Below are 57,671 nucleotides of genomic sequence, written 5' to 3' on the forward strand. Positions count from 1 at the left end.
GTTCGTGATTAAAAAATATGGAAATTAACCACAAGTCCTGCAAACACAATGGAAACCATTGAGAGCAGCTTGATCAGAATGTTGATGGACGGTCCGGAAGTATCCTTGAACGGATCACCGACGGTGTCTCCGACAACGGCTGCTTTGTGGGCATCACTGCCCTTTCCACCGTGCACACCACTTTCGATGTATTTCTTGGCATTGTCCCAGGCACCACCTGCGTTAGCCATAAAAATGGCAAGCAGGAATCCGGTCGCGGTTGCGCCGGCAAGCATGCCGATGACACCATTGTGTCCGAGGATCAGTCCCACTACAATCGGGGTCACAATTGCCAGAATAGTCGGCAAAATCATTTCGCGTAACGATGCCTTGGTACAAAGGTCAACACATCTTGTATAGTCCGCATCTGCCTTGCCTTCCATCAGACCAGGTATTTCCTTAAACTGGCGGCGTACTTCCTTTACAATGCTCTGTGCAGCCTTGCCTACAGAGTCCATTGTCAATGCCGCAAAGATAAACGGCAGGCATGCTCCGATGAAGATTCCAATCAATACAACCGGATTCATAATCGTCATATCCAGTTTGATTTTCATATCAATTTGCTGGATTTTCTGCACATAAGAAGCAATCAGTGCAAGCGCGGTCAGCGCTGCCGAACCAATTGCAAATCCTTTTCCTGTTGCGGCAGTTGTATTGCCGAGTGAATCCAGTGCATCCGTTCTGCGGCGCACCTCCGGATCAAGTCCCGCCATCTCGGCGATTCCACCGGCGTTGTCCGCAATCGGTCCGTATGCGTCGGTTGCAAGTGTAATGCCCAGTGTGGACAACATTCCGACTGCTGCAAGCGAAATGCCGTATAAGCCGAGATTGGCATCGCCAAATCCACCGGACACACCATAGGCAGCCATAACGCAGATTGCAATAATGATAATCGGTGCAACGGTCGATAACATACCAAGTGACACACCGCCAATGATAATGGTTGCAGAGCCGGTCTCGGACTGAGATGCAAGTTTACGGGTCGGTCTATATGTATCCGAAGTAAAATACTCTGTGAAGAAACCGATCAGTACACCGGCGAGCAAGCCTGAAATAATAGCAAAATAAAAACCAATGTAGTTCATTCCAAAAATGAAATAAACCAGCGGAAAAGCGGCGATTGCAATCATTATCGCACTACTGTTGGTGCCGCGGCGAAGTGCCTTTAACAGTGTTGACTGATCGGTGCTCTCTCCTGTACGGACAAAGAACGAACAGATGATGGAGGCCAATACACCGATTGCCGCCATTACCATCGGTACCGCAACTGCCGAAATGGCCAGTTTGCCACTTCCAATCGCTGTAAATGCGATGACTCCGAGGGAGCAGGAAGAAATAATTGAGCTGACATATGATTCATAGAGGTCTGCCCCCATTCCTGCCACATCACCGACATTGTCTCCTACATTATCTGCGATTACCGCCGGATTACGCGGATCGTCTTCCGGAATTCCCGCTTCTACTTTTCCGACCAGATCGGCTCCGACATCAGCAGCCTTGGTATAAATACCGCCTCCGACACGGGCAAACAGTGCCATGGATGATGCACCCATTCCAAATGTCAGCATCGCTGCGGTAATATCCGGCAGTTCCAGATGAAATACCATACGCAGTAACAGATACCAGATCGAAATATCCAAAAGTCCCAGGCCTACCACCGTAAATCCCATAACGGATCCGGCAGAGAATGCGACGCGCAGGCCGCGATTTAAGCCTTCCTGACAGGCATTTGCGGTACGCGCATTTGCACGGGTCGCAATGCTCATGCCGATAAATCCGGATAATCCGGAGAAAAATCCTCCGGTTACGAATGCAAACGGCACGAACCAGGTCAAAAGTCCGAATCCTGCCATCACACTCAAAATGACAAACATCGCTGCAAAAAATACAATCAGAATGCGATATTGTCTGGTCAGATATGCCATCGCACCCTTGCGGATGTTTCCGGATATCTTTTTCATTGTGTCATTTCCTTCTCCGAAGGAAAGTACGTTTTTGGCTCTTGTCAGAGCAAACAGCAGCGCTAAGATAGAGCCGGCCAGTGTGAACAAAGCTAAATAGTTGTCCATATAATCTCCTCTCTCTTCTTCTCCTTTGTTTGTGAAATTCTAAACAAAAATTCCTCAAGACAAAATATGGCCACACGTATTCCCCGTGTAGCCATAAACCTTATTTACATATAAAATTGTATTTCATAAAAATCAACTTGTCAACAAGTTACAATTTTGTCACTTTATGACCAAATGCTCATCTATACCAGCTGAAGGTCATACAGGCGACGATACAACCCATTCTGTGCAAGCAGTTCCTGATGACGACCGCTCTCACGAATCCGACCGTGATGCATAACAATAATATTGTCTGCATGCTGGATGGTCGACAGTCGATGCGCCACCATAATCGTGGTTCTGCCTTCCATCAGGCGCTCGAGGGCCTCGGTAATCAGTGCCTCCGTCTCGGTATCGATGTTTGCGGTTGCCTCATCCAATACCAGAATCTTCGGGTCGTAGGCAAGTGTACGCGCAAATGAAAGCAGCTGACGCTGTCCGGTCGAGAGTGTACTGCCACGCTCTGTTACCGGCTCTTCATATTGACCCGGCAAATGCTCGATAAAGGTATCCGCGTTGACGGTATGTGCAGCTTCGCGCATGGCATCTTCACCGATTTCTTCTTTTCCGAGTGTGATATTGCTTCGAATGTCTCCCGTAAAAATAAACACATCCTGCTGAACCTGGCCGATTGCACTGCGCAGCCGGTCTTTGTCAATGGTCTTGATATCCACTCCGTCTATCAGGATTTCTCCTTTTTGAATGTCAAAATAACGGCCGATCAGATTCAAAATGGTTGATTTGCCTGCACCTGTTGCACCGACAAATGCCACTTTCTGCCCCGGTTCAATCACAAAGCTGACATCGCGCAAAATCCAGTTATCGTCTTCATACGCAAACCATACATTGCGAAATTCAATGCGTCCGCTCAGCTGCACATCCACCGGATTTTCCGGATTTTTGATATCCGGCTGAACATCCATGATGCGGAAAATTTTGCCGGCTGATGCCAACGATGACTGCAGCGTTCCGAATTGCTCCGCAAATTCCTGAATCGGATCAAAAATACTGCCAATATACATTACAAAGATATACAGCATTCCGAAGGATATTTCATCTGAAAGCAAAAATACGCTTCCGGATCCGATGACGAGCATCGTTGCAAGCACCGAGATGAAATAAATCACCGGACGGAAAATGGAAAATGTCATAATTTCGCGCCAGTTTGCGCGGAACAGGTCATTGGATTTCTGCTCGAATTCACGATATTTCTTTTCTTCTCTCGCAAAAATCTGAATCAGTCGCATTCCCGATAAATGCTCGGACAAATAAGTGTTAATGTCCGTAATTCTTGTACGCACGGCCTCATATGCTTTGCGGGAAAAATATCGGAATACGATGGTCAGTATAACTACCACCGGCAAAAGTGACAGCGAAATCAAAGCCATTTTTGCATTATAGGCAAACATCACAACGGCATATCCGATAATTTTGATTCCGTTTTTAAACATATTAATCAAAACGGAAGTAAACAATTCGTTGATGGATTCCGTGTCATTGACCACGCGGGTTACCAGTGTTCCGACCGGTGTATTGTTGAAAAAGGACAACGACAGGGTATTGATATGACGGAAAATATCCTCCCTCATACGAAAGATGATATTCTGTCCCATCTTTTGTAAAATCCAGTTGTTTACGATGTTGAGCACAAATCCGGCCACCATCAGAGCAGCATACAGGTATGCGACTTTCAGTAACTGCCGGAATACTCCTGATTTGCCGATGTTCTCCGGAATCAGATAGGTATCAATTGCATCTCCGATGACAATCGGTCTGTACAGATCCACGGCAACAATCAGCAATACCAGTACACAGGCGCTGAACATCGTGAATATATGCGGTTTCAAATAATGAAATAATCGTTTCATAATACTTACTCTTCTTTCATCAATTCACTGCGCTTCTCTCCCGCAGCGGCTTCGAGTTGTTGCATTTCAAAGATATCATGATAAATGCCCTTTTGCTGCATCAGTTCCTCATGTGTACCAAGTTCTGCCATGCTTCCCTCTTCGAGAACCATGATCAGATCCGCATTCTGTATCGTCGAGATACGATGCGCAATCAAAATCGTCGTCTTGCCCTGGCGTGTCTCCCGCAAATTGCTCAAAATCTGCTCTTCCGTGTCGGTATCCACTGCCGAAAGCGCATCATCCATAATCAGAATCGGCGCATCCATCAGCCAGGCTCTGGCAATCGCACTGCGTTGTTTTTGTCCGCCGGAAAGTGTCACGCCTCTTTCACCGACAACCGTGTCATATCCTTCCGGAAATTCCATGATGTTATCATGCACACAGGCATTCATCGCCGCTTTTTGAATCGCTTTCAAATCTGTTGTCTGCGCGCCGAATGCAATATTTGCCTTAAGGGAATCCGAAAACAGGAAATCATCCTGCGGCACATATGCAATATGCTCACGCAAATTCTTGAGCGGAATGTCATTGATGTCAACGCCGTCGATATAAATCATTCCCGGTTCGACATTAAACAGATGCAATAATAAATCCACGAGTGTCGATTTTCCGGAACCGGTTCGCCCTACAATCGCCATTGTCATTCCGGCTTTGATATGCAGGTTAATATCCGTCAGGGTCTCATCTTCATTCCCTTTATGTCTGTAATTCAAATGTGAGAATACGATATCTCCTTTGATTTCAGGCACAATCGCCTGATCCATGCCCTCCCCGTTTACGCCCGGTGCCGTCAGCTCGGATTTGGTCTCAAAAATACCGCGAATTCTGTCGATCGATGCCATTCCTTTTGAAATCATCTGAATGGACTCTCCGCATGCAATCATCGGCCATACCAACATCCCGATATATTGGTTATATGCAAAAAACCGGCCCAGAGAAATTTTGCCGTTTAACACAAAATATCCACCGATTACAATCGTAATCAGGATGGAGAATCCAATCATCAGCTCCAATGACGGAATTACCACAGCCTGCAGCCGTGCAAGTCGCAGATTCTTTTTCCGCGCATTCTCATTATATTTCAGGAATTCACGGTACTGCGCGCGCTCGCGCACAAAAGCCTTGACCACACGCACACCGGAAAAGCTCTCCTGTGTGAAATCCATCAGATCGGATACCGCCTGCTGACGGGCCGCAAATCGCGGTGAAATCGTCTTGCCATAGACAAACATGCCACCGAGGATCAAAAGCATCGGTACCATGGTTGCAAGCGTCAGCAACGGATTGACAAATACGATCATCTGATAGAGCACCATAATTGCCATGATTGTCGCATCAAATGCCGCAACCAGTGCCATTCCCATCGCCATTCGGATCGCATCCATGTCACTTGTGAAGTGGCTCATCAGATCACCTGTTTTGTTTTCGTGGTAAAAGTCGACATCGAGTTCTTCGAGATGGCGGAACATATCATTGCGCAGGTCACGCTCAATGGAACGGGATGCACCATGAAAACAATAGCGCCACAGAAAACGCCCGATGGCAATTACCGCCCCGGACGCTAAGAATATTCCTAAGTAGAAGAGTACCTGATTCATTCCGAAGCCGCCGGTCTGCAAACCGTCCGTGATATAAGCCACAATCTTCGGAATCAGTACATTTGCGATATCTACCGCAAGCAGGATTACCATACCCCATACATACTTCCATCGGTATCTTTTGAGATACGGAACCATAAATCGAAAAGACTTCATGTTATTATTCTCCTGTTACTTTTCTCTCATCAGACAGATCGGTCACGCAGAAATTATTGCGGCCAATCTGTTTAATTGCATACAAATTCTCATCTGCCTTGCGCAGATAATCCCAGACACGCGAATTCCGCTTCGGTATTCCATAGCACACTCCCTGTGAGAGAGAGACCTGTGGGATTGCTTTCGAGAATTCATGAGCAATATTTTTGTTCAAAATATGTTCTCGCAGTTCACGCGCATAGCCTGCCGTCTCCTCGAAAGTTACGTTTGTAAACATCAGCACAAATTCATCACCACCGTAGCGCGCTGCGAAACCATGATGCGCTTCTGCGATTGCGCGGAGACTGTCCGCCACTTCAATCAGGCACTGATCACCCTGCTGATGTCCGTAATTATCATTGAATTCCTTGAAATAATCGACATCCATGATAAAAAAAGCAATGGTAGACTGACGGCTGAGCGCTTCCTGGAACGCTTCCTCCGCATAGTCGTTTAACCTGAAACGGTTTGCCAGCTTGGTCAGCGGATCCATCTCTGATTTTTCCACCAGAATCTGGTTCTGCTTTTCCACCTGAATGCGCAGCTGATTTGCCGCTTCGAGGCTTTGGCGCAGGTTGATGACATTGTTGACCATCTCCCTTGTCTCGACTTCCATGAGCTCCGAAAGTTCATAGTAGAGTCCCGTCGCCTGCAGATATTCCGCATTTCTGCCGGTCTTGCGGTAATAATGAATCTTGAGCGAAATAATCTTAAGCATCAAATCCGTACTGCCCGCGTCCTTCACCAGCGGTTCAATCGTATCCACGACTTTCCAGAAGTCATCCGCCAGATCCGTCGACAGCAACATTTTCGCATAATCGTAATAATCATCAAAATAATCCAGAATTGCCATCTTCGGCGATATTTCCGCGCTGATTTGATGTGCACACTGATTGCGCTTCTCGCTGTCGCCTTCTTCATGATACAGAATCGCTTCCGCGCAATGTACAATATTGCGCTCGATCTGCGTCACATAATCCCAATGCTTTTCGCGAATTCCCGCAATGGCCTCTTCCGCCAGCTGGAAATATCCCAGCGCGACAAAGGTTTTGACGCGGTTGCATTCAAGCGCCAGCAAAAAGGTATGGACCGATTCGTCCATCGGGAGAGACTGGAAATACTCCATCGCCTGCTTATAATAGCGCTGCGCCTCCTGGTAGCGCGCACTGCGATGAAACAGTCCGCCGAGATTAATATTCATCAGCGCTTCCTGCTCTTTGAGATTATGCATATTCGCATATTTCACGCCATTGGTATAATATTCCAGCGCAAGCGGAATATTCCCTCCGTTTGATGCCTTTATGCCAAGAAAGTTATAGCATCTCGCCATCAAATCGTATTCGCCGCCCTGATCGAGAAACCGGACAGCCATATTCAAAGAATCATAAAAATTCTTTCCGTCATTCAGGCAATAATACACCAGCCCACAATAAAAATAGCCGAACCCAAGCAAGGTTACATCCTGCTTCTCATTGGCATATTCAATCAGATCATTGCAGAATTTTAATGTTTTATCCGGGCTCGAGACACTGTTTTCCACAATTTCCCGAATCCAGGTTTGTACACTTGCATCATAGTCGTTAATGTTCATGCCTACCCTCTTAGTCTATGCTCATAAATGATATTGCTAAGCTTTGCAAATTGCTCCAGACTCAGCGCTTCTCCCCTGATTGTTGTAGGAACTCCCAATTCCTCAATACATTGCTGCAATTCTTCTTTCGACAATCCGAAACTGCCGAAATTGGTCAAGCCGTTTGCCAGCGTTTTTCTTCGCTGATTAAACGATGCGCGGATAATCTGAAATAACAGTTTTTCATCCTGCACATTGACCGGTGGCTTTTCATGACAGGTCAGCCGAATGACCGCGCTTCCGACATTCGGTTGCGGCATGAAACAGCTCGGCGGAACCTCCAGCATGATCTGCGGTTTCGCATAATATTGCACCGCCAGCGACAAGGCTCCGTATTCTTTGGACCCTGGCCCTTCTTTCATACGGTCCGCCACTTCTTTTTGCACCATAATCGTAATGGATTCTAACGGCACATGGCTTTCGAACAAACCCATGATAATTGGTGTCGTAATATAATAAGGCAGATTTGCCACCACCTTAATTGGTTTACCGCCATTGCGCTCCTGCGCAAGTTTTGCGATATCCACCTTTAAAATGTCTTCATTGATAACCTCAACATTATCATATTCCTGCAGGGTATCTTCCAGAATCGGAATCAGATTCTTATCAACCTCAACAGCAACCACCGATCCGGCTGCCTCACACAAATATTGTGTCATTGTGCCGATTCCCGGCCCAATCTCAAGCACAAAGTCTTCTTTTGTCACTCCCGCTGCTTCGATAATTCCCTCAAGTGTCGGTGGATGAATCAAAAAATTCTGACCGAACTTCTTTTGAAATCGAAATCCGTATTTTTGCAGGACCTCTATCGTATTCTTTGAATTTCCAAGTGTTGCCATTCACAGGCTCCTTTTTCTTTCGCTGTTTTATCACTTTATTTTATCATGAATTTCTTATGTCTGCCATATCCCAGCCACGCTTTTATCGACACGCTTGAATTTTAAACAGACGATATGCATTATCGGCAGTTGTTGATTCGACCACATCCGGTGTAATCCCCTTGATTTGTGCAATCTTTTCAATGATATGCGGGATATAGCGCGAGTCATTGCGCTGACCGCGATGTGGTTCCGGAGCCATATACGGACAGTCGGTTTCCAGCAGGATGCGTTCCAGCGGAATCTGCTCAACAGTCTGTACCAGCTTTTTGGCATTTTTGAATGTGACAACGCCGCCAACGCCGATATAATAGCCCATTTTGACATATTCCTGCGCGATTTCCGGTGAGTAGGAATAGCAATGAATTACGCCGGGAATGCCTTCGGCAGCGGCGTTTCCCATAATTTCAAGGGTATCAGCAGCCGCATCCCGCGAATGAATGATTACGGGAAGGTTGACTTCTGAAGCAAGTTTCAGCTGTGCCCGAAACCATTCTCTCTGACGACTCTGAACTTCCGGTTCTTTGTCCCAATAGTAGTCCAGTCCGATTTCGCCGATTGCGACGGTCTTTTCGTTTTGCGCCAATTCGCGCAGACGTTCTACGGTCGGTTCCAATTGTAAATCTCCGATTTCGCTCGGATGAATTCCGACCGCTGCATAAATGTAATCATATTTTTGAGCCAGTTTCACGCTCTCTTCTGTCGTGGAAAGTTTTGACCCAACATTAATGACCGGGCTGACTCCGCAGCTTGGAAGCGCTGCAAGAAGTTCATCCCGGTCTTCGTTGAATTTATGATCTTCGTAATGTGCATGTGTCTCAAAAATCATTGTTCGTTATTATCCTTTATTATTTGCATTGACAGGTCAACGGTTGTCTCCATCTGTTCTTCTACCGAGATTGATGCAACTCCGTCCCCTTTTTGTTCGCCATAGTCTCCGAAATAAGCATGACAACCGCCATCGATTACATTTTCGATATGATTGTCCGGCAAATTTTTTCGGTTTTTTTCATATTTGTCGAAGTTCATAACCCCGTCCTGCGATCCGTAGATACATGCGACTTTCAAATCCGTGTCTGTCAGATCATAGCAGGAATATGCGCCCAGCAAAATCAACCCTCGGAATGCCTGCGCATGCGATTTTGTATATTTGGACGCAAAGGCACCGCCTAGTGAATGACCGGCCATATACCAGTCTTCAATTTCCGGGAACTGTTCCGGAATACCATCTGCGGCGTTGCTTCCAAGGACTGCGAGGTTGAATGGCATATGCACCAGAACACAAAGTACCCCGTTGTCTGCAAACTTTTGCATCAACGGCGCATAGGCTTTGTAATCCACCTTGCCCCCGGGATAAAAAATCAGTCCCGCGACCGGTTTCTCCGGCCGAAAGACAATCATCTTGTCCTTGTATTCTTCAACTTCAATGCCTTCCGCAGGGCTCGTAATTGCAGCGACCGCGGCATCGCTTGCATGATAATAATCACTGACATAAAAATAAAATCCGCTTAACAATGCCAGGATGCATGCGATCACAATTGCGACGACGCGGCCGGTTCTCTTTTTCTTCTTTTCGCCCACAGTTACTCCTTGTAGTCTGTTCATGAAATATGCGATTCGAGCATAACCAGTTCTTCCATATCGATGCAGTTTGGAATCGATTGTTCCTGCACCGCTTTCTTTAATGCATCAAAATCCATCCACATGACACTTTCGATCTCTTCCTTCTGGAATACGATTTCCTCAGCCGGAACATCACGCCACATCATATATACTGTGGAATACTGATTGTCTTCATACGGCTCATCCCGAAACTCATTGCGAATGACAACATGTTTTCTGCCACATTCAATCAATTCATCCTCCGAGACCGTAAAATCCAGTTCTTCTTTCAATTCACGAAGTGCGGAATTGACCACTTCCATTCCTGCAGGAATATGGCCTGCGCTCGAAATATCATAGCACCCCGGGAAAGAGTCCTTGTCCTTGCAACGTTTTTGCAACAGGACCTGAACTTTCCCTTCGTGTTTTCGAAAGACCCACACATGTGCTGTCCTGTGCGGGGTCCCGCTTCGATGAACCTCTTTCCGCTCAGCCGTTTGACCGGTCGGATTCCCTTTTTCATCGACAATATCGAGATATTCCATGTGTGGCTCCTTTCTTAAATCATCAATTCTTTTATTACGATTACGCGATTTCTGCTCCGGCCGGCATATCCTTTTCCGGAGTCATAAGAGACAGATTTCCTTCTGCATCCTCTGCACACAGAAGCATTCCTTCGGATAATACACCTGCAAGTTTTGCCGGCTTAAGGTTTACCAAAACCATTACCTTCTTGCCAACCATCTCTTCCGGTGAATAGTCTTTGCGGATTCCGGATACAATCTGCTTCACCTGGCTTCCGATCTTTACCTGTGAGCAAAGCAGCTTCTTGGATTTCTCCACTGCTTCACATGCAATGATCTCGCCAACCTGGAATTGCATCTTCATGAAATCGTCAAATGTAATCTCTTCTTTTGCTTCAATATCAATCACTTCTTCATCCTCCGCTGCAGCTGTGCCGTTTAATCTGGCCTGCTCAGCCTCATATTCTGCCTTTTGCGCTGCCTGAATTTCAGCAACCTTCGGCATAATCTCTTTTGCATCCAGACGCGCAAAGAGGATTTGCGGATTGTCTGTCACTTTCTTTCCACTCTCATACAGACCAAACTTGTCGCAGTCTTCAAAATCACGCAGTGTTGTATTCAACTGCTCCACGATTTTCTCTGCGGTCTCCGGAAGAAATGGATGAAGCACAGATGCTCCGATGGTAATGGATTCCACCAGATTATAGAGTACTTCCGCAAGGCGGTCATGCTTCGCCTCATCCTTTGCCAATACCCATGGCTCGGTCTCATCAATGTATTTGTTGCAACGACGGAACAGCGCGAATACCTCGCTGATGCAGTCTGCCACACGCAGGCTCTTCATCTTTTCCTGTGTCTTTGCAATTGTGGAAGTCACTACTGCTTTGAGATCATCATCAACCGCTTCTGTCGCACCTGTCGCGCGTACCACTCCGTCAAAATATTTATTGCTCATGGAAATGGTGCGGTTTACCAGATTGCCCAGCACATTGGCAAGATCCGAATTAAATCTCTCAATTACAAGATCCCAGGTGATGATTCCATCATTTTCATAAGGCATCTCATGCAATACGAAATATCTGGTCGCATCCAGACCAAACAGGCGAATCAGGTCATCCGCATAGATGACATTTCCCTTGGACTTGCTCATCTTCTCTCCGCCCTGAAGCAGCCATGGATGTCCGAATACCTGCTTTGGAAGCGGCAAATCAAGTGCCATCAAAAAGATTGGCCAGTAAATGGTATGGAAACGCACAATATCTTTTCCAATCAAATGTAAATCTGCCGGCCAAAACTGATTGAATTGATCTGTCGATCCGTCCGGATCGTATCCGATACCGGTGATATAGTTGGTCAGCGCATCCAGCCATACATATACCACGTGCTTTGGATCAAAATCTACCGGGATTCCCCAGCTGAAGCTGGTACGGGATACGCACAGATCCTGAAGACCCGGAAGCAGGAAGTTATTCATCATCTCATTTTTGCGCGATACCGGCTGAATGAATTCAGGATGTTCGTTGATATAATCAATCAGACGGTCAGCATACTTGCTCATCTTAAAGAAATATGCATCTTCTTTTGCAGGCTTTACTTCACGGCCGCAATCCGGACATTTTCCATCAATCAGCTGTGACTCGGTCCAGAATGACTCACATGGTGTACAATAAAGACCTTCGTATGCGCCAAGGTAAATATCACCCTTATCATACAATTTCTTGAAGATCTTCTTTACGCATGCCTCATGGTCTGCATCTGTGGTACGAATAAATTTGTCATAGGATGTGTGTACCTGATCCCAGATATCTTTGATCTGGCCTGCCACATCATCCACATATTCCTTTGGTGTGATTCCGGCAGCTTCTGCTTTTTCCTGAATTTTTTGGCCATGCTCATCTGTGCCGGTCTGGAAAAATACATTGTATCCTTCCGCTCTCTTATAACGGGCAATCGCATCTGCCAAAACAGCTTCGTAGGTATTTCCGATATGCGGCTTACCTGATGCATATGCAATCGCTGTCGTAATGTAATAATTTCCTTTGTTTGTCATTTTAATCTCCTTCTTGCATTCTCAAATGAGAGAGTGCGCGATTTTTCAAGTAAATATTATAATCCACGCGTCCCGATTTCGTCAATATTCGTACCAGCTCCATCACACAAAAAGTTACCGTTCACAGCATGCATTTCCTATCATCCTCGCCCCATGGTCCCGGTAAGCCCTTCACTTTGCAAGAATATTTTGGTTTTCATATATGCAAAGGCTCGCATCCTGATTTTCATGTGTCTTTTGCATGCCTGTACAATTTTGAAAAAGGTTTATCGTTGGCGGACACCCAAAAGTTTTCATATATGTACTTCTCATCTAAGGGATACCCGGGTGAATTGGAGTGCGCCTAGTGAAATAAAAATGAGTTTTGATGTTTATAGGCATGCGCCGCCACGGAAGGCGGCGCAAATGCGATTGCAACACGACGTTGCGTAATGCATGGTGCCTATAAACACAAAACTCATTTTGTCATTTCACTTGGCAAACGGAGTCTGAACCCGGGTATCCCTTAGACTGAGGAGTACATAATATCAATAAATGAAGTGTCCGCCACTTCATAAACCTTTTTCCAAAATAGTTCATTCACCAAAAGACACATGAGTGATGCTCGCCTTTTGCATATTGAAATCCTAAAATATTCGCAAAATGTGAAGGGCTTACCGGGACCATGGGGCGAGGATGTTTATGATAGCGCAGGCTGTGAATGGTAAACGCAAAATGGACCGGTGCGCCATCGTTTCGGATGGACACACCGGTCCGGATCAAGTCAAGACTGAGTTAAGCCTGATTCATTTTGCGCAGCACTGCGTATGTTTCAAGTCCCAAACCAAATGCGAAGAGCAATAATGCCGGAACAATCGGCGCATGATCACCCGTCTTTGGTGCCGGATTCGAATTCGTGACTTCTTTTTCTGCAATTGCAAAATTAGAGAATCCGGATACTTCACCGACGTACATATCCAGCTCTTCATCATAGGTAAGCGGAATTTCTTCGTACTCATCCCCGTCATGAATGTTATGAAGCAATGAAATCATCTCTCCATGATAGCCTTCGAGTTCCAGCCCGATCTGTGCCGGCGTCTCGAGTTCTTCCATAGGGTTGGCCCATACATCGTCGCTGTTTCCTGTTCCCTTGAAGAATACCTGGCTCATGTTGATATCCAGGATTGCACTGATGGCATATCCGTTTTCTTCTGCATATTCGTCAAATTCAGCTGCTTTTTCATCGGAAACATCGGCATCTTCCACATACAGTCTTGCGGATCCTGCATCGAGCGTACCCTCTGCCAACTGAATTCCTGCTTCTTTTACGGCTTCCGTCTCAACCTTTGTATCATCACTCTGCTTCTCGACATGTGCACCGATATGGAAATTGCCTTTTCCAATCTGAAAACTGAATACGGAGGTCTCCCCGATCCGAATACTCTGGCTGCCCAGTTCAAACGATTTCACCTGATAGCCATACTCCGGTTCAATCTTCATGGTAACCCAGGAACCTTCCGGAATTACCATTTCACTCATTTTGGCTCCGGTCTCAAAATTTTCCCGATCCAGCTGGAAATGTACAAACGGATATGTCTCATGACCGTTCTCATCTATCAACTGATCAATGCTCATCGTTCTGGTCTCGCGTCCGTCATTAAAGGTTACAGACAATAATTCCAGTCTGGAATGACCAATATACTGATCGTCATATACACCTGTAATTTCCGGGTCAAAATGTTTGCTGTCATTGGTCCAAAGGAAATTGCCGATGAAACATTCCTCCTCGGTAATCGGTCTGACTTTCACTTCAACTTCATATACTTCATTGCCATTTTCAATCGTATTCGAAACCGGTACATTCGGAATCACAAGATTAATTCCCTGATCCGTGAACGCATTCAGCCACTGATTTCGATTGTCAAAATCAATCGGTACCTGATATGGCGTACCATTAATCTTAATCGCTTCGATTCGGTTGCCCCAGTTCGTAAAAAGATTAATCGCTACAGTACTGCCGTCTCCATTCGGATTATATTCAACCGTCTGTTCTTCATATTCAGTCAGGTCACTGTTTTTGCGATACTGATTCATCGCTCTCGTGCGCTGGCTGTCGTTTACGGACACACTAACCGTATATGCATAACGCGCATAGCTTCCGGTTGCTCCATTCTCCGAAACGGTATCATAATCATCGCGAACCATCGGGTTCACTGCCCAGTCGCCTGTCGGTCCCGTCAATCTGATCAGCGCATGATTGGAGCCCTGCGGTCCGTTGTGCCCGCCATTGTCCTGCTTGAATTCAATATCTCTGATGGTAACTTCTGTCACATTATCTGTCACCTTGTATCCGTTCTGCCCGGTCAAAGCACCGGCAACGCCTGTGCTATCCGTAGCCAATTCCACATCGCCAACGCTTGCATCCTGATAATGGATTGCAGTCAAATCAACGCGACATCCATCATTCGGAACCAGTTTCAGATACAGATCTTGCCCGATTGCAACAGATACGGTTGCTGTTGTCAAATCTGTAAAATCAGTTCCGTTAAGCGAATACTGTACCTTTCCGTAATTTGCAGAATCTTCCTTATACGAGACATTGATACGGACATCTGTTGCGCTCTCATATGCTGCCTTTACCAAATCCGGTTTTGCCGGCATCATGCATATACTCAAGAGCATACACATCAATATTGAAACAATCTTTTTGCCCCTCTTCATAAAAGCCTCCTTCTCCAGCTTTAAGTCCCCACGATATGTAGCATTATTATTATCTTACTATTCGGACAATTTCGCAACTGTTTTCTGCCAATTTAAAAGACCGCCAGCGAATTTACTGACGGTCTTTTTCTTTGATTATTTTAATCCGGTCCATTTCCACTCGGCAACTTCCGGCATATCCACACCAACATCATGGATATACGTCTTGTGCTCGACCAGTTTATCCTTCATCTTCTGAATCAGGAACGCGCCCTTATTGCCAATCTGAGGCATATTATTTACCATCGCAATGACAAGGTTGAAGCGGTCAATCTTGTTTTGCACACGCATATCAAACGGTGTTGTGATGGTACCTTCCTCATGATATCCATATACATGAATATTGCGATTGTGTCTGGTATAAGTCAGCTCGTGAATCAGTGTCGGATAACCGTGGAATGCAAATACAATCGGCTTATCCTTGGTAAAGAGTGAATCATATTCCACATCGCTCAATCCGTGCGGATGCTTGTTGCTTGGCTCCATTTTCATCAGGTCTACTACATTGACAAAGCGGACTTTTACCTCCGGCATTTCTTTATGCAGAATATCAACCGCTGCCAAAGCCTCAAGTGTCGGAGTATCACCGCAGCATGCCAATACGATATCCGGTTCTTCTCCGGTATCGGTGGATGCCCAATCCCAGATGCCGATACCCTGTGTACAATGCTTCACAGCCTGCTCCATGGTCAGCCATTGCGGTCTCGGATGCTTGCTCGCCACAATTGCATTGACATAATTCTTGCTCTTTAAGCAATGATCCATGGTCGAAAGCAGACAGTTCGCGTCCGGTGGCAAATAAAGCCTTACCACATCTGCCTTTTTGTTGGAGATATGATCCAGGAATCCCGGATCCTGATGTGTAAATCCATTATGATCCTGCTGCCATACATTTGAAGTCAAAAGCAGGTTCAGGGATGCTATCGGCTGTCTCCATGAGAGAGAATTGCATACTTTCAGCCATTTTGCATGCTGTGCTGCCATCGAGTCAATGATACGGATAAATGCTTCATAACTTGCAAAGAATCCGTGGCGTCCGGTCAGGAGATATCCCTCGAGCCAGCCTTCGCACATATGCTCGGAAAGCATGGAGTCCATAACACGGCCATCCTTTGCGAGGAACTGATCGGTGCCTTCCTCGATTGGGTTGTTCCAATCTCTGTTTGTCACCTCAAATACTTTGTTCAAACGATTGGACATCGTCTCATCCGGTCCGAAGATACGGAAGTTTCTCTGCTCTTCATTCAATTTAAAGACATCGCGGATATATCCGCCCAGTTCAATCATATCCTGCTTTTCCACAGCTCCCGGTGCAGGAACATCAATTGCATAATCCCGGAAATCCGGTAGGCGCAGGTCACGCAACAATTTGCCGCCGTTTGCGTGAGGATTGGCGCCCATACGTCTGTCCCCTGTCGGAGCCAGCTCTTCCAATTCCGGAATCAGGCGGCCGTTCTCGTCAAACAGTTCCTCCGGATGGTAGCTCAACAGCCAATCCTTCAGAATGTCCATATGTTCAGGCTTGTCCATCATAACCGGTACCTGATGCGCCTGGAATGAGCCTTCAATCTTGTTTCCGTCCACAACCTTCGGTCCGGTCCATCCCTTCGGTGTGCGCAATACAATCATCGGCCAAACCGGTCTGGTTGCATCTCCTGTTGTTCTGGCATGTTTCTGGATTGCCTTGATTTCATCCATAACAGTATCCAAAGTCTCTGCCATCTTTCTGTGCATTTCCTTTGGATCAGAGCCTTCAACAAAATACGGCTTCCAGCCATTTCCCTTAAAGAATGCTTCGAGTTCTTCATGTGACAAACGCGCCAGAATGGTCGGATTTGAAATCTTAAATCCATTCAGATGCAGGATCGGCAATACCGCTCCATCCGTAATCGGATTCAGGAATTTGTTGGACTGCCATGAAGTGGCAAGCGGTCCGGTCTCTGCCTCTCCGTCTCCGACTACGCAGGTCGCAATCAGATCCGGGTTGTCAAATACGGCACCAAATGCATGCGCAATCGAATAACCAAGTTCTCCGCCTTCATGGATGGAACCCGGATTCTCCGGTGCCACATGGCTTGAAATACCACCCGGGAAGGAGAACTGTTTGCAAAGCTTTTGCAGTCCGTTCAAATCACGACTTACATTCGGATAAACTTCACTGTATGAACCCTCCAAATAGGTATTGGCAACGAAAAAATTGCCTCCGTGTCCCGGTCCTGAAATCAAAATCATATCCTGATCGTATTTCTTGATGATACGATTCATGTGTACATAAATAAAATTCTGTCCGGGAACAGTTCCCCAATGTCCCACAATTTTCTTTTTAATATGCTCTTTCTTGAGCGGCTCACGCAAAAGCGGATTGTCAAGAAGATACAGCTGTGCTGCTGCCAGATAATTGGTTGCACGCCAGTAGGCGTCCATTTTGGACAAATACTCATCCGTAATTTCGTATTGGCTCATATTACCTCTCCTCATATATTGTTAAAAATTTATCTATCAACCAAATCATATCTTTTGGGAGAGGCTGATGGCAATTCTATTCTTGTCATTTCATTCCGAATTATTGCCATAAATCATGTGGTATTTTGCTTACTTTAAGCGTAAATATTTGTTTTTCCGCAAATTTGCGCGGTTTTTTTGCAATCAATGAAGCAATAATTGCATGTTTGCGATTATCAATTTATAAAGTAATCACGCGTGGCAAGGTCGTATAGCTTTGGATCATTAGTGATGGGTTTTCGATTTTGCGTACAATCATGTCGGCCGCCTGCAGGCCCATGTCATATACATTGATGTCCACCACCGTCGGCTGTGGATCAAGAATCGAAGTATAAGGATAGATATCAAATGTCAGGAAAAACAAATCCTCCGGCACGCGGATTCCCAGTTCAGCCAAGGCCCGTGCCGCACCGACTGCAATTGTATTATTCTCGCAGACAATTGCCTTCGGTGGCTCCTGCATTGCAAGGAGCTGCCTTACCGCATCATACCCTTCCTGCCAGGTTGAATTCGTATGAATTACATATTCCGGCGAAATTTTTTTATGATGTTTGAGCAGAACCGCTCGAAAACCACGCTCACGTTCTTTGGAAATCAATTCATTGCGCCTGCCTCCGATAAATGAAACCGGTGAAACATCATGATTGACCAGATAATCTGCCGCATACTGGCCTGCAAGCAAATGATTGGTGTCCACCCAGCAAAGGCGATTGTCAAATTCCGGGTGCCCGATGACAATATGTGGGAATTCATGATCTATGATCAGATTTGCAATCTCCTGATTGATGACGGAACCGTGGATGACCACGCCATCCGCACTCTTGCGGGCAATGATTTCCGCAACTGTTTCGCGCGGATGTTCATCATCTGAAATGTCCATCATTGTCATGGTGTATCCCTGTCTGGCCAAATTGGTGAACACGCCGCACATAATATCAAACATATGCGGATTGCGATATGCTTCCCCTTCTGCCAGTGCTGTCAGATAAATGATATTTCGCGTGGTGCCGCGCGCAAAGCTGACCGCACGCGCATTTGGCGTATAGTTTAGTGCAAGAATGGATGCATGCACGCGATCCTTCGTTTCTTGGGAAATCGTTTTCCAATCATTCAGCACTTTTGAGACAGTTGACACGGACACTCCGGCATGCTTAGCAACATCTTTAATTGTGACAGCCATTGCAGTTCCTCACTTTCAGCTTGTTTTTTTGTCAGTATAACACAGCAAGAAATTTTGCACAAAATGATTTTTTTAGTATAGCGGTTTCCTAATAAATCATCATTCAAATTTCATTTTTTTCTTGCCGCTGCCATTCATTCATGCAAATAATATGCCTATAGCAACAAACTATTTCTAAGGAGGAACGGAAAATGAAAAAGAAACTTGTTAGCTTACTTCTTTGCTCTGCACTTGTGGCAACCACATTTGCAGGATGTGGAAAGAGCGACAAAAATGACACACAGGGGGCAACTGACACAAAAGACACTGCGAAGACAGACGATGCCATCGCTAATCTGATTGCTTCAACCGACAAGCCGGTTGATCTGACACTTTGGTGTTCCGAAACCAAAGAATATCAGACTGTTATGGCAGAATTGGTTGAGGATTTCAAGAAACAGTATCCGGATGTCACCTTTAATATCACCATCGGCGCTGAATCGGAAGCCAACTGTCGCGATGATGTTTTGAAAGATCCTGAGGCAGCTGCCGATGTATTTGTATTCCCGGATGATCAGCTTTACGATCTCGTAAATGCAAATGCATTGCAGAGTCTGGATACTTCCTATACCTACGACCCACATGAAGCCAATGCCGAGCAGACTGTTGCGGCAGCAACCATGAACGGAAAGCTCTACGCATATCCGCTTACCGCATCAAACGGCTATTTCCTCTTCTACAACAAAAAGTATTTGTCAGAAGAAGATGTTAAGAGTTGGGACAGCATCTTAAAAGTTGCGGAAGAAAACAAGAAAACCGTCGGAATGGAAGTGTCCGGCGCATGGTATCTCTACGGATTCTTTGCAGGTGCAGGACTTGAAATGAAATCGGAGGATGGTATCAAGAACACCTGTAACTGGAATGCAACCGACACCGAAATAACCGGAGCTCAGGTAGCAACTGCAATTGCACAGATTTGCAAAAGTCCTGCTATGAAGAACTGTGTCAATGAAGATGCACAGTCCTTCGCAAAGGACGGTGAGATGATTGCCGATGTCAATGGCACCTGGGCAACCAATGCTTTCAAAGAAGCTTACGGCGATGATTATGCAGCAGCAAAGCTTCCTACATTCACAGTTGACGGAAAACAGATTCAGATGGGCTCCTTTGCCGGATACAAATTCATGGGTGTCAATTCATACTCCAAGAATGCCGGATGGGCTATGCTGCTTGCTGAATTCCTGACCAGTGAAACCAGCCAGACCAAGATTGCACTTGCAACCGGTGAAGGTCCTTCCAACCTCGTTGCCGCATCTTCTGATTCCATTGCATCTGCTCCGGCACTTCACGCACTTTCCGAGCAAGCTGAGTTCGCTGATTTACAACGCGTTGGTGACAATTACTGGAATTCTGCGGCTACACTCGGACAGACATTGGCCGACGGAAGCTATGATGACATTCAGAAAGCTTTGGATCTTGCAGTAGAAGGAATTACACAGTAAAATCGTACACCAATTATGATAAAAGAAGCTATCCTGCATATGCCACTTTCTCAATATGCATATGCAACAACAGAAACAAATTTCACTCTTCGTATCCGTACTGCCAAAGGTGATGTGGAATCGGTTTGTGTCTATTACGGCGACCGTGTCGCAATGACCGAACCGGTTCCGGTCACTCCGGTACAGATGAAGCAATGTGCGCGTGATGATTTGTTTGACTATTACGAAGCCAGTATTCAAACAGATTTTACGCGTGTATGCTATTATTTTTCCCTTACATCCGAAGGAAAAACATACTATTATTATTCCCGCGGATTCTGTGAACAAATGCGTGCAAACCGCATTGAATATTTTCAATTTCCTTATTTGCGGCGTGAGGAACTGATGACCGAGCCGCACTGGGTCTATGATTCTGTGATGTATCATATTTTTCCGGACAGTTTTGCAACAAGTAAGGCACAGCTCTCCGGTCAGCCACAGTCCTGTGGACAATCGCACAGTCATTTGGGCGGAACCATCCGTGGAATTACAGAGAATCTCGATTATCTGCAATCTCTCGGTGTCAATTTGATTTATCTGAATCCAATTTTTGCTGCCAATTCGTACCACAAATATGATACGATTGATTATTTTAAAATCGATCCATGCTTTGGTAGCAAGGATGACTTTCGCCAATTAGTCAAGGAATTGCACAGACGCAATATGCGTATCATTTTGGACGGAGTATTCAATCATTGTGGGCCTGACTTTTTCGCATTTCGCGATGTCATAGCCAATCAGAAGCAATCCGCTTACCGTGATTGGTTTTATCAATTAAATTTTCCCATCCACTATTCTGACCCACCGAATTATGAATGCTTCGCCTATGTCAAAGAAATGCCGAAGCTCAACACGAGTCATCCCCAGGTGCGGGACTTCATCTGTCAAGTCGGCACTTATTGGATTCGTGAATTTGATATCGACGGCTGGCGACTTGATGTCGCCAACGAGGTAGATCATGAGACCTGGCGTGCCTTCCGTCGTGCGGTCCGCGCGCTGAAACCGGATGCGTTCCTGATTGCCGAGATTTGGGAAGATGCAGATGTATGGTTGCGTGGAGACCAGTTCGATTCGGCTATGAATTATATGTTTACGAATCTTTGTCGCGACTTTTTTGCGACTGCTACCATCGATGCAAGGACTTTCGATGAACAATTTCAAAAAGCGCTGATGCGATATCCAACTCCGATTGCGTCTGCGCAGATGAATTTTTTGGATTCACACGATGTGCCTCGTTTCCTTCATCATTGTGGCGGCAATTGCGACAGACTGCGCCTCGCGCTCTTTTTCCTGATGACTGCACCTGGAATCCCATCCGTATTTTACGGAGATGAATGTCTGTTAACCGGAGATACAGAGCCTCAATACCGCGCAGCCATGCGCTGGAACCCGAACGAACAGCCATTAAAGGAGACTTTATCCGAATGGATTCATCTGCGCCTTTCACATCCGTCATTGACGCGAGGCAATTACCGGAGCATTTATACTGACAACGATGGGGGCTATGCATTCAAACGAGAATATGTATCCACAGATGGCACAGCAGAAACCGCGCTTGTCATCCTCAATAATTCCGATTGTACACGAACCATCCGGCCGGATGATTCCTGTGAACCGGTCACTTTACAAGCTTATGAAGGAACTGTCCTATTCCTGACATAATAAAAAGCCATGTTTGCTTTTTCAAACATGGCTTTTTTCCCAACCCGGATTATTCTTTTCCAATCATCTTGTCTTTCAATGCAAAAGCAATGATTGTAGAAATCAGTGATAATACGGAGAATACAATAAATACCATCGTATAGCCCTTTATCTGCTCTCCGACAGTTGTCAAAATCGCCGGAACAATGAGCAATGCAAACGAACGGATTCCCACTACCAGCGGCACCATCAGTTTGTTTGCCTGTGGGAAGTCATAGCGTCCAAAAATCTGGATGGTAAAGCTCGGCATCAAATTGCCAAGTCCACCTAACAGACAGGAGTACATTACCACAGAAATCAAAGTGATTGGACGATTGACCGTAGCCATTCCAATCAAAGCCACTATCATCATTGCAGTCCAGCAGATAGAGAAAATTTCTACCGCACGCTTGGTTCCGATCTTCTGATCAATCCATCCCCATGCAAAAGAAGCAAAAATACCAATGATGGACGAAATGGTCAGCCACATGATTGCCTGTGTCTTTTCGAGTCCCACACATGCCAGACGCGGAACCATCTGACTGGTCACACCAATCAGTCCGATAAACAAGAATCCAAACAATACGGTCAGGCCCCATAATTCTTTTGAACATAACAATTTCTTGAAGGTGTAATCTGATTTGTAATCACGAATCAGCTTCAGGTTTGCTTCCTTTTCTTCTTCCGTAATCGGTTCATTGTCCGGATAAGCCCCCGCCTCTTCCGGATAATTCTTGAAGAAAACTGCTGTGATAATTGCAAGCAGGAAGCAGATTCCCATCATCAGTGTGAATGGTGCACTCAAACCGGCCTTTGTAATCAGCACCTGGAATACGCCTACCATAATTGCACTGGAGAAGCACATTCCCATGGTCGACCAGCCAAGCGCCAGTCCCTTTTTCTTCGGGAACCAGTTGTTCATAATCTGCTGTGTGGAAACCAGATTCAATGCATCCGAAACTGCAGTGATCATGACTACCATAACCGCATACATTGCCACACTATTGGCCTGTCCATTCAAAAACCAGATGATTCCGTAAATGACCAGTACTGCAACCGTAGGCCACTTTACTTTGCATCGTGCAACAATCTGACCCAGAATCAATGCAACCGGAATTCCAATGAATCCACCGATTGCCGAATAAATCAGCAATTGTTGCCAGCTCTGCCCCTCCATACCAAAGCGCATATGACCAAAGGCCTCTACGCTGACATTGAGGGTGTCCGGAGGAGTGGCTGAAAACATATACAGAAACAGGACATAGATAATGACCAGCCAGCCCTTCTTCCCAAAGTTACTTTTTGTGTTCATAAAAAAAACCTCCTTATGTAAAAATACCTTACATAAAGAGGTTAACAGACATTGCATCAAAACACTATGCAAATATTATTCTTTTTGCAATTATAGCATTATAAATAATGCTCCAAAATTTTTGCAAAGCCTTCGAGGCCTTCCCGATCCTCTTCACTGAACCGTCCAATCAAGGGACTGTCAATATCGAGTACCCCCATCACTGCTCCGCTTGCATCATGAAGTGGTACCACAATCTCGGAATTGGATGCACTGTCACAGGCAATATGTCCCGGAAATTCATGCACATCATACACCAGCTGTGTCTGATCCTGCTGTGCCGCGGTTCCGCAGACACCGCGTCCCAGTGCAATCTTTGTACACGCGGTCTTGCCCTGGAATGGTCCAAGCAAAAGCTGTCCTTCCTGCATCAGATAAAAACCTGCCCAGTTCAGATCTTCCAGCGCGTCAAACAACAATGCGGATGCATTGGCCAGATTGGTGATCGGATAAGACACATCTTCGCAAAGTGCCTTTAATTGTTCGCAAAGCAATGAATAATTCATGTTTCCTCCGTAGGCGTCTCCTAGCTTTCACAGACTGTAAGGTCAATGGTCACCGAATCCATTCCCGGCACACGGATAATCACCTTTGCAGGACCGGTTTCTCCGGTTGTTTTCACATAGACACCGGTTGCACCTCCGCGGAATGAAACCACATCCGGTCCAATCACAGCAATCGGTCCCTCAGTCTGAATGCTTGCAGCTTCGCCATAATAATATAATTGATTCTCATGCTCATCCGTAACAGACAGACGGATTTCTGCCACATCATACGAATGCACTTCTTTCAGTGTATCCTTTGAGAGCTGATATTTCAACTGCATTTTGGTCATCGGCATCTTCGTCACAGAAGCAACTACCTCGCCATCGCAGATTGCATCAAAACGGTAGCTGGTCGACTTGCCGCCCCAGTCTCCAATGTATTTATTAAACAACGGAACTGCCAACTTTGGATCCATATGATAAACCGCAACCAGTTTTGCTGCCATCTTTGCCAGCTTCGGTGTCATGCCCATTCCGTGAATGGCCACATAATTCATCATATCTTTGACCGCCTGCGCCTGTTTCGGCTTGAAATTCTCGCCCTTCTCAATCGCATCACCGATATAGTCATCAATCGCAATCGGGCCGCGACGGAGTGCCGGAGTCAGAGACCGGTTCGCATCATATTCTTTGATAAAACGATCATTTTTGTACATGCGAATCGCGTCTGCATTGGTCAGCATATAGGTTTCCGTACGGTTACATGCCGGATGCTCTCCGATATCCATAGAAGAAAGCACACTGATAAACGGATCTTTGCTGCAATCTCCCTGCGCGCGGTATACTGCTGCTGCCGGCTTCGCATTTCGGAACATATCGAGTACTCCATGGTAGCAAATGCGGTCTCCCGAACCAAAATCTTTATGTGTATTATAGTCAAACATGCACCAGCCAAACGAACCAGCGCTTTGCTCCTGCGATGCCACTTTGTTTAATACGGTTGCATGGCGAAGCATATGCTCGCGCTTTTGTTCCTCATCATCAAACATCTTGGTCGGATACATATGGCCGGCATATTCGGATACGAGATAACCTTTGCTCATGTCTGTTGTGACATTTTTCTTTTCCTGGGCGCCTTCGCCGGTTCCATCATAAGAGAAATCGTTAAAGGTATAGACATCTTCAAGCAGATTGCTCTTTTTGATAAAACGGACGCCTCCGGTCATACGGGTATTGTCGAGTTCATGCGCAAGCGCATTTGTCTTCTCATAGAGTGCGTCATCATCCTGGGATTCATTGATTCGTACTCCCCAGAGGATGATGGACGGATGGTTGCGATATTGCACAATCATCTCGCGGACATTCTGCAGGGCCTGCTCTTTCCACTGCGCATCTCCGATATGCTGCCAGCCCGGAATCTCGGTAAATACCAACAATCCGATTTCATCGCAGCGATCAATAAAATACTGCGACTGTGGATAATGCGAAGTACGGACTGCATTGAGTGCCAGCTCATTCTTTAAGATATCCGCGTCCAGCTCCTGCATGGACTGTGGCATCGCATAGCCGACATACGGATAACTCTGATGGCGATTCAGTCCACGAAGTTTGACTTTCTTTCCGTTTAAATAGAATCCATCTGCGCGGAAAACGGCCTCGCGGAATCCGAAGCGCACTACTTTGGTATCGCAGATTTTTCCCTGTTCTTCAATTGTCACCTTCAGCACATACAATGCCGGGGATTCCACCGACCATTCTTTTACTTTTAACAATTCCCGGTGAGTATGGAATTTTTGCGATTCGATGGTTCCCTCATAATTCCACTGTTCCACCGGATTTCCGGTTTCATATTCGCATAACTCATAGGAAAGTTTTAAGTTCTTTCCTTTGCATTCTTCAGAAAGAAGATGCTCTACTTCTAACCGATAAGAATCCTTTCCCTTTCGAAAAGGTTTCGCAAACACATCCTCGGTATGCAGTTTCTCACCGATTTCCAGATAGACATCACGATATAAACCACCATAGGTCATATAATCAATTACCAGACCAAACGGCGGAATGTTCAAATCCTCCCGGCTGTCCAATCGAACAGTAATCTCAACTGTTGCTTCTTCCATAAAATCTGATAAGTCTGCAGAAAAAGCAGTATATCCACAGTCATGCTTTGCAATCTCTTTGCCGTTTGCAAATACAGTTGCCGAATGTGCCGCTCCTTCAAAAGTCAACAAAACTTTCTTTCCGCGCCACTCGCCCTTTGGCACCAAAGTCATGCGATAGCCGCTGAGCATTTGATAACTGTGTTCGTCAAAATAATTGTATGGGGTCTCCACAACCGAATGCGGAATGCGGACTTTCTCGTATTGTTCGCTGCCATATTCAGGGGTAAATTCCCATGCGTCATTCAGATAAATCTTCTCCATGTTTATCCTCCTATCTCATCTAACCCCATTGTAGCATAGAAAATCCCGAATTGGAAACTATTTTTATTCATTTCGTTTTCGCGATAATTACTCTATTCTGCCTTCCTGAATATGAATCATCGTGTCGCACAAATCATCCAATTCATCTGCATGATGGCTTGTCACAATCATAATCGCTTGATGCTCTTTGGCATATTCCTTGAAATATTGTTTCATTTTCGTTGCAGATTTTGCATCCAAGGCATTAAACGGTTCATCCAAAAGCAATACTTTCGGCTCTTCCATAAAGGCTTGTGCAATGCACAGTTTTTGCTTCATACCAAGAGAATATTTGCGAACAGCTTTATTTTGATAGTTAGATAAACCTACGAATTCCAGCATCTTGTCTATCTCTTCAAGCCCGATTTTCTTTTGTATTCTTGATAATTCATACAGGTTTTCGCGTGCGGTCATATATGGAACAAATCCAATTGCGTCTCCAACCATTCCAACCGAAGGAAGAAAATGACCTTTCTTCTTTGGTTGGCCCTGCACCAGAATCTCTCCTTCTGTCAGATCATACAATCCTGCTATGGTTTTTAAAAGAACTGTTTTTCCGGACCCGTTTTCTCCAACCAAACCATATACATGCCCTTCCTCAAATTTATAATTTACCCGGTCCAATACAATCTGATCTTTATATTCTTTTGTTAAATCTTTTAACTCAATCATAATTTCTCTATCCTATCCCTTCCGGAAAAGATGATCCATCCCATCAAGACACATGCAATCAAGAGTTGATAACCAACCTGAAACCACTGCGTATCACGGTGAGTCACATAGATTCCACCAATAAACGGAACCCATGGCTGATTCCATCTCGCAAGAATCATGTGTCCTAACATAATCACAAAAAATGGATATCCAATATCTCGCTGACTTCGCCATGATAACAAGATTGACAGCAAAATCAATCCAACATCCATCAGCGCCAGATTACATAATAATTGAACTTCAAACCGTTGCGGCAATCGTTTCATCCATAACAGGAAACACATCCCAATCAAAACAAAATAGCAAAAGCATTGACTGGCTATTCGCATATATTGCCTGCAAACCCATGTGTGAAATCGTTGGCCTCTCAATAAGTACTGAATTGCATAACATTTTCGCTTTTGAAAATAGTAAAATGCCAAACCCAGAATTGGAAGTTGAATTCCTAAATATAGAAATAACCATAAATCGAAATGTTCAAAGCCAAAAATCATTTCAAATAAATTTTCGACTGCGACTTCTTTTGCCAATCCGCAATAAAGAAAGGATATGCCAAGTGACGAAGCGGTGATTATCATCCAATCCCGATAATGCCATACGCGCGTTCTCATTCGTACTTTTGGAAAAGATATCATCGATTTACAATAAATCCATGTGATAAGCAGAATCATCTGGATGATCCAAAATCCGCATACCTTTGGCACAAAAACATCTTGCCAAAGTGCGTTAATCCATAAAACTTTTGAAATTGGATAACTCTGAAAATTGGAACTGCCTGATATTCCGACATTTACCATTAATAAAATCAACAACAAAATCAGCGGTAGCTTTTCATTACGCAAATATTGACGACATAATAATTCCAATAGCCCCAATATCATTCCAAAGAAATAAATACGTATCAATAATGAAAACATACAATAAATCATCTGTTTCCCGGATTCTTTGTCTGGCACCCATGGTCCAATATTTGAAACCGCAAATACAAGCAATGCAGTTCCAAATGCCAACAGAATCAAACCAATTACCGATGCCGTCATTCTTGCGATTATCGTTGCAAATACTTTCATTCGATTCTGTTTACGCAACATGCGTGTTGCGTTCCCGTCATATAATTCAACTACAAAATGATTACAGACAAGAAAGGATATTCCAAACATCAGTAATAATGTAAATCGATCCAGTATTACTTCCGTCACCCATTCAGATAAAGTGATTCCATCCCAAGATTGCAGGACTAGATAACCTTCCATCCAAATCAAATATACTAATGCGATTACATAATATTGCTTATTCTTTCCGCCGATATTCATAAATCCAAAGTCCCACTCCGATTGCCAAAACAATAAGATCCATAATCAACACTCGATATAAACTGATATCTGCCTGTTCTGAGGGGCAAAAAGTCAGAAGAAGATTATTCTCACCTCCCATAATTGCAGATAAAATGCATATTCCAAACGGAATCAACAAAGTAAGAAATTCATTTTTTACAATCGTTGATATTCCAAGCGCAAAAACTGCCATGGATGCCCCGGCAATTGCAGTTAATAACACAATCAAAGCCATATATAATTTCGGATTTTCTTCTGCGAAATGTGTCATAAAAGAGGTTACGGTATCCCCCGATTCATCATATAGAGACGCAGAACATGGATTGTTCATCCACAGATAAATGGAGAAGAATGCTACCGGAACCGCAAGCGAAAGCGAACCAGTCAGTGCTGACTTCCACAGTTTTTCAATAGAATAACACTTATTATGCTTTCGCAACCGCTGGGATGAAAAATAACCGCTTTTCTGATCCGATACATAGCTGGTCGCAAAAGGCACTGTTGCCAGCACTGGGAAGAATATTCCCATCCAGCTATCCAAACCACATCCCATAGCTGTCATCAATGCGTTAATATTGTTGTCCTTACCGATTACAAACCAGATATTTCGCGCTCTGTAATCTGCATAAAACAGTAGGACAATTCCAACCACAATCGATGCAAGAAGAAAAAAATGTCTTTTTAAATAATAATTAATTTTCACCTTTTCTCCCTTTCCATAGCCCAAAACCAATCAGCATAAACAAAAACGGAAAACTTCTTGTTCCTAACAGAGTCCAGCCCAACGGGAGATCCATGTCCTCTAAAACTTCGATTCGGCTTTCCCAAAACATCCATACTTTCAGGTAAGTAAATGCAAGTATATATGCCAGCCAGGAAGAAATAATCAAAATGCTGTTAATCATCAAATATTTCTTCTTGGACTTTTCTTTAAACAAGTATTCATACGCCAGCAGGCCTGAAATGAATGCAAACAGAGCCCAATACCATAGGGTGTCCTTTTTGAAATAAGTTTCATAGTACCCACTGCAAGTTGGCGCATACCCTTGATTATCAATTAAGTCTTGATACCATAACAAATGATCTAGCTTATCCCAGTATTCCTGCTCCTGATCAGATAATCTGAATTTAAAATCACTAATTACGCGTACCTTTTTTACAGCATCCTCCCAGACTCCATCCTCTTCCATTTCTTGTTTCTTCTCCTGCAGTTCCGGAGATAAATCCTCTTCTTCGACAAGGACCCATTCATTTTCCCATACGCAAAAAGCCTGCCATTCATCAAACGATTCGATCCCATATAGGTGCATATACTCATCTCTTTGAAAAGCAGGCTCTAATTTCTTTTTTAATTCTTTTATATCTTGCGCAAATAAATCAATCTCTTCCCCGGATATGTTTGCTCCATATTTTTCATAAAGGCAGACACAATCTTGAAGTCTTAAGGTCTTATTCAAATCAAGGTCTGGCAATAGAGCCCAGAAATTTGAAAGAACATAATAAATGGAGAGAAGTATGATTAAAATCCAAATCTTTTTTATTTTCTTTTTCATTAATATTGATTAGGTGTCCAATATCCGCTATATTTGTCTCAGATTACAATATAATCCTAGCATTTTCTCAGTTTTTTATCAAACACTTTGACCGCATTTATGCGCATTGTCAGAATTGTCCCACAAATAAAATCACTGATATTATTTCAGTTTTTGTCCCTAAAACAATAAGATGGATAAGATTCTAAAATCTTACCCATCTCATAAGCAACATCTTATTTGTTTGCGACATCCATTCGAATCAATGCTTTACGCAACGCAACTTCTGCACGGCGTAAATCCAAATCGTCTGATTTTTCCTGGATACGGCGCTCTGCGCGCTCTTTTGCTTCTTCTGCACGCTTTACATCGATTTCATCCGGCCATTCGGCAACTTCTGCAAGAAGTGTAACCTTCTCGCCGAGAATCTCTGCAAATCCGGCATGAACTGCTGCCACCTTGGAATCGTCCCCGTTATGAATGGTTACGGCTCCCGGGGCAAGCACCGTTGTAAGCGGAATATGATTCTTATAGATACCGATATCCCCTTCCGATGTGGTAAACTCCAGAAAATCAGACTCTCCTTTAAAGAAGATTCGATCCGGTGTTATGATTTCGACATCGAATTTGTTTCCATCTGCCATAGGATCACCTCCTATTGCATCTTTGCACGAACTTCATCGATTGTTCCGACATTCAGGAAATATCCTTCCGGTACGTCGTCTAACTTACCATCGAGAATTTCCTGGAATCCACGAATGGTCTCGGCAATCGGAACATATTTTCCGTCAAGTCCGGTAAACTGGGTTGCAACGTTAAACGGCTGTGAAAGGAATCTCTGTACCTTTCTTGCACGGCTTACAACCAGCTTATCTTCCTCGCCAAGTTCATCCATACCAAGGATGGCGATGATATCCTGCAATTCTTTATATTTCTGAAGAATCTCCTGTACGCCACGCGCAACCTGGAAATGCTCTTCTCCAACAATACGCGGATCAAGAATACGCGAAGTCGATGCAAGCGGATCTACTGCCGGATAAATACCAAGCTCTGCAATAGAACGCTCCAATACGGTAGTTGCATCCAAGTGTGCGAATGTGGTTGCCGGTGCCGGGTCAGTCAAGTCATCCGCAGGCACATATACAGCCTGAACGGAAGTGATGGAACCATTCTTGGTAGAAGTGATTCGCTCCTGAAGAGCACCCATTTCTGTCTGCAAAGTCGGCTGATATCCTACTGCGGAAGGCATACGGCCAAGCAATGCGGATACTTCGGAACCTGCCTGTGTGAAACGGAAGATGTTGTCGATAAACAAAAGCACATCTTTTCCACCGCGGTCACGGAAGTATTCTGCCATGGTAAGTCCGGTTAAGCCAACACGCATACGCGCTCCTGGCGGCTCGTTCATCTGTCCGAATACCATACAGGTCTTGTCGATAACGCCGGATTCCTTCATTTCGTAATACAGGTCATTTCCTTCACGGGTACGCTCTCCTACACCGGTGAATACGGAATATCCACCGTGCTCGGTTGCGATATTGTGAATCAATTCCTGAATCAATACGGTCTTACCTACTCCGGCTCCACCGAACAGACCAATCTTTCCACCCTTTTGATATGGGCAGAGAAGGTCAACGACTTTAATACCGGTTTCAAGCATCTCCTGAGAGGTTGCCTGCTCTTCAAACGCCGGCGCCGGTCTGTGAATCGGCCAGTGCTCCTGCGTCTGTGGAGTTTCGATATCGTCGATTGCATCGCCTAGTACATTAAAGATACGGCCAAGGGTCTGCTCTCCAACCGGTACGGAAATTGGTGCGCCGGTTGCAACTGCATCCATTCCTCGAACGAGTCCGTCCGTCGGTCCCATGGCGATACAACGAACTGTATCATCACCCAGATGCTGTGCGACCTCAATCACCAATTTGCCACCCTCTTTGCGGGTAATCTCAATTGCGTCATTGATTTCAGGCAGCTGTCCCTCTTGGAATTTGACATCCAATACGGCACCGATAATCTGGGTAATCTTACCAACATTTCTATCTGCCATTTTATTTCTCCTTATTATGTCTTTCATTTACGCCGAAACCCGATTATCCGATTGCATTTGCACCGGCAATAATTTCGGTAAGTTCCTGCGTAATGGAGCCCTGACGGGCTCTGTTATATTTCAGTGTCAGATCACTAATCATTTCTTCTGCATTGCTGGTTGCGGAATCCATTGCCTGCATTCTTGCTCCGTTCTCTGAAGCAACGGCTTCCACAAGGGCTCCGTAGAACAAACTTGTCACATATTTCGGGATGATTGCGTCGAGTGCTTCTTCTTCATTTGGTTCAAAATTCATCAGAATATGATTCTGCGAATCTTCCTGCAAATCAGCCTCATCAATCTCCACAGGAAGCAGCTTAATCAGCTTAGGTTCCTGTGAAACGGTGTTTTTGAAATGCGTATAAGCCAAATATATCTCACCGACTTCTCCATCTGCGAATGATTTGAGCACCTGCTCACAAAGTGCCATTGCATCCGGATAGGTCGGATCTTCCATCACATCGGAAGCATTCTGTGCAATATGATATCCACGGTGATTCAGGGCATCCGCTCCCTTTCCGCCGACTGCATAAATATCCACATCCTCTTTCTTCCAATCACTTTCTGTAATCAATTTCACGACATTGGAATTGTATCCACCGGCCAGTCCACGATTCGAGGTAATCACAACCACAGCCTTTTTTGAGGTATCTTTCCCGGTCAAATAAGGGTGATTGATATTTTGGGACTTCGAAAGCATGGAACAAACTGTATGATACATATAATTAAAATATGGATTGGTCTGTTCTGCACGCGCTTTTGCTTTCTGCAATTTAACGGTAGAAACCAGCTTCATCGCATTGGTGATCTGCTGCGTACTTGAAATACTGCTTTTTCTGCGTTTAATGTCTCTCATTGAGGCCATAAACTATCACCTACTTTCTACCTATTTGAAGGAAGCTTTGCACTCCTCGATTGCTTTCTGTAATGTCGTCTCCGTCTCTTCGTCGATTTCTTTCTTAGAGCGGATAGACTCCAGAATCTCCGGATATTTGGTCTCTACAAAATCAAAGAGTTCTGTTTCAAATCTCAAAATATCCTCTACCGGTACATCAAGCAAATATTTCTTGGTAGCTGCATAGATAATGACAACCTGCTTCTCCACTGCCATCGGCTTGTACTGTGGCTGCTTTAAGATTTCCTTAATGCGCGCGCCCTGTGCCAGCTGTTCCGTTGTTGCAGCATCCAGCTCGGAACCAAACTGCGCAAATGCAGCAAGCTCTCGATACTGAGCCAACTCTACACGGATTGGTGCAGCAATCTTTTTCATTGCCTTGATCTGTGCGGATCCACCTACACGGGATACGGACAGACCTGCATTGATTGCCGGACGGAATCCGGAGTTGAACATTTCTGTTTCAAGATAAATCTGACCATCTGTAATCGAAATAACATTGGTCGGGATGTATGCAGATACATCACCTGCCTGCGTCTCGATGATTGGAAGTGCAGTCAGTGATCCGCCGCCAAGCTTGTCAGACAGACGCGCTGCGCGCTCCAATAATCTTGAATGCAGATAGAAGACATCACCCGGATAAGCCTCACGTCCTGGTGGTCTCTTAAGCAATAAGGAAAGTGTACGATATGCGGTCGCATGCTTTGACAAATCGTCATAGATGACAAGCACATCCTCACCATTCTCCATCCATTCCTCACCGATTGCGCATCCTGCATATGGTGCAATATACTGAATCGGTGCAAGCTCAGATGCGGTTGCGGCTACAACCGTTGTATATGCCATCGCGCCATAGGATTCCAGTTCTTTTACAAGAGCTGCTACCGTTGAAGCTTTTTGTCCGATGGCAACATAAATACATTTTACGCCTTGTCCCTTTTGGTTGATGATGGTATCAATTGCAATTGCAGTCTTTCCGGTCTGACGGTCTCCGATGATCAACTCACGCTGACCACGGCCGATTGGAACCATTGAATCGATTGCCTTGATACCGGTTTGTAATGGTGTATCTACGGATTTTCTGGAGATAACACCACTTGCGACGCGTTCTACCGGACGGAACTTGTCGGTCTCGATTGGTCCTTTGCCGTCAATTGGCTGACCAAGTGCGTTTACGACGCGTCCGAGCATCGCATCTCCGACAGGCACTTCCACGACGCGTCCTGTCGTCTTAACAGTATCTCCCTCGTTGATATTGTGCTGGTTACCGAGCAATACGGCTCCGACATTATCTTCTTCAAGGTTCAATACCATTCCATAAACTTCCCCCGGGAACTCAAGAAGTTCACCTTGCATTGCATTTTCGAGTCCGTGTACACGAGCTACACCATCGGCAACCTGGATTACGGTACCCACTTCTGCAACTTCCAGCTGGGAAGCATATCGTTTGATCTGCTCTTTAATCACAGAGCTGATTTCTTCCGGCTTTAAATTCATGGAGTGTTTTCACCTACTTTCAATTGGATTTGTGATAATTCGCGGGTCAGATTGTAGAGTTTTGTCTTAACACTTGAGTCTACAATGCGATCTCCAATGCGAATGACCAAACCGCCGATCAATGCGGCATCTACGGAATAATGCATCTCGAATTGCACATACTCTGTCGTATCGAGGAGTTTTTGCTCAATCGACTGTTTCTGTGCATCTGAAAGCGCTACGGCCGACTGTACATAAGCCGTTCCGATTTTTTTATATTCTTTGACTCTGTCAATGAAATATGCAAATACGCTCTGCAATTCTTTTGCATGATCTTTTTCTACAATCAGTGTAATCAGACCAAGCAATTCTTTCGAAATGCGGTTCGAAAAAATGTCTTCTAAGACTTTCATTTTTTCTTCTTTTACGATTTGGGGATGGTTCAATAGCTGAGCCAGCTCCGGGTTCTCTTCGAGAATTCCGGAAAGTGCACGAACCTCTTCCAACATTGCATCTAAGCTTTGCTGCTCAAGGGCCAGCTCAAAGAGCGCATTCCCATAAGTGGTTGATACTAGCTTAGCCATGTTGATTCACCCATTTCTTTCAATGTCTCATCTACCAGCGTATCCTGAATATTTGTGTCGATGGATGCAGCAACTGCCTTTGCAGCCATGAGAGAAGCAATCTGTATCATCTCCTGCTTCATATCATCCATAGCATGTTTCTTCTCAAGTTCTGCCTCTTTGCGGGCATTTGCGATAATTCTGGCAGCTTCCTCCTTTGCCTCTTCCTCGATTTTCACCGCGGATTTCTTTGCCCTTGCGCGGGCTTCGGAAAGGATGACATCCACCTCTTTATCCACATTCTTGAGTTTTGTCTCATATTCTGCTTTTAATGCTGCGGCCTGTTCTTTATCCGCTGCGGCAGCATCAATGTCATTTTTGATTCGTTCTTCACGATCCTGCAAAAGCTTTCGTGCAGGATTGAACAAAAGATATGACATCAGCATGAATAAGAAGAATACAGCAACTGCAAGCAACAACGCATCAAAAAGTAGCTGAGGATCCAAATTAAATAAGAATGTTCCGTCTGCTAAAATTGCTAACAATTTCTATTCTCCTTTCGTTCGGTTTTTTGGCTCTTTGTAAGCTTTTAGTCAAGTGGATGAACGAAAAGTAACAGAAGAGCAACAACGAGTCCGTAAAGACCTGTGGTCTCGGCTACGGCCTGTCCAAGTAACATGGTTGACATAATCTGTCCCTGTGCGCCAGGGTTGCGTCCTACTGCAGAAGCACCATGTCCGGCTGCGATACCCTGTCCAACACCAGGTCCGATACCTGCGATAACTGCCAATCCAGCTCCGATTGCTGAGCAAGCTCTGATTAAATCACTTCCTGTAATGTCTAATAACATATTGTTTTCCTCCTTAAATAAAAAACTGTAGTTTACGCATCATTCTCAGATGTGCATGCCTGAGTGACATAAGTCATCGTTAACATACAGAATACATATGTCTGAATTGCTCCTGAGAACAAATCGAAATACACATGCAAAACTGCCGGCCATGCAAGTGCTATGAAGTGCAACAGCCCGTACACCAGTGCCATAATGACCGTTCCTGACAATACATTTGCAAACAAACGCAATGACAAGGAAATCGGTACCGCGATTTCACTGATGATATTGATTGGCGCCCAGATTGGAAGCCATGGCGGTAATGGTGAGCAGACATTCGTCCAGATTTCTTTCGCACTCTGGTGTTTCGCTTTGTTGACTCGAATCATCATAAATGTGATGATGGCAAGGGCAAGCGTTGTACCATAATCCGCTGTCGGCGGACGGAGTCCGAAAATACCGGAGATGTTACTCATCAGAATGAAGACAAATATCGTGCTGATATAGTTGACAAAACGCGGAGCCCATTTTCCCATGGTTCCCGATACCATTTTGCCAAGCAGTTCCACAATCAGCTCAACCACATTCTGAAATCCATGCGGAATCTCTTTTGCATGTTTGAGCTTGATATGTGCGACTACGCCAAATCCCAGAATCACGAGCATTACGATTGCGATACAGATATGACTGTTCGTAATATAAACTGTAGTTCCAAAGAAATTGACCGGTATCAACTCATGAATCATAAAGTCGATATTGTCTGCACTGAGTAAAATCGCTGAGTTCACATTGTCACCTCCTTTACCTCTTGTTTATTACTATTTTCATCATTCTTCAGGAAAGAAGCTTCTTTTCCTGTGAATTTGTATACCAGCTTTGCCAGCACGGGCACCAGATATGCAGCAACCTTCAACCCGAACAGACCTGCTACAGCCGTATATAAATTCCCGAATTCAAAATAGCCTAAAGCGAAAAAGAGGACGACGACCACCAGATACCGTAAAACGGATTTGATGATGAGCGTCTTCCTGCGACCATCTACAGTAACCGAATCATAGATCACTTTGGCGAGATTATACGCCATCCACATGGCTGTTACTGCCCCATACCAAAGGCCGATACTGTAGCCGAGTTTATCTTCGACAAACCACACTCCCACTAATTGAATAACGGAGGCATATAGCACAATTCCCAATTCCAAAAGTGGTAATGTGTCATTTAACTGTTTCATTTTGCTGAGCATAAATCACTCTTTCTTTTTGTCGTCCTTAAAATATTTCTTGGACATCTGATAAATGGAGTTCCCCCCCGCGATGGCTCCGATGAAAAAAAATGGAATCATAACCCACGATTGTCCCGTGCGCTTTCCAATCCACCAGCCAAGAAAAGACATAAGTCCTATGGGAACTAACATATTCAAACTAAACTGGAGAACCAATGCAAGTGTTTCCGCAACCTGATGCATCGGTTTTTTCTTTTGCATAGACTTCTCCTTTTATAACAATATATAGGAATATTATACCATTTGTTGAACCAATGTCCACCTGTTTTGGGTAAAATTGGTCAGTATTCACAACGCCGCAAACATGGATGGCGGCGGGTATAGAAAAGAGGGCCCATCCGGGCCCTCTGCATCATATATTTAGTCGGAGCTTGTACCCCGACTGAGTTAAAGCGTTATCAAAACCTCTCTTCCACTTGGCTCATACTGACGCATCAACACTCCCGCACTGCGAAGCATCAGTTTTGAGGTAATCACCGACATCGTTTCATGATATTTGTCTTCCGCATAAACAATCTCTTTAATCCCGGATTGAATAATCGCCTTTGCACACTCATTGCATGGAAAAAGTGTCACATAAATAACTGCGCCCTCCAGCGAACCGCCCCGATAGTTCAATATTGCATTCAACTCACTGTGCGTGCTGTAGTAATATTTATTATCATCGCCTTCGCGATCCCAACTAAAATCATCATCGGAGCAACCGATTGGAAATCCGTTATATCCCATAGACAAAATCTTATGGTCCTGGCTCACGATGCAGGCTCCGACCTGTGTATTCGGATCTTTTGAGCGCTTTGCTGACAGCATTGCCACTCCCATGAAATACTCGTCCCAGCTAATGTAATCTTCACGCTTCGCCACTTTCTTCCTCCTTTTCTTCCCATGGAATCTCATCATTGTTCAACATGTCAGCCAGCTTCTTAATACTTTTGCGCAAGCTTTCAAAACACAACCCATAGGTCTGTACCGTTCCACCATATGGATTTACAATATCCAGTTCCTCTCCGACCATGGATGGGAGCACTTGTATCTGCCATGGTTTCACATTTGGAAACATCTCAAACAAAGTTGCCTTTTGCCGCTCTTCCATTGCAAGCACCAATGTCCCTGCCGTGATTTCTTCTTCCACCAATTGTTGACTGCAAAAATCAGGCAACTCAATGCCATTGCTGATCAATACCGCTTCCGCTTTTTGATTCATCGGTTCCGGAAACTGTACAACCATGCCTCTTGCCATAATTTCGACCGGTTGCGTAAGGATCAAGTCTTTCATGATACCTACCGCCATTGGCTCCCTTGCAGTCCCTGATTTACTTACAAAAATAATTCTGTTGATTCCTGCCATATTCCCCTCATTCCGATACCCGGATTACCTCATGTCCGGCTGCCTTGAGCAGACGATTCATAATTGCCTGTCCCATTTTTGGTGTTGCAAAACTTTCAGAATATATTTCTTGCGCATTCAGCGAATCGCATGTCCGCAATATTCCGTACAGATGTCGTGCGATGGATTCTTCATCTTCTCGTTCTCCGATTGACAAAACAGTATCCGCTTCATAGCGAGATTTCGTCTCCTCGGTTGCAATGACGATGGTTCGCTTTCCTTCTATTCGATTACGACTCGTCCGACGGTTGATTTCTGCGATAACAGCCTCGGTCGCGCCTTCCACCAGCACGAGATTCCCCTTAGGCGCATAATGCTTATATTTCATGCCCGGTGCTTTCGGTTTGCGTGTATCATCTGCTGCAATGATTCCCGGATCAATAATGACTTCTTTGCCCAATACCTTTGAAAGCATCGCAGGTGTAATATAGCCCGGGCGAAGCACCATCGGCGTGTCTTCCGTCAAATCGATGATTGTCGATTCAATTCCGATTCCAACCGGACCGGCATCCAGAATCATTGCAATTTTGCCGGACAAATCCTCCCGGACATGTGCACCTTCTGTTGGGCTCGGGCGCCCTGAAGTGTTTGCAGAAGGAGCTGCAATCAGGCAGCCGCTTCGTTTTATCAACTCCAGTGCGACTGCATGATTTGGCATTCGAACTGCCACGGTATCCAGACCGCCTGTCGTTGCATATGGAACCTCATCACTCTTTTGTACAATCATCGTCAGCGGTCCCGGCCAGAATGCATCCGCAAGCTTCTTCGCATCTTCGGGAACCTGCTTGCCTACCCGAAGCAGATCGCTATATTCTGCAATATGCACGATGAGCGGATTGTCCGAAGGTCTTCCCTTGGCTGCATAAATTCGTGCAGACGCGGTGGGATCCAGTGCATTGCCTCCAAGACCATATACGGTTTCCGTCGGAAAAGCTACCAGTTCTCCTGCTGCAATCAAGTCTGCGGCGATTTGCATTGCTTCCTCATCCGGCTGACCTGCATCAACGGTAATATATTTTGTTTCTATTAATTTGTTTGTTTCACTCATAACCTTTATTTTAACAAATATCCTTTTTTTATACAACTATACTGCTTTTTTGCACAATCGGTACGGCAACTTATCTGTACAAAAATACACTGCTTATGGTTAGTTTATTCTAATTTGTGCTTATTTCAATACATTATAATTTATGATTGAAAATAGTACATTTTATGATAAGATAAAATCAAAGTTGCTTTGTGAAAAGGAGGATATCAATATGGCATATGTAATTTCTGATTCATGCGTTAGCTGTGGAACATGTGCAGGTGAGTGCCCAGTAGGTGCTATCTCTGCAGGTGATACCCAGTACAACATCGATGCTGATGCTTGCTTAGATTGCGGCACATGCGCAGGTGCTTGTCCTGTAGGAGCTATCAACCAGGGCTAATTATTGAAATTGTAAATGAACAATGAAAAGAAACCGCTGCAAATGCAGCGGTTTTTTTATTCGTTGGAAAATTGTTCTCGTTCAAGATTTGCAAACTGTGTGTATTGCGGCAACCATGCCAATTTGACGGTTCCAATCGGACCACTTCGCTGTTTTGCAATGATGATTTCGGAAATTCCACGGTCTTCCGAATCCGGATGATAATAATCATCACGGTAAATAAACATTACAATATCAGCATCCTGCTCGATGGCTCCCGATTCTCTCAAATCTGATAACATTGGTCTGTGATCCGGTCTCTGCTCTACTGCACGGGACAGCTGAGACAATGCAATCACAGGTACATTTAATTCTCTGGCGAGTGCTTTTAAACCTCGCGAAATTTCTGAGATCTCCTGCTGGCGCGATTCAGAGCTTTTGCCGCCGGAACCACTCATCAACTGCAGGTAGTCAATAATAACGATATCGAGTCCCTGATCCAGTTTGAATTTACGACATTTGCTGCGCAATTCGGTCAGCGTGATACCCGGTGTATCATCAATAATCAGCTTTGAATTGCCGATAATTCCTGCTCCTTCGACCAGCTTTTCCCAGTCGGCATCCGATACGGTACCATTACGCATAGCCTGCGCATCGACCTTTGATTCCATGGAGAGCATACGATTGACAAGCTGCTCCTTTGACATTTCCAGTGAGAATACTGCTGCCGCACGACCCTGATTAAAGCAGATATGCTTCGCCACATTCAATACAAATGCGGTTTTTCCCATTGCAGGACGCGCTGCAATCAGGATTAAATCTGACGGCTGTAATCCGGCAGTGCGATAATCCAGATCGGTAAATCCCGTCGGGATACCGGTTACCGCCCCGCTTTGCTGAGATGCTTTTTCAATCTTCTCAAGTACATTCATCGCAACCTTGCGAATCGGAACAGCATCTTCTGTCTGTCTCGTATTCAGGATTTTAAAAATATCTCGCTCTGTTTCTTCAAAAATATAATCAAGCGATTCCTTTCCGCCATAACAGTCATTCTCAATTCCGTCCATGATATCAATCAGACGTCGTTTAATTGCCATTTCTTTTACAATATTGGCGTAGTAGCGGATATTGGCTGAGGTAGGCACAGCTGTCACAAGGTCTCGGACGAATTCCATGGACTGCACGCTTTCCGGCACATCCTTTTCTTTCAGCTTGCTTTGCAAGGTGACCAGGTCAACCGGCTTTCCTTCGTTATACAGTTCCACCATAGATTCATAAACAACACCATATTGTTTATGATAAAAATCTTCTTTGATTAATATCTCAAGCGCTGTGCTGATGGCATCTTTATCCATAATCATGGATCCGATGACAGACTGCTCCGCTTCTATACTATTGGGTTTGATTCGTGTAAGTATGGTCTCATCCAAATTGGATTTCCCCCTATTCCGCTTCTATTTTTACGGCCAGCTCTGCAACCACTTCCGGATGAAGTTTCACTTTTACTTCATAGGTTCCGAGATTCTTGAGTGATTCAGCCAGCTTGATCTTTTTCTTGTCAATGGTGATGCCACTTTGTGCTTTCAATGCTTCTACGATTTCCTTGGATGAAACAGCACCAAAGCTCTTGCCGCCTTCACCGGTACGAATCTTTAATTGTACGGTAACTTCTTTTAATTTGTCTGCAAGCGCCTTTGCCTCTGCAAGGTTTTCTGCTGCCACTTTATCCGCATGCTGATTCTGCAATTTCAAGTCGTTCAGATTCTTGCCGTTTGCTTCTACCGCAAGCTTTTTGGTGAACAAAGCATTTCTGGCATATCCGTCGCTGACATTTACGATATCACCCTTCTTTCCAAGTGCTTTGACATCTTCTAACAATATTACTTTCATACTACAATATCTCCTTCTTCCAACATACTGTCGAGCGTTTGCATAATCACTTCTTTTGCCTGCTCAATCGTGTATCCTTCCAGTTGCGCACCTGCAACATTCATATGACCGCCGCCACCGAGTTTTTCCATGATAATCTGTACATTGATTTCGTCGATGGAGCGTGAGCTGACATAAATCCGCTCATTGTACTCTGTCAATACAAAGGATGCTTTGATTCCGACGATATTCAACAATTCATTTGCAGCCTGCGCACCGACAATCGTCGGGCTCTCAATCCCTTCGCCCGGACATACAGAGATTGCAAATGCTCCGCGGAATACTTCCGCGCGGCGCACTGCTTCTGCGCGTGCCTTATATGCATCCATATCATTTCGCATTTTCTTGCGGACACGGCTGACATCCACACCGCATCGCTTTAGATAAGCGGCAGCTTCAAAGGTTCGCACACCGGTCTTTTGCATAAAGTTATTGGTATCAATCAGGATACCGGAATAGATGCAATCCGCTTCCGCCGGTTCAATCTTCATATTGTCATCAAAATACTGCAATACTTCCGCTACCATTTCACATGCCGAAGAGGCATATGGCTCAATATAGGACAGCGTCGGGTTTTCAATTACTTCTGAATTCTGACGATGATGATCAAATACTACAACAGTATTGGCGCGTTTCAACAGTTCCGGACATTCTGTGTAGCTCGGACGGTTCGTATCCACCACCATAACCACAGAGTCATAGTTCAGTGCCTCGAGCGCCTCTTCGCTATTGATAAACATATCCTCCGGATAACCTGCTTCCGGCACAAAAGTCTCAAGCAATGGGCGAACCGAACTGGTCGGATTATTAATGACAATCTGTGCTTTCTTGCCGAGGAATTTTGCCGCACAATATACGCCGATTCCCGCACCGAGTGAATCGATATCAGTCAGGGAATGACCCATGATAATGACATTGTCCCTGGATTCGAGGATTTCGCGAAGTGCATGAGCCTTGACGCGGGCTTTGACACGCGTATTACGCTCAACCTCTTTGGCTTTTCCTCCATAATAGGTGATCTCTGCATCATTTTTGAGCACTGCCTGATCGCCGCCTCGTCCGAGCGCCAGATCAATGGCTGCACGTGCTGCATCATAATTTTCCGTATAGGTCTCACCGGACAGACCGATTCCGATACTCAGTGTGATTGGAACCTCATTTCCGATTTTGATTGCTTTGACATCTTCAAGGACTTTGAATTTATCCTCTTCGAGCTGTGCCAGGAACTTGTGGCGGAAAATAACAAAATATTTATCTCGCTCCACTTTGCGCACCAGACCGTCCACTTTTCCAAAGTACTGAGCCACACGCCGGTCTACCAGCGCCGTCAGGAAGGACTGCTTCACCGTCTCGATGGAACTCATTGTCTCTTCGTAGTTATCAATATATACCAGTGCCGATACAAGTTTCTGATCTTCATTCTCCTGCATATAATGGCGCAATTGCGTTTCATCAAACAGATAAATGGCAATCAGGAATTCTTCTGAATTCTCAATGCTCATCAGTGCACTATGATCTGCGACTGTATCAAAATAGATATGATTGGCTGCTACGCGGAAGTGCTTTTCTTCCGTATCCACATAAAAATCATGCGGAAATTCCGGTTTTTGCAGTACTTCTTTTGTCAGGCTTGAAAACAAAGATGTAATCGATTTGTGATATCCCTGATCCACGCCTGTCAATCCGCGAAATTCCTGATTCATCCACAGGATTTTACCATTGTAATCCAAAAGGGCATATGGAATCTCAAATTCATTGAGCAAATGCTTTTGTACTGTGGCATATCTGGTAGCAAAATTGATGACTTCGCTGGCCAGCTTTGGCTTAGCGTTCAAATAAAGAATCAATTCCGCACAAAAATATATCAGTGTAAAGCCTGTTGCTCCAACTCCCAGTCGCCAATCCAGTATATATGCCGGGACTGTCAGCAATACCAGAAATCCCGTCCAATACAGCGGCAACTGCATATATGCTCTTAAGTTTCCTTTCATACGAATTCTACTCTTCATACTTTCCCTCCGAGGAATTTCGATATACATTCCCCATTATAGCATTTTACTTTGTTCAAATAAAGCAGTTCCGCTGATTTTCAGTAACAATGACGATCGGAGAAAAAAGAAACGGCCGTGTAAATGCACGGCCGCTTCTTAGTGGTTTGGATTATGAATTTTCTTTCGCAACTTCTACCAGTGATTTGGCAAGTCCTGCCATTCCCTGGATTTCGGATGGAATGATAATCTTGGTTGCTTTTCCGTCTGCAGCCTTTGCAAATGCTTCGAGGCTCTTGATCTGAAGCACTGCAGAGTCCGGAGCAGCTTCCTTTAACATGCGAAGACCGTCTGCATTCGCCTGCTGAATCTTGAGGATTGCTTCTGCCTGTCCTTCTGCTTCCTTGACCGTTGCTTCTCTCTTTGCTTCTGCGCGAAGAATAGCTGCCTGCTTCTCTGCTTCTGCATCCAAAATGGCTGATTCCTTGTTACCTTCTGCCACAAGAATGGTGGATTTCTTTTCACCTTCTGCACGAAGGATGGCTTCACGGCGTTCACGCTCTGCCTTCATCTGTTTCTCCATCGCATCCTGGATGGCCTTTGGCGGAATGATATTCTTTAATTCGACACGGTTTACCTTGATTCCCCAAGGATCTGTTGCAACATCAAGTGTTGCACGCATCTTGGTATTGATGGTCTCACGGCTGGTCAGTGTCTCATCGAGTTCCAAATCACCGATGATATTTCGAAGCGTGGTTGCAGTCAGATTCTCGATTGCCATAATCGGATTCTCTACGCCGTATGCATAGAGCTTTGGATCGGTAATCTGGAAATATACGACGGTGTCAATCTGCATCGTAACATTATCCTTGGTAATTACCGGCTGCGGTGGGAAATCCACTACCTGTTCCTTTAAGTTCACACGACGTGCAATGCGGTCAATGAATGGCGCCTTGAAGTGCAAACCTACACTCCATGTGGTCAGATAACCTCCCAAACGCTCGATTACCATTGCATGTGCCTGTGGTACAATCTTGATGCAGCTGATAATAATCGCCAGTAAAATGATTAATACGACGATCAATGCAGTAATTGCCCCAAAATCTGTAACTGTTTCTAATTGCATGATGATACCTCCTCATATTTTTCTACAATGAGCTTTACGCCTTGTATTTGTGTTACTTTGACCAGTGTTCCTTCCGGAATCACGGTCTCATCTTTCGTCGACCGTAAGGTCCATTCTTTTCCATGAATCACACCCATGCCGGTCTCATTACGGTTGTCTATCTTCTCTTTCACAGCCAATACTTCTCCCACCAGCGAGTCCGCATTCGTCGGAAGTATTCTGCGATTGACATATTTGCGTGCCAAAGGACGCGTTGCCAGCAGTGTGATCAGTGATACCACAAAGAATACCACAATCTGCAGCCAGATCGGACCTGATACTGCTGCCACAATCAATGCAAACAATGCGCCAACCGCCAGCCAGATGGAAACCAGCCCGACTGTCAGCAGTTCCACTGCCGTGAATGCGATCAGCATAATCAGCCAGATTAGAATCGGTGTCATTCGAATTGTGATTTCCAGCATCATAGAAATCCCCCTCCTCTCTTTAAAAATCCTATCATTCTATGCTTATGCTTTCAAGGTTTTTTTAATAAGTCAATCCGTCAAGCTTTTCGCTCGATTCTTTGTCTTGCGTTTCCACAATCCGTATCACCAAATGGTTCGGCAGACAGGTAATCGGCATCAGCGATGTATGTACGAATCCCATGTGTTCGCAGAGATGGTCCGGACAGCTCGATTCCACAATCCCAATGCTCCCCCTGCGCACTTCGAGCACATTATATTCATCTTCGCCATATGCAATCCGTATTTGATACGGTTCCTTCACATTCGTCAAATCAATGGTCTGCAGCAATTCATCATCCCGATATACTTCGGCATAACAATCCACTGCATCCGCACGATATTCAAAATATAAAATCATCAAAATGCTTGCCACCGTAATCACGGCGATTACCGCAGCCAGCCCTATCACTCGCTTTTTCATCATGTTGTCATCATATCATACTTGACCTTTCCCAACAAACATTTCCATGCATTTTTCCATAAAATGTACGGTTTCGGAAAGAGTGGACAGATTTGAAAATTTGTGTTATTGTATGAAAGTTATCAGAAAAAATAATGAGGATAGAATATGGCAAGTACACAGAGAAGTAGAAAAAGCGATCAAAAGATGATTGTGCTTTCATTTATGGCAAATATTCCGACGGTGTTGACCGGATTTTTGATTGGAGCAGCGGTTGCTGTCAATTATGATAAGATTGATGTCATTCCAATGTTTACGCTGGCAGCATTTATTTTTTATACTGCAATGGTAATTATCTGGAGACTGGTAGGCTTCATGAGCCGCTATCGTTTCTTTATCAAATTATCCAACCAACTGTTGTATTGTGAAGCAATCTTTTTGATTGTTGTATATGCGTTTAACCTGTATGTAGATCATACGATGTTTCCGGTTGATCCGTTAATTTAATACGCTAAAAAAGTTATAAAAAATAAAGGTCTGAATCGACCTTTATTTTTTTTCGTCTTGTCAAGACCCCCACCTACGCTAACGCTTAGAGGTGGGGGATTTCTCCGACTGAGTTGAATTTTTCTTGTCTTCGTCTTCCGTGCGCTTCACCAACAGTCCCGCAAGTATGATTCCGACGCCTACGAGCAGCAGCAGAATCAATAACGGGATGACACGCGTGTCATGTGTTGCAGCGGCAACCGTAGTTATCATTTGCATCCGTATTTCTCCATCTGATCATCAATTTGTTTACGAAGCGGTTCAATCTGCGACAGCGTTCGCTTCATAACCATCGCATAAATCGGATAAGCCACCCCCAACAGAACAGCTCCAACCACACAGATGATGATTGCCTGGGTAAGCATAAAATCATGCCAGACTACCAGGCAGCCGATTCCCAGCCCGAGAATCAACGCGCCGCCGAGCGCTAGTACGATTGCCATTGCTTTTGACATCTTACGCACCTGTGTCTCCATTTTGTCTAATTGCTGTCGTTTTTCTGTCAGTTCTGTCGTTATTTCGTCGATATTCATCGTTATCTCCTTTTTTGTTCTTATTGCTTTTATTTTACGCATTTTTGCGGACTTGTTCAAGTGGGATTGAGTTCCCTTGCCATTCCTGATATAATGGCGGCAAATTAATTGCCTTTTATGAAGGAGGAAAATAGATGCATACTATGACCGACCGTATTTTGTTGAACAATCAGACTTCGATTCCGTGTCTGGGTTTTGGCACTTACAAGATTACGGATGCCAAAGAGGCATACCAAAGCGTTTATGACGCCTTGTCTATCGGATACCGCCATATTGATACTGCTGCCTTTTACGAAAATGAGGCTTCTGTCGGCGCTGCAATCCGTGATTTTATGGCTGATCATCAGGTTGCCCGGGAAGAAATCTTTGTCACCAGCAAAGTCTGGAAAACAGAATTCGGAAGAGAGCGGACGAAAAAAGCTTTTGCAAAGTCTATGGAGCTGCTCGGACTGGATTATCTGGATTTGTATCTAGTACATTGGCCATCTTCATTTGCCTTTGACGATGACTGGGAAAATACCAACCGCGATACATGGCGCGGTATGATAGACAATTACCGGTCCGGACGTGTCAAAGCAATCGGTGTATCAAATTTCCTGCCGCATCATCTGCATGCACTGATGGATATGGAAGTGATTCCTGCTGTGGATCAGATTGAGGTCAATCCGGGATTTTTGCAGGAAGAAACCCTCCTGTTTTGCAAAGAAAACAAGATTGTCGTGGAAGCGTGGAGCCCGCTTGGCAGAGGTCTTTCTCTGAAGCATCCGCTTTTGGAATCGCTTGCTCAAAAATATCGTCGAAGCGTTGCGCAAATCATTCTGCGCTGGGAACTGCAGCATGATATCATCCCGCTCCCAAAATCAGTCAATCCGTCTCGTATGAAAGAGAATGCGCAAGTTTTTGATTTTTCTCTTTCTTCCGAGGATATGGCAGCAATCGATGCGCTTGCGCCATACGGCAATTCCGGGCATTCTCCGGATCAGGTATAAAACTACATAAGAAAGCATGTTGCTTGCAACATGCTCGCGCCGAGCGCGGTTGCTGAAGGCAACATATTCCTATCGCGCGAGTGCGCATCCATAGCGGAGCGCTTTTTATGATATAGGAATTTCGGAGAAATTTCCTATATCATAAAGATAGGGCATGAAATCAATTGATTTCATGCCCTTTTTGTTTTTTACATGCTGGTATATCCACCGTCTACCGGTAAAATCACTCCGTTTACATATGTACTGCACGGTGCAGATAAGAAAATCGCAGCTGTGTCAAGCTCGCCTTCTTTTCCATATCTTGCCATCGGAATCATGGTCTTCGCATAATTCTGGAAATATTCGGAATCCAGTGTTTCTTTTGTCAGCGGGGTTTCGAAATATCCCGGACAAATTGCGTTGACTGTAATGCCTTTATCACCCCACTCTGCTGCAAGTGCGCGGGTCAGATTGACTACGCCGCCTTTGGCTGCATGATACGGAGATGCCGGTGCAATCTTGTTTCCGACCAGACCATACATTGATGCTATGTTGATAATGCGTCCATAGTTTGCCGGAATCATTGCTTTCTTTGCAACTGCGCGTGCCATTTTGAATGAACCGAACAAGTCGATATTCATCTCGTTTGCAAACTGCTCATCAGTGATATCTTCTGCCGGTGCTACAGCGCCGGTTCCTGCATTGTTTACCAGTATATCAATGCGTCCCATTTCCTTAAGGATGGTGTCGACCGCTGCTTCCACACGCTCCGTATCGGTAATATCACATGCGACTCCGATTGCTTTTACCCCATAAGTCTCACTGATTTCCTTTGCTACTTCATCAATCAGGTTCTGGCGTCGTGCAAGTGCTACGATATTTGCGCCCTGACTCGCAAGCGCTTTTGCCATTTGCACCCCTAATCCGGTTGATGCACCGGTTACAACAGCTACCTGACCTGTTAAATCAAAATACTGATTACCCATTTGAAAAAACCTCCAATCATTATGATAATTGTATTATATCATTTGTCAGACAACTTTAAAATACTTACAATAAATTCGTATTATTACCGCTTTCTCTTCTAATTACCAAACAGTTATTGCTTGCCATACTCCTCTGTGACAAACTTTTTGAATACCGGAATCGATCTCTTTACTTTTTCTGTGTCGATGCAATATGCCATTCTGAAATATCCCGGGCATCCGAAATTGTCTGCCGGCACCAGAATCAGGTCATAAGCTTTTGCCTTTTGGCAGAATGCAACTGCATCCTTCTCAAGCGCCTTCGGGAAAATGTAAAATGTGCCGGCCGGTTTTACAACCTCAAATCCCATATCGGTAAGTGCATCATAAAGCAGATTCATATTGGTTTCATATACCGACAGATCACTGGTCTCATCAAGACACTGCATGACTGCCAGCTGCGCGGTGGAAGATGGACAGTTGTGTCCGATGCCGCGGCTGATCTGCCCCATCATGACTGCCAGAATATCTGCATCTGTGCATTTTGGATTTATGGCCACATACCCGATTCGTTCTCCCGGAAGAGACAGACTCTTGGAAAAAGAATAACAGGTTATGGTATTGTCATAGAATCGTGCAGGATATGGTGCATCCGCACCTTCGAATATGATTTCACGATATGGTTCATCGGAAATCAAAAAGATATCATGTCCGAATTCCTGCTGTTTTTGCGATAGCATTGCAGACAGTTTTTCAATGGTTTGCGTATTGTATGCGACGCCGGACGGATTGTTTGGTGTATTGATCAGCACAGCCATGGTCTTTTCGTTGAGTGCCGCATTAAACGCGTCAAAATCAATCTGAAAGTCGTCCGTCTTTGGTGGTACTACGACCATCTTTGCTCCGGTTCTTCGAATATATTCCCGATATTCCGGAAAAAATGGAGCGAATACTATGATTTCATCTTCGGGCTTTGTCACAGCACGGAAGGCATGTGCCAATGCGCCGGCAGCGCCACTCGCCATAAAGATGTGTTTGCCCTCATAATTCATACCGAATCGACGGTTCAGACTCTGTGCGACGGCTTCCCTTACAGTCTCAATCCCCAGTGACGGACTGTATCCGTGTATGGTCATCGGATCTTCTTCCCGGTACATCCGGATTACGGTATCCGTATAATGCTGCGTGGTCGGTACACTTGGATTGCCCAGACTGTAGTCATAGACATTCTCATAGCCGATTTCTTTCCCACGCGCAGTTGCATATTCGCTCAGTTCGCGAATCACTGATTTTTGCGTTAACATCTGCTTGTACGATTCGTTGATCATTTCCCACTTTCCTTTCTAAGACTCATCCAAAAGCTGAATTTTGCCTCTTTTCAATACCAGTTGTTGATTTGTTTCCAGATATTTCAATACTCGGCTGACCACTTCCCTCGCGGTACCGAGATGGTTTGCAATGCGTTCATGCGTGATTGTCAGCTCTCTGCTCTCCTGTATCTGCGCTTCTTCTTTCAGATAGTTGAGAATCCTTTGGTCCATGCGATTCCACAAAATATCATTGAGCAATTGCAGAATCTGGTTCATTCGCCTTGCCATAATATCATTGACATAGTTGACAAATGCCGGATTATCCTGCAGTTTACGGTATTCCGCAATCGATATGACTTCTATCGTACTTTCAATTTCCGCTTCAATATAAATATCAAAGTTGATATTTTGGAATACGCAAGACGCGGAAAACAGACACAGTTCGCCTTCCTGCAAACGATACAATGTCACTTCCCGGCCTTCCGGCGACAGGATATATACACGCAGACAGCCTGAGTTGACAAAGAACAAACCTTCGCAGGCGTCCAGCGGAGAATGGAGTAATACGCCTTTTTCGTAGGTTCTTACCTCTATCGGGATATTTTCAATTTGATAATTGATCAATACTTTTTCAATCATTTATTATTCGCCTTCTATGATTGCCAGTGTCAGGATACCAATGATGACCAATGCCAGAAACAGATATTGCTTCCATGTCAGTTTTTCCTTCAAAAAGATGCGTGAGAATATCAGTGATACCACGCATACCGCAGAGATAATCGGTGCAGCGATTGCGCCGTTGCCGCTCATCGCAAATACATAGGTAAACTGTCCCGCAGTCTCGCATACTGCTGCCAGAACTTTGTCTCTTTGCTTTGGCAATTCAAATTTGACTTTTTTGATTTTCATGAAGATCAACAGCACCAGAGCGACCATGGCAAAAGTCAGCTCATAGGATGTGTTTGCAACCTGCTCGATGGTATCTTCATTGATATGCACCAGCGGACTGGTCTCCATCTCGAGGAAATAGATGTCGAGGAAGCTGCCGAGTGCATCGAGGATTGCGTAACAAAATGGCATTGCAAATGCGATGATTGCAAGCTTTTTGCCGATTTTCTTCTTTCGGTTGGTTGAACCTGTATTCTCGAGAAATCCCAATCCGAGGATTCCGACTACGATGATTAGAATTGCGGCAATCGAGCCTTTGGACAGACTCTCGCCGAGAAAGATCACGCACATCAGGGAACATAATGCACCTGATGTATTTTCAATCGGGTCTGAAATGGATTCTTCAATGAAGCGCATTCCAAAGAATGAAAATGCCATGGATATAATATAGCAAAGCGATACCGGTAAGTACCGAATCAGATTCATCGGATCATATCCGATATCCTGTGTGCACAATGTGAAGATGGCATGCAATCCCATTACTACACCGACGCAGACCGTAATTTTCAAATGTGCAAATTTTTCATCCGGCCTGGCGCCCTTCTTGTAAAACAATTCCGCCAATCCCCAAATGAGTGTTGTTGCTAATGTAAAAAATAACCACATGATGGTATTCCTTTCTGAAGGTTTCTGTTATTGTGTCAAATCCCCGTAGCATTCCGGTCTTCTGTCCCGGAACAGCCCCCAACTCATGCGATTTTCTCTGATCTCATCGAGATCGTATGTATGAATCAAAACCGTCTCGCTCTCGCGGTCCGCCTGCTCTGTCACTTCTCCTGTTTCGTCTGTCATAAAGGAACTGCCGTAGAAATTCAGGGACGACTCCTGTCCGCCGTTTTCCTTGCATGGCTTCACTTCCTCCAGACCAATTCTGTTTGCGGCTATCACCGGCATCAGATTACTTCCCGCATGTCCCTGCATGCAGCGTCTCCAGTGTGGCATACTGTCACATTCAATAATCGGCTCACTACCGATTGCAGTCGGATAAAACAGAACTTCCGCGCCCTGCACTGCCATTGCACGCGCGCACTCCGGAAACCATTGATCCCAGCAGATTCCCACTCCAATCGTGCCATATCTGGTTTCCCAGACACGAAATCCGGTGTTCCCCGGTGTAAAATAAAATTTTTCCTGATAAAAATGATCATCCGGAATATGTGTCTTGCGATAGACGCCTAAAAGGCTACCGTCCGCATCGATGACTGCAACACTGTTATAGAGGACATTGCCGTCTTTTTCATAAAAGCTGATTGGCATGACGATTGCAAGTTCTTTTGCAATTTTGCGGAAGTGCAAGACCGCATCATTGTGCTCAACCGGCTTTGCAAAATCATAATATTCGTATCTGCGCTCCTGGCAGAAATATTGCCGTTCGAACAGTTCCGGAAGCAGCACAATCTGTGCGCCCTCAGCAGCTGCCTGCCGCACAAGTGCCTCAGCATGTGCAATATTTTCTTCCACAACGGATGTGCAGCGCATCTGCACTGCTGCAATCGTTACATTTCTCATGATTTATTCTCCCTTCGGAATCGGAATCTGTTGCGTAATGCAATGAATATTTCCGCCACCTACAATAATTGCTCTCGCTTCTATCGGATAAATCTTGCGCGTCGGAAACAGAGCTTGCAGACATTCCACTGCGACCCTGTCATTTTCATCACCAAACTGCGGCACAATGATGCCGCCATTGGCGATATAAAAATTGACATAACTCGCTGCGAGCCGCTCTCCGGCTTCACGCATATCTTCGCCTTCTTCAAATACGAATCCGTCCAGCTCCTCCTGCGTGATGCAGACCGGATTCTTCGGAATCGGCAATTTATGAACGGTAATTGCACGACCTTTTGCATCCGTCTGCGCAAGCAATGCTTTTTCGCAGGCACGGCTCATCTCATATTGAGGATCGTTCGGATCATCGGTCCATGCCAGAACCACTTGTGCCGGACCCACGAAGGCACAGATATTATCCACATGTTCATTGGTTTCATCCTGATATATTCCGCATGGAATCCATACTACCTTTTGGGCACCGAGATAATCGCACAACTGTGCCTCGATTTGTTCTTTTGTCATCTGCGGATTTCGTCCTCTGCTGAGCAGACAGGCTTCTGTCGTCAGGATGGTTCCTTCCCCATCACTGTGAATGCTTCCGCCTTCCAATACAAAAGGATGCGCATCAAAACAATCCATCTGCAGAGCATCACAGATTTGTGCCGCGGCTGCATCATCCTTATCCCAGTGTGCATACAGCCCATCATATTCGCCACCCCAGGCATTAAATGCCCAGTCGATTCCGCATACTTCTCTGTCGTTCGTGATACAGGTCGGACCGACATCGCGCGCCCATGCATCATCAGTTTCAATGCAAAGGATATGGATCTTTTCATCATTGCAAAATACCTGCTGTACCTGATTGCGATGCTGCAGATCTGTCAGCATCCACACTTCTTCGGATTCCGCAATTGCGCGTGCAATCTGCGTAAATGCGGATTGTGCAGCCGTCGCCTGATGCGGCCATGATCCCGGTCTCACCGGCCAGATCATCACACAGCCTTTATGTTTCTCATATTCCGCAGGCATCCTGAATCCGTCTGCACGCGGTATCGTCTCTCGTTTCATTCACTGATTCCCGTTTCTTTGCTACGACAGTCTGTTTTTAAAGTCTTCGTAGCCGAATTTTCTGATGCATTCACAGGTGCCATCCGCTTTCATTCTGTAAATGGATGGCAATGGAATTCCATTAAATGTATTATTTTTGACCATCGAATAGATTGCCATATCTTCAAATACAAGGCGATCTCCGATGGAAAGCGGTCGGTCAAATGCGTAATCACCTATGATATCTCCCGCCAGACAGGTGTAAGAGCTGAGGCGGTATTTATACGGCTTTTCGCCCCACTCACCACTGTCGCGAAGCGGCGGACGATATGGCATTTCAAGGACATCCGGCATATGGCATGCCGCAGATGCATCCAGAATTGCGGTTTGAATATCATTATCCACAATGTCCATCACCTCAGTCACCAGATATCCGGCGTTGAGCGCAATTGCTTCTCCCGGCTCCAGATATACCTCCAGCGCATAACGCTTGCGCACATCTTTTACCAGTTGAATCAGAAGTGCGCGGTCATAGTCCTCGCGCGTGATGTGATGTCCGCCGCCCATATTCAACCATTTCATTTGCTGCAAATAGGTACCGAATTTCTCCTCCACTGCTGCAAGCGTAGTGGCAAGGTCATCCGCATTCTGCTCACAAAGCGTGTGGAAATGCAGTCCTTCGACGCCGTCTAATACAGTCGGATCCTGCGCAAGCGCTTTTTGCAGATTCGATGCGGTGACACCGAGTCGCGATCCCGGTGCACATGGATCATATATTGCATGATCGCCCTGTGTGGAGCATTCCGGATTGATGCGCAAACCGATTCCTATATGATGTTCCAGACATATGTCTTTGTATTTTTGCAGTTGTGCAATCGAATTAAAAACAATATGGTCGCAAATTTGTACCAGCTCATCCATATCTTCGCTTTTGAATGCCGGAGCAAATACATGATTCTCTTTGCCCATCTCTTCTTTCCCGAGACGCGCTTCATAGAGACCGCTTGCAGTCGTCCCGCTTATATAGTTTGCGATTAACGGATATTCACAATAATTAGAAAATGCCTTCTGCGCAAGGAGAATCCGGCATCCGCTTTCCTCCTCCACGGCTTTTAAAATCTCCAGATTGCGAATCAATTGTCCTTCATCAATTACATACGATGGGGTTGGAATCTGTCCAAAGTCCATATCTTTGCCCTTTTCCATTCTGTTAGTCTACCAATACCGGATTTTCGACTACCTGCCATGGCAATCCCCATTTGTTCAATGCTTCCATGTATGGATCCGGATCAAATTCATCTGTCGTGAATACACCCGGCTGTTTCCATTGGCCGGTTACTACCATCATGGCTCCAATCATCGCCGGTACACCTGTCGTATATGAAATCGCCTGAGAACCGACTTCTTTGTAACATTCCTGATGATCGCAGACATTGTAAATATAGATAGAGCGTTCTTTTCCATCCTTGATACCGGTGAAAATACATCCGATATTGGTCTTGCCGACGGTTCTCGGTCCAAGAGAAGCCGGATCAGGAAGCAATGCCTTCAAAAACTGAATCGGCACAATCTCCTGTCCGTTGTAATTGATCGGAGTTGTGCTGAGCATTCCGACGTTTTCCAGACATTTCATATGTGTCAGATAACTCTGTCCGAATGTCATGAAGAAGCGGATACGCTTTACTTCCGGCATGTTGCGGCCAAGCGCTTCAATTTCTTCATGGTGAAGCAGATACATATCCTTTTTGCCGACGCCGTCGAAATCATATTCTCTCTTGATGCTCATCGCCGGTATTTCAATCCACTTTCCGTTTTCCATATAGGAGCCCGGTGCTGATACCTCACGCAGATTGATTTCCGGGTTGAAGTTGGTTGCAAACGGATATCCGTGATCTCCGCCGTTGCAGTCAAGAATATCAATGGTATGAATTTCATCAAAATAATGCTTCTTTGCATATGCGGCAAATACGGATGTCACACCCGGATCAAATCCGGTTCCCAAAAGCGCGGTCAGTCCTGCTTCCTTAAATTTGTCCTCATAAGCCCACTGCCATGAATAATCAAAATATGCTGAGAATCCAAGGTCTTTGCAGCGCTTGTCATAAACGGCGCGCCAAGCCGGATCGTCAATGTCTTCCGGCTCGTAGTTTGCTGTGTCGATATAGTCTACTCCGGCAGCCAGACATGCATCCATAATGGTCAGATCCTGATATGGCAGAGCCACATTCAATACCGCGGTCGGTGCGTAATCTTTGATCAATTTGGTCAGAGCTTCGACATCATCCGCATCAATCTGCGCGGTTTTGATGACGGTCTTTGTGGTATTTTGTAATTTCTCTTTCATCGCCTCACACTTGCTGACGGTGCGGCTTGCGATCATAATCTCCTCAAATACATCACTGTTCTGGCAGCACTTGCTGATTGCAACCTGTGCAACGCCTCCACATCCGATAATTAATAATTTTGCCATTTTATATCTCCTTTCGTGCGGACTTTTCTTCTTCTTCGAGCAAGTCCTCTACATATCTCGGTAACATGAATGCACCCTTGTGCAGATTGGTTGTATAATACCATGTCTTGAGTTCACGCGCCTTCCATCTCTTCGCGTCGAGATCGCGAAGCGGATGATATTTTTTGGATGCAAATCCAAACATCCAGTACCCGGATGGACAGGTCGGAATATTGGCCTGATAGACACGATTGATTGGGAAGCTCTTGTATGCTTTGCGGTGCATCGCGCGGAATGCTTCCTCATCTTCATCATAAAACGGACTGCCATGCTGATATACCATGATGCCGTCTTCTTTCAGCGCACGGTAACAGCTTCCGTAAAATTCCTTGGTGAACAATCCCTCTGCATAGCCAAACGGGTCTGTCGTATCATTGATAATCAAATCATATTTGTCACGGCATCTTCGCAGGAAGCGCAAGCCATCCATATGTGTGACGGTTACGCGTTCATCGTCGAATCCTTTCGCCGTCTCCGGAAAGAATTTCCGGCTGATTTCGAGGAACATCTCATCCTGCTCCACGACATCGATGTGTTCAATCTCCGGATATTCGGTCAGTACACGCGCAACGCCTCCGTCGCCTCCACCGATGATCAATACATCTTTGACCTGTGGATGAACCGCCATCGGTACATGCACAATCATCTCGTTATAGATGAATTCGTCCGCTTCCGAAAAAATGATTTCGCCGTCAAGCACAATCATTTTGCCGAGTTCCTGTGTCTCAAAGACATCGATTCTCTGATATTCCGACTGCGCACTGTACAATTGTTTATTGACACGGATGCTTGTCTTTACATGCTCCGTCTCCATTTGTGAAAACCAAAAATCCATACTCTCTACTCCTTGATGACATTGATCAGCGCAACGGTCGGATCCAATGTTCCCTGCAGGCTGCATCCTTTTTCTTTTGCAAAATCAATATATTCAATAATCTCACTCGTAATACGCTCGCCCGGTGTCAAAATCGGAATGCCCGGCGGATAGCACATTACCAGCTCCGCACAAATGCATCCACTGGTTTCATGCAGCGGTTTTTGCACCTTTTCGGCATAAAATGCCTGTTGCGGTGTCATCACATTCTGCGGCTGAATGAATTCGCCGCAATACAGATCGCTGGAATCACGTTCATACAATCGCTTGATATCTTCAAGTGCTCCAACCAGTCGCTCGATATCCTGAATGCGATCTCCGATTGAGATATATGCAAGAATATTTCCAATATCTCCGAATTCAATCTGAATATCATATTCGTCGCGCAGCAGATCATATACTTCGATTCCGGTCAAACCAATTCCCTGTGTATAGACAGACAGCTTGGTTACATCAAAGTCATACACGCTGTCTCCATCAATCAATTCTTTTCCATAGGCATAGAATCCGC

The 57,671-nt window shown here is 45.0% G+C and carries 55 protein-coding genes (1 of these 55 running past the window's edge); 5 read left to right on the plus strand and 50 right to left on the minus strand.

What is annotated here, in order from left to right; translation table 11 throughout:
- Positions 1-8: 8 nt before the first annotated feature.
- The 12 genes from CSX02_RS04730 to CSX02_RS04785 form a co-directional block, all read right to left on the minus strand.
- Positions 9-2,108, minus strand: coding sequence for a sodium-translocating pyrophosphatase (locus tag CSX02_RS04730; protein WP_099385814.1), 2,100 nt, complete (start codon positions 2,106-2,108; stop codon positions 9-11).
- Between the two features lie 182 nt (positions 2,109-2,290).
- Complete coding sequence (locus CSX02_RS04735) at positions 2,291-4,015, minus strand: ABC transporter ATP-binding protein (protein WP_051637930.1); 1,725 nt, start codon at positions 4,013-4,015, stop codon at positions 2,291-2,293.
- A 5-nt stretch (positions 4,016-4,020) separates the two neighbouring features.
- The gene (locus tag CSX02_RS04740; RefSeq protein WP_099385815.1) at positions 4,021-5,811 is read right to left on the minus strand and encodes an ABC transporter ATP-binding protein; all 1,791 of its coding nucleotides are present in this window, start codon (positions 5,809-5,811) and stop codon (positions 4,021-4,023) included.
- Between the two features lie 4 nt (positions 5,812-5,815).
- Positions 5,816-7,441 (minus strand): GGDEF domain-containing protein, encoded by a 1,626-nt coding sequence (locus CSX02_RS04745; RefSeq protein ID WP_099385816.1) that lies wholly within the window; start codon positions 7,439-7,441, stop codon positions 5,816-5,818.
- 2 nt (positions 7,442-7,443) lie between these two features.
- Positions 7,444-8,319, minus strand: a complete 876-nt coding sequence (gene rsmA, locus CSX02_RS04750; RefSeq protein WP_099385817.1) for a 16S rRNA (adenine(1518)-N(6)/adenine(1519)-N(6))-dimethyltransferase RsmA — start codon at positions 8,317-8,319, stop codon at positions 7,444-7,446.
- Positions 8,320-8,401: 82 nt separating this feature from the next.
- Positions 8,402-9,187 carry a TatD family hydrolase gene (locus CSX02_RS04755; RefSeq protein WP_099385818.1) on the minus strand — a complete coding sequence of 262 codons (786 nt, stop codon included), beginning with the start codon at positions 9,185-9,187 and terminating at the stop codon, positions 8,402-8,404.
- Positions 9,184-9,963 (minus strand): alpha/beta hydrolase, encoded by a 780-nt coding sequence (locus CSX02_RS04760; protein ID WP_099385819.1) that lies wholly within the window; start codon positions 9,961-9,963, stop codon positions 9,184-9,186. The genes CSX02_RS04755 and CSX02_RS04760 overlap by 4 nt, the downstream gene beginning before the upstream one ends.
- The gene (locus tag CSX02_RS04765) at positions 9,960-10,505 is read right to left on the minus strand and encodes an NUDIX hydrolase (protein ID WP_031543928.1); all 546 of its coding nucleotides are present in this window, start codon (positions 10,503-10,505) and stop codon (positions 9,960-9,962) included. The genes CSX02_RS04760 and CSX02_RS04765 overlap by 4 nt, the downstream gene beginning before the upstream one ends.
- A gap of 40 nt (positions 10,506-10,545) precedes the next feature.
- Positions 10,546-12,534, minus strand: coding sequence for a methionine--tRNA ligase (gene metG / locus CSX02_RS04770; protein ID WP_031543929.1), 1,989 nt, complete (start codon positions 12,532-12,534; stop codon positions 10,546-10,548).
- 774 nt (positions 12,535-13,308) lie between these two features.
- Positions 13,309-15,234, minus strand: a complete 1,926-nt coding sequence (locus CSX02_RS04775) for a hypothetical protein (protein ID WP_099385820.1) — start codon at positions 15,232-15,234, stop codon at positions 13,309-13,311.
- 135 nt (positions 15,235-15,369) lie between these two features.
- Positions 15,370-17,736 carry a phosphoketolase family protein gene (locus tag CSX02_RS04780; RefSeq protein WP_031543934.1) on the minus strand — a complete coding sequence of 789 codons (2,367 nt, stop codon included), beginning with the start codon at positions 17,734-17,736 and terminating at the stop codon, positions 15,370-15,372.
- Between the two features lie 220 nt (positions 17,737-17,956).
- Positions 17,957-18,955 (minus strand): LacI family DNA-binding transcriptional regulator, encoded by a 999-nt coding sequence (locus CSX02_RS04785; RefSeq protein WP_099385821.1) that lies wholly within the window; start codon positions 18,953-18,955, stop codon positions 17,957-17,959.
- A gap of 191 nt (positions 18,956-19,146) precedes the next feature.
- Here CSX02_RS04785 and CSX02_RS04790 point away from each other — a divergent pair, with 191 nt between their 5' ends.
- The gene (locus CSX02_RS04790; RefSeq protein WP_099385822.1) at positions 19,147-20,436 is read left to right on the plus strand and encodes an extracellular solute-binding protein; all 1,290 of its coding nucleotides are present in this window, start codon (positions 19,147-19,149) and stop codon (positions 20,434-20,436) included.
- Positions 20,437-20,451: 15 nt separating this feature from the next.
- The gene (locus tag CSX02_RS04795; RefSeq protein WP_099385823.1) at positions 20,452-22,137 is read left to right on the plus strand and encodes a glycoside hydrolase family 13 protein; all 1,686 of its coding nucleotides are present in this window, start codon (positions 20,452-20,454) and stop codon (positions 22,135-22,137) included.
- A 49-nt stretch (positions 22,138-22,186) separates the two neighbouring features.
- On the opposite strand, the gene CSX02_RS04800 is transcribed toward CSX02_RS04795, so the two are convergent.
- The 20 genes from CSX02_RS04800 to CSX02_RS04895 form a co-directional block, all read right to left on the minus strand.
- A complete protein-coding gene (locus CSX02_RS04800) occupies positions 22,187-23,467 on the minus strand; it encodes an MFS transporter (RefSeq protein WP_031543939.1) in 1,281 nt (426 codons plus the stop codon).
- 98 nt (positions 23,468-23,565) lie between these two features.
- The gene (locus CSX02_RS04805; protein WP_099385824.1) at positions 23,566-24,012 is read right to left on the minus strand and encodes a GAF domain-containing protein; all 447 of its coding nucleotides are present in this window, start codon (positions 24,010-24,012) and stop codon (positions 23,566-23,568) included.
- A gap of 20 nt (positions 24,013-24,032) precedes the next feature.
- The gene (locus CSX02_RS04810) at positions 24,033-26,411 is read right to left on the minus strand and encodes a glycoside hydrolase family 2 protein (protein ID WP_099385825.1); all 2,379 of its coding nucleotides are present in this window, start codon (positions 26,409-26,411) and stop codon (positions 24,033-24,035) included.
- 87 nt (positions 26,412-26,498) lie between these two features.
- Positions 26,499-27,122 carry an ABC transporter ATP-binding protein gene (locus CSX02_RS04815; RefSeq protein WP_242970414.1) on the minus strand — a complete coding sequence of 208 codons (624 nt, stop codon included), beginning with the start codon at positions 27,120-27,122 and terminating at the stop codon, positions 26,499-26,501.
- Positions 27,119-28,477: a hypothetical protein gene (locus tag CSX02_RS04820; protein ID WP_099385827.1), complete on the minus strand. Its 1,359-nt coding sequence runs from the start codon at positions 28,475-28,477 to the stop codon at positions 27,119-27,121. Before CSX02_RS04820 ends, CSX02_RS04815 begins: the two co-directional genes overlap by 4 nt.
- The gene (locus tag CSX02_RS04825) at positions 28,455-29,201 is read right to left on the minus strand and encodes a hypothetical protein (protein WP_099385828.1); all 747 of its coding nucleotides are present in this window, start codon (positions 29,199-29,201) and stop codon (positions 28,455-28,457) included. Before CSX02_RS04825 ends, CSX02_RS04820 begins: the two co-directional genes overlap by 23 nt.
- On the minus strand, positions 29,191-30,051 hold the full coding sequence (locus CSX02_RS04830) for a hypothetical protein (RefSeq protein ID WP_099385829.1): 861 nt from the start codon (positions 30,049-30,051) through the stop codon (positions 29,191-29,193). The genes CSX02_RS04825 and CSX02_RS04830 overlap by 11 nt, the downstream gene beginning before the upstream one ends.
- 215 nt (positions 30,052-30,266) lie before the next feature.
- Positions 30,267-30,674: an ATP synthase F1 subunit epsilon gene (atpC, locus tag CSX02_RS04835; protein WP_099385830.1), complete on the minus strand. Its 408-nt coding sequence runs from the start codon at positions 30,672-30,674 to the stop codon at positions 30,267-30,269.
- 11 nt (positions 30,675-30,685) lie between these two features.
- The gene (gene atpD, locus CSX02_RS04840; RefSeq protein WP_031543943.1) at positions 30,686-32,077 is read right to left on the minus strand and encodes a F0F1 ATP synthase subunit beta; all 1,392 of its coding nucleotides are present in this window, start codon (positions 32,075-32,077) and stop codon (positions 30,686-30,688) included.
- A gap of 43 nt (positions 32,078-32,120) precedes the next feature.
- Positions 32,121-32,981: an ATP synthase F1 subunit gamma gene (gene atpG / locus CSX02_RS04845; protein ID WP_099385831.1), complete on the minus strand. Its 861-nt coding sequence runs from the start codon at positions 32,979-32,981 to the stop codon at positions 32,121-32,123.
- A gap of 21 nt (positions 32,982-33,002) precedes the next feature.
- On the minus strand, positions 33,003-34,508 hold the full coding sequence (gene atpA, locus CSX02_RS04850; RefSeq protein WP_099385832.1) for a F0F1 ATP synthase subunit alpha: 1,506 nt from the start codon (positions 34,506-34,508) through the stop codon (positions 33,003-33,005).
- Positions 34,505-35,071: an ATP synthase F1 subunit delta gene (atpH, locus tag CSX02_RS04855; protein WP_099385833.1), complete on the minus strand. Its 567-nt coding sequence runs from the start codon at positions 35,069-35,071 to the stop codon at positions 34,505-34,507. The genes atpA and atpH overlap by 4 nt, the downstream gene beginning before the upstream one ends.
- Positions 35,059-35,586, minus strand: coding sequence for a F0F1 ATP synthase subunit B (atpF, locus tag CSX02_RS04860; protein WP_031543948.1), 528 nt, complete (start codon positions 35,584-35,586; stop codon positions 35,059-35,061). The genes atpH and atpF overlap by 13 nt, the downstream gene beginning before the upstream one ends.
- A 53-nt stretch (positions 35,587-35,639) precedes the next feature.
- A complete protein-coding gene (gene atpE, locus CSX02_RS04865) occupies positions 35,640-35,900 on the minus strand; it encodes an ATP synthase F0 subunit C (protein WP_031543949.1) in 261 nt (86 codons plus the stop codon).
- A gap of 32 nt (positions 35,901-35,932) precedes the next feature.
- A complete protein-coding gene (atpB, locus tag CSX02_RS04870) occupies positions 35,933-36,670 on the minus strand; it encodes a F0F1 ATP synthase subunit A (RefSeq protein WP_031543950.1) in 738 nt (245 codons plus the stop codon).
- The gene (locus CSX02_RS04875; RefSeq protein WP_034219290.1) at positions 36,667-37,113 is read right to left on the minus strand and encodes a hypothetical protein; all 447 of its coding nucleotides are present in this window, start codon (positions 37,111-37,113) and stop codon (positions 36,667-36,669) included. Before CSX02_RS04875 ends, atpB begins: the two co-directional genes overlap by 4 nt.
- 15 nt (positions 37,114-37,128) lie before the next feature.
- Complete coding sequence (locus CSX02_RS04880) at positions 37,129-37,365, minus strand: AtpZ/AtpI family protein (RefSeq protein WP_031543952.1); 237 nt, start codon at positions 37,363-37,365, stop codon at positions 37,129-37,131.
- A 186-nt stretch (positions 37,366-37,551) separates the two neighbouring features.
- Complete coding sequence (locus CSX02_RS04885; RefSeq protein WP_099385834.1) at positions 37,552-38,061, minus strand: deoxycytidylate deaminase; 510 nt, start codon at positions 38,059-38,061, stop codon at positions 37,552-37,554.
- The gene (locus CSX02_RS04890) at positions 38,015-38,512 is read right to left on the minus strand and encodes an arsenate reductase/protein-tyrosine-phosphatase family protein (RefSeq protein ID WP_031543955.1); all 498 of its coding nucleotides are present in this window, start codon (positions 38,510-38,512) and stop codon (positions 38,015-38,017) included. The genes CSX02_RS04885 and CSX02_RS04890 overlap by 47 nt, the downstream gene beginning before the upstream one ends.
- Before the next feature lie 7 nt (positions 38,513-38,519).
- The gene (locus CSX02_RS04895) at positions 38,520-39,578 is read right to left on the minus strand and encodes an L-threonylcarbamoyladenylate synthase (RefSeq protein WP_099385854.1); all 1,059 of its coding nucleotides are present in this window, start codon (positions 39,576-39,578) and stop codon (positions 38,520-38,522) included.
- 232 nt (positions 39,579-39,810) lie between these two features.
- On the opposite strand from CSX02_RS04895, the gene CSX02_RS04900 reads away from it, so the two are divergent.
- Positions 39,811-39,981, plus strand: coding sequence for a DUF362 domain-containing protein (locus CSX02_RS04900; protein WP_031543958.1), 171 nt, complete (start codon positions 39,811-39,813; stop codon positions 39,979-39,981).
- A 56-nt stretch (positions 39,982-40,037) separates the two neighbouring features.
- On the opposite strand, the gene dnaB is transcribed toward CSX02_RS04900, so the two are convergent.
- From dnaB to CSX02_RS04930, 6 genes are all read right to left on the minus strand, one after another.
- Entirely contained in the window at positions 40,038-41,390 is a 1,353-nt protein-coding gene (dnaB, locus tag CSX02_RS04905) for a replicative DNA helicase (RefSeq protein WP_031543959.1), read from the minus strand.
- A 13-nt stretch (positions 41,391-41,403) separates the two neighbouring features.
- On the minus strand, positions 41,404-41,850 hold the full coding sequence (gene rplI, locus CSX02_RS04910; protein ID WP_031543960.1) for a 50S ribosomal protein L9: 447 nt from the start codon (positions 41,848-41,850) through the stop codon (positions 41,404-41,406).
- Entirely contained in the window at positions 41,847-43,898 is a 2,052-nt protein-coding gene (locus CSX02_RS04915) for a DHH family phosphoesterase (protein WP_099385835.1), read from the minus strand. The genes rplI and CSX02_RS04915 overlap by 4 nt, the downstream gene beginning before the upstream one ends.
- 151 nt (positions 43,899-44,049) lie before the next feature.
- On the minus strand, positions 44,050-45,003 hold the full coding sequence (locus tag CSX02_RS04920; protein ID WP_031543962.1) for an SPFH domain-containing protein: 954 nt from the start codon (positions 45,001-45,003) through the stop codon (positions 44,050-44,052).
- A complete protein-coding gene (locus CSX02_RS04925; protein ID WP_051637933.1) occupies positions 44,994-45,470 on the minus strand; it encodes an NfeD family protein in 477 nt (158 codons plus the stop codon). Before CSX02_RS04925 ends, CSX02_RS04920 begins: the two co-directional genes overlap by 10 nt.
- Positions 45,471-45,531: 61 nt before the next feature.
- Positions 45,532-45,933: a NusG domain II-containing protein gene (locus CSX02_RS04930; protein WP_099385836.1), complete on the minus strand. Its 402-nt coding sequence runs from the start codon at positions 45,931-45,933 to the stop codon at positions 45,532-45,534.
- 144 nt (positions 45,934-46,077) lie between these two features.
- On the opposite strand from CSX02_RS04930, the gene CSX02_RS04935 reads away from it, so the two are divergent.
- Entirely contained in the window at positions 46,078-46,416 is a 339-nt protein-coding gene (locus tag CSX02_RS04935; RefSeq protein WP_031543966.1) for a hypothetical protein, read from the plus strand.
- A gap of 78 nt (positions 46,417-46,494) precedes the next feature.
- Here the strand turns inward: CSX02_RS04935 and CSX02_RS04940 are convergent, their stop codons facing one another.
- Entirely contained in the window at positions 46,495-46,674 is a 180-nt protein-coding gene (locus tag CSX02_RS04940) for a hypothetical protein (protein ID WP_099385837.1), read from the minus strand.
- The gene (locus CSX02_RS04945) at positions 46,665-46,988 is read right to left on the minus strand and encodes a hypothetical protein (protein ID WP_031543967.1); all 324 of its coding nucleotides are present in this window, start codon (positions 46,986-46,988) and stop codon (positions 46,665-46,667) included. Before CSX02_RS04945 ends, CSX02_RS04940 begins: the two co-directional genes overlap by 10 nt.
- Before the next feature lie 134 nt (positions 46,989-47,122).
- Between CSX02_RS04945 and CSX02_RS04950 the strand changes: the two genes are divergently transcribed.
- The gene (locus CSX02_RS04950; protein WP_099385838.1) at positions 47,123-47,977 is read left to right on the plus strand and encodes an aldo/keto reductase; all 855 of its coding nucleotides are present in this window, start codon (positions 47,123-47,125) and stop codon (positions 47,975-47,977) included.
- A gap of 188 nt (positions 47,978-48,165) precedes the next feature.
- Here the strand turns inward: CSX02_RS04950 and CSX02_RS04955 are convergent, their stop codons facing one another.
- The 10 genes from CSX02_RS04955 to CSX02_RS05000 form a co-directional block, all read right to left on the minus strand.
- A complete protein-coding gene (locus CSX02_RS04955) occupies positions 48,166-48,942 on the minus strand; it encodes an SDR family oxidoreductase (protein ID WP_031543970.1) in 777 nt (258 codons plus the stop codon).
- 113 nt (positions 48,943-49,055) lie between these two features.
- Complete coding sequence (locus tag CSX02_RS04960; protein ID WP_099385839.1) at positions 49,056-50,249, minus strand: pyridoxal phosphate-dependent aminotransferase; 1,194 nt, start codon at positions 50,247-50,249, stop codon at positions 49,056-49,058.
- Positions 50,250-50,264: 15 nt separating this feature from the next.
- On the minus strand, positions 50,265-50,870 hold the full coding sequence (locus tag CSX02_RS04965) for a Crp/Fnr family transcriptional regulator (protein ID WP_031543972.1): 606 nt from the start codon (positions 50,868-50,870) through the stop codon (positions 50,265-50,267).
- A 3-nt stretch (positions 50,871-50,873) separates the two neighbouring features.
- On the minus strand, positions 50,874-51,785 hold the full coding sequence (locus tag CSX02_RS04970) for a DMT family transporter (protein WP_031543973.1): 912 nt from the start codon (positions 51,783-51,785) through the stop codon (positions 50,874-50,876).
- Positions 51,786-51,812: 27 nt separating this feature from the next.
- A complete protein-coding gene (gene aguB / locus CSX02_RS04975; protein ID WP_099385840.1) occupies positions 51,813-52,688 on the minus strand; it encodes an N-carbamoylputrescine amidase in 876 nt (291 codons plus the stop codon).
- Positions 52,689-52,691: 3 nt separating this feature from the next.
- Entirely contained in the window at positions 52,692-53,798 is a 1,107-nt protein-coding gene (aguA, locus tag CSX02_RS04980; protein WP_099385841.1) for an agmatine deiminase, read from the minus strand.
- Positions 53,799-53,819: 21 nt separating this feature from the next.
- Complete coding sequence (gene nspC / locus CSX02_RS04985) at positions 53,820-54,965, minus strand: carboxynorspermidine decarboxylase (RefSeq protein ID WP_099385855.1); 1,146 nt, start codon at positions 54,963-54,965, stop codon at positions 53,820-53,822.
- 22 nt (positions 54,966-54,987) lie between these two features.
- A complete protein-coding gene (locus CSX02_RS04990; protein ID WP_031543978.1) occupies positions 54,988-56,247 on the minus strand; it encodes a saccharopine dehydrogenase family protein in 1,260 nt (419 codons plus the stop codon).
- 1 nt (position 56,248) lies between these two features.
- Positions 56,249-57,121 (minus strand): polyamine aminopropyltransferase, encoded by an 873-nt coding sequence (gene speE, locus CSX02_RS04995; protein WP_031543979.1) that lies wholly within the window; start codon positions 57,119-57,121, stop codon positions 56,249-56,251.
- A gap of 5 nt (positions 57,122-57,126) precedes the next feature.
- Positions 57,127-57,671 carry the 3' portion of an aminotransferase class I/II-fold pyridoxal phosphate-dependent enzyme gene (locus CSX02_RS05000; protein ID WP_099385842.1) on the minus strand. 907 nt of this gene lie beyond the right edge of the window, so the window shows 545 of its 1,452 coding nt (coding positions 908-1,452); its start codon lies beyond the right edge, outside the window; it ends in the stop codon at positions 57,127-57,129.

Source organism: Agathobacter ruminis (genome assembly GCF_002735305.1).
In the GTDB taxonomy this organism is placed as follows: domain Bacteria; phylum Bacillota; class Clostridia; order Lachnospirales; family Lachnospiraceae; genus Roseburia; species Roseburia ruminis.

Excerpts from the sequence above, each read along its gene's own strand:
- CSX02_RS04965 (WP_031543972.1), bottom strand. The coding sequence starts at position 50,870 with ATGATTGAAAAAGTATTGATCAATTATCAAATTGAAAATATCCCGATA.
- atpG (WP_099385831.1), bottom strand. The coding sequence starts at position 32,981 with ATGGCCTCAATGAGAGACATTAAACGCAGAAAAAGCAGTATTTCAAGT.
- atpC (WP_099385830.1), bottom strand. The coding sequence starts at position 30,674 with ATGGCAGATGGAAACAAATTCGATGTCGAAATCATAACACCGGATCGA.
- CSX02_RS04960 (WP_099385839.1), bottom strand. The coding sequence starts at position 50,249 with ATGATCAACGAATCGTACAAGCAGATGTTAACGCAAAAATCAGTGATT.
- CSX02_RS04940 (WP_099385837.1), bottom strand. The coding sequence starts at position 46,674 with ATGCAAATGATAACTACGGTTGCCGCTGCAACACATGACACGCGTGTC.
- CSX02_RS04970 (WP_031543973.1), bottom strand. The coding sequence starts at position 51,785 with ATGTGGTTATTTTTTACATTAGCAACAACACTCATTTGGGGATTGGCG.
- CSX02_RS04920 (WP_031543962.1), bottom strand. The coding sequence starts at position 45,003 with ATGCAATTAGAAACAGTTACAGATTTTGGGGCAATTACTGCATTGATC.
- CSX02_RS04880 (WP_031543952.1), bottom strand. The coding sequence starts at position 37,365 with ATGCAAAAGAAAAAACCGATGCATCAGGTTGCGGAAACACTTGCATTG.
- CSX02_RS04990 (WP_031543978.1), bottom strand. The coding sequence starts at position 56,247 with ATGGCAAAATTATTAATTATCGGATGTGGAGGCGTTGCACAGGTTGCA.
- CSX02_RS04935 (WP_031543966.1), top strand. The coding sequence starts at position 46,078 with ATGGCAAGTACACAGAGAAGTAGAAAAAGCGATCAAAAGATGATTGTG.
- CSX02_RS04820 (WP_099385827.1), bottom strand. The coding sequence starts at position 28,477 with ATGAATATCGGCGGAAAGAATAAGCAATATTATGTAATCGCATTAGTA.
- CSX02_RS04955 (WP_031543970.1), bottom strand. The coding sequence starts at position 48,942 with ATGGGTAATCAGTATTTTGATTTAACAGGTCAGGTAGCTGTTGTAACC.
- CSX02_RS04805 (WP_099385824.1), bottom strand. The coding sequence starts at position 24,012 with ATGAATTATTCATTGCTTTGCGAACAATTAAAGGCACTTTGCGAAGAT.
- CSX02_RS04775 (WP_099385820.1), bottom strand. The coding sequence starts at position 15,234 with ATGAAGAGGGGCAAAAAGATTGTTTCAATATTGATGTGTATGCTCTTG.
- CSX02_RS04795 (WP_099385823.1), top strand. The coding sequence starts at position 20,452 with ATGATAAAAGAAGCTATCCTGCATATGCCACTTTCTCAATATGCATAT.
- CSX02_RS04885 (WP_099385834.1), bottom strand. The coding sequence starts at position 38,061 with ATGAGATTCCATGGGAAGAAAAGGAGGAAGAAAGTGGCGAAGCGTGAA.
- CSX02_RS04900 (WP_031543958.1), top strand. The coding sequence starts at position 39,811 with ATGGCATATGTAATTTCTGATTCATGCGTTAGCTGTGGAACATGTGCA.
- aguA (WP_099385841.1), bottom strand. The coding sequence starts at position 53,798 with ATGAAACGAGAGACGATACCGCGTGCAGACGGATTCAGGATGCCTGCG.
- atpD (WP_031543943.1), bottom strand. The coding sequence starts at position 32,077 with ATGGCAGATAGAAATGTTGGTAAGATTACCCAGATTATCGGTGCCGTA.
- CSX02_RS04815 (WP_242970414.1), bottom strand. The coding sequence starts at position 27,122 with ATGATTGAGTTAAAAGATTTAACAAAAGAATATAAAGATCAGATTGTA.
- atpE (WP_031543949.1), bottom strand. The coding sequence starts at position 35,900 with ATGTTATTAGACATTACAGGAAGTGATTTAATCAGAGCTTGCTCAGCA.
- CSX02_RS04765 (WP_031543928.1), bottom strand. The coding sequence starts at position 10,505 with ATGGAATATCTCGATATTGTCGATGAAAAAGGGAATCCGACCGGTCAA.
- CSX02_RS04830 (WP_099385829.1), bottom strand. The coding sequence starts at position 30,051 with ATGAAAAAGAAAATAAAAAAGATTTGGATTTTAATCATACTTCTCTCC.
- atpH (WP_099385833.1), bottom strand. The coding sequence starts at position 35,071 with ATGGCTAAGCTAGTATCAACCACTTATGGGAATGCGCTCTTTGAGCTG.
- rsmA (WP_099385817.1), bottom strand. The coding sequence starts at position 8,319 with ATGGCAACACTTGGAAATTCAAAGAATACGATAGAGGTCCTGCAAAAA.
- CSX02_RS04890 (WP_031543955.1), bottom strand. The coding sequence starts at position 38,512 with ATGGCAGGAATCAACAGAATTATTTTTGTAAGTAAATCAGGGACTGCA.
- CSX02_RS04745 (WP_099385816.1), bottom strand. The coding sequence starts at position 7,441 with ATGAACATTAACGACTATGATGCAAGTGTACAAACCTGGATTCGGGAA.
- rplI (WP_031543960.1), bottom strand. The coding sequence starts at position 41,850 with ATGAAAGTAATATTGTTAGAAGATGTCAAAGCACTTGGAAAGAAGGGT.
- CSX02_RS04810 (WP_099385825.1), bottom strand. The coding sequence starts at position 26,411 with ATGGAGAAGATTTATCTGAATGACGCATGGGAATTTACCCCTGAATAT.
- CSX02_RS04950 (WP_099385838.1), top strand. The coding sequence starts at position 47,123 with ATGCATACTATGACCGACCGTATTTTGTTGAACAATCAGACTTCGATT.
- CSX02_RS04780 (WP_031543934.1), bottom strand. The coding sequence starts at position 17,736 with ATGAGCCAATACGAAATTACGGATGAGTATTTGTCCAAAATGGACGCC.
- CSX02_RS04925 (WP_051637933.1), bottom strand. The coding sequence starts at position 45,470 with ATGATGCTGGAAATCACAATTCGAATGACACCGATTCTAATCTGGCTG.
- CSX02_RS04760 (WP_099385819.1), bottom strand. The coding sequence starts at position 9,963 with ATGAACAGACTACAAGGAGTAACTGTGGGCGAAAAGAAGAAAAAGAGA.
- nspC (WP_099385855.1), bottom strand. The coding sequence starts at position 54,965 with ATGGACTTTGGACAGATTCCAACCCCATCGTATGTAATTGATGAAGGA.
- CSX02_RS04785 (WP_099385821.1), bottom strand. The coding sequence starts at position 18,955 with ATGGCTGTCACAATTAAAGATGTTGCTAAGCATGCCGGAGTGTCCGTG.
- CSX02_RS04755 (WP_099385818.1), bottom strand. The coding sequence starts at position 9,187 with ATGATTTTTGAGACACATGCACATTACGAAGATCATAAATTCAACGAA.
- CSX02_RS04730 (WP_099385814.1), bottom strand. The coding sequence starts at position 2,108 with ATGGACAACTATTTAGCTTTGTTCACACTGGCCGGCTCTATCTTAGCG.
- atpA (WP_099385832.1), bottom strand. The coding sequence starts at position 34,508 with ATGAATTTAAAGCCGGAAGAAATCAGCTCTGTGATTAAAGAGCAGATC.
- CSX02_RS04735 (WP_051637930.1), bottom strand. The coding sequence starts at position 4,015 with ATGAAACGATTATTTCATTATTTGAAACCGCATATATTCACGATGTTC.
- CSX02_RS04740 (WP_099385815.1), bottom strand. The coding sequence starts at position 5,811 with ATGAAGTCTTTTCGATTTATGGTTCCGTATCTCAAAAGATACCGATGG.
- CSX02_RS04875 (WP_034219290.1), bottom strand. The coding sequence starts at position 37,113 with ATGAAACAGTTAAATGACACATTACCACTTTTGGAATTGGGAATTGTG.
- CSX02_RS04930 (WP_099385836.1), bottom strand. The coding sequence starts at position 45,933 with ATGATGAAAAAGCGAGTGATAGGGCTGGCTGCGGTAATCGCCGTGATT.
- CSX02_RS04945 (WP_031543967.1), bottom strand. The coding sequence starts at position 46,988 with ATGAATATCGACGAAATAACGACAGAACTGACAGAAAAACGACAGCAA.
- CSX02_RS04915 (WP_099385835.1), bottom strand. The coding sequence starts at position 43,898 with ATGAAGAGTAGAATTCGTATGAAAGGAAACTTAAGAGCATATATGCAG.
- CSX02_RS04800 (WP_031543939.1), bottom strand. The coding sequence starts at position 23,467 with ATGAACACAAAAAGTAACTTTGGGAAGAAGGGCTGGCTGGTCATTATC.
- metG (WP_031543929.1), bottom strand. The coding sequence starts at position 12,534 with ATGACAAACAAAGGAAATTATTACATTACGACAGCGATTGCATATGCA.
- aguB (WP_099385840.1), bottom strand. The coding sequence starts at position 52,688 with ATGAGAAATGTAACGATTGCAGCAGTGCAGATGCGCTGCACATCCGTT.
- CSX02_RS04790 (WP_099385822.1), top strand. The coding sequence starts at position 19,147 with ATGAAAAAGAAACTTGTTAGCTTACTTCTTTGCTCTGCACTTGTGGCA.
- speE (WP_031543979.1), bottom strand. The coding sequence starts at position 57,121 with ATGGATTTTTGGTTTTCACAAATGGAGACGGAGCATGTAAAGACAAGC.